62 protein-coding genes (2 of these 62 running past the window's edge) are annotated in these 53,390 nt (G+C 67.8%); 31 read left to right on the top strand and 31 right to left on the bottom strand.

Annotation, left to right across the window (positions count from 1 at the left end; translation table 11 throughout):
- A protein-coding gene (locus ACW177_RS14590; RefSeq protein WP_492026399.1) for a CsbD family protein crosses the window boundary here: on the top strand, positions 1-200 show its 3' portion. It extends 109 nt beyond the left edge of the window; only the last 200 of its 309 coding nucleotides appear in the window; the start codon falls outside the window, past its left edge; the stop codon is at positions 198-200.
- A gap of 200 nt (positions 201-400) precedes the next feature.
- Here the strand turns inward: ACW177_RS14590 and thrC are convergent, their stop codons facing one another.
- A complete protein-coding gene (gene thrC / locus ACW177_RS14585; protein ID WP_492026398.1) occupies positions 401-1,783 on the bottom strand; it encodes a threonine synthase in 1,383 nt (460 codons plus the stop codon).
- Between the two features lie 369 nt (positions 1,784-2,152).
- Here thrC and ACW177_RS14580 point away from each other — a divergent pair, with 369 nt between their 5' ends.
- The gene (locus ACW177_RS14580; protein ID WP_492026397.1) at positions 2,153-3,100 is read left to right on the top strand and encodes an aspartyl protease family protein; all 948 of its coding nucleotides are present in this window, start codon (positions 2,153-2,155) and stop codon (positions 3,098-3,100) included.
- 141 nt (positions 3,101-3,241) lie between these two features.
- Here ACW177_RS14580 and ACW177_RS14575 read toward each other — a convergent pair whose 3' ends face one another.
- On the bottom strand, positions 3,242-3,571 hold the full coding sequence (locus ACW177_RS14575; protein ID WP_492026396.1) for a DUF1491 family protein: 330 nt from the start codon (positions 3,569-3,571) through the stop codon (positions 3,242-3,244).
- Between the two features lie 56 nt (positions 3,572-3,627).
- Here ACW177_RS14575 and ACW177_RS14570 point away from each other — a divergent pair, with 56 nt between their 5' ends.
- A complete protein-coding gene (locus tag ACW177_RS14570) occupies positions 3,628-4,485 on the top strand; it encodes a hypothetical protein (protein WP_492026395.1) in 858 nt (285 codons plus the stop codon).
- 40 nt (positions 4,486-4,525) lie between these two features.
- Here the strand turns inward: ACW177_RS14570 and ACW177_RS14565 are convergent, their stop codons facing one another.
- Both ACW177_RS14565 and ACW177_RS14560 read right to left on the bottom strand, forming a co-directional pair.
- On the bottom strand, positions 4,526-5,170 hold the full coding sequence (locus tag ACW177_RS14565) for a TrmH family RNA methyltransferase (protein ID WP_492026394.1): 645 nt from the start codon (positions 5,168-5,170) through the stop codon (positions 4,526-4,528).
- A gap of 63 nt (positions 5,171-5,233) precedes the next feature.
- Positions 5,234-6,877, bottom strand: a complete 1,644-nt coding sequence (locus tag ACW177_RS14560; protein WP_492028126.1) for a sensor histidine kinase — start codon at positions 6,875-6,877, stop codon at positions 5,234-5,236.
- 238 nt (positions 6,878-7,115) lie between these two features.
- Between ACW177_RS14560 and ACW177_RS14555 the strand changes: the two genes are divergently transcribed.
- Positions 7,116-7,568, top strand: a complete 453-nt coding sequence (locus tag ACW177_RS14555) for a SufE family protein (protein ID WP_492026393.1) — start codon at positions 7,116-7,118, stop codon at positions 7,566-7,568.
- Positions 7,569-7,586: 18 nt separating this feature from the next.
- On the opposite strand, the gene ACW177_RS14550 is transcribed toward ACW177_RS14555, so the two are convergent.
- The 3 genes from ACW177_RS14550 to ACW177_RS14540 all read right to left on the bottom strand — a co-directional run bounded on the left by ACW177_RS14550 (position 7,587) and on the right by ACW177_RS14540 (position 10,264).
- Entirely contained in the window at positions 7,587-9,113 is a 1,527-nt protein-coding gene (locus ACW177_RS14550) for a serine hydrolase domain-containing protein (protein WP_492026392.1), read from the bottom strand.
- 78 nt (positions 9,114-9,191) lie between these two features.
- The gene (locus tag ACW177_RS14545) at positions 9,192-9,914 is read right to left on the bottom strand and encodes a DUF6456 domain-containing protein (protein WP_492026391.1); all 723 of its coding nucleotides are present in this window, start codon (positions 9,912-9,914) and stop codon (positions 9,192-9,194) included.
- Positions 9,911-10,264: a chromosomal replication initiator DnaA gene (locus tag ACW177_RS14540; RefSeq protein WP_492026390.1), complete on the bottom strand. Its 354-nt coding sequence runs from the start codon at positions 10,262-10,264 to the stop codon at positions 9,911-9,913. The genes ACW177_RS14545 and ACW177_RS14540 overlap by 4 nt, the downstream gene beginning before the upstream one ends.
- A 368-nt stretch (positions 10,265-10,632) precedes the next feature.
- On the opposite strand from ACW177_RS14540, the gene ctrA reads away from it, so the two are divergent.
- Positions 10,633-11,334 carry a response regulator transcription factor CtrA gene (gene ctrA, locus ACW177_RS14535; RefSeq protein ID WP_166622771.1) on the top strand — a complete coding sequence of 234 codons (702 nt, stop codon included), beginning with the start codon at positions 10,633-10,635 and terminating at the stop codon, positions 11,332-11,334.
- A gap of 195 nt (positions 11,335-11,529) precedes the next feature.
- On the opposite strand, the gene ACW177_RS14530 is transcribed toward ctrA, so the two are convergent.
- From ACW177_RS14530 to ACW177_RS14495, 8 genes are all read right to left on the bottom strand, one after another.
- Positions 11,530-12,666: an endo-1,4-beta-xylanase gene (locus ACW177_RS14530; RefSeq protein WP_492026389.1), complete on the bottom strand. Its 1,137-nt coding sequence runs from the start codon at positions 12,664-12,666 to the stop codon at positions 11,530-11,532.
- Between the two features lie 83 nt (positions 12,667-12,749).
- Complete coding sequence (locus ACW177_RS14525; protein ID WP_271163714.1) at positions 12,750-13,160, bottom strand: flagellar export protein FliJ; 411 nt, start codon at positions 13,158-13,160, stop codon at positions 12,750-12,752.
- A 7-nt stretch (positions 13,161-13,167) separates the two neighbouring features.
- Positions 13,168-14,511: a flagellar protein export ATPase FliI gene (fliI, locus tag ACW177_RS14520; RefSeq protein WP_492026388.1), complete on the bottom strand. Its 1,344-nt coding sequence runs from the start codon at positions 14,509-14,511 to the stop codon at positions 13,168-13,170.
- Between the two features lie 101 nt (positions 14,512-14,612).
- Positions 14,613-15,122: a hypothetical protein gene (locus ACW177_RS14515; protein WP_492026387.1), complete on the bottom strand. Its 510-nt coding sequence runs from the start codon at positions 15,120-15,122 to the stop codon at positions 14,613-14,615.
- Positions 15,123-15,278: 156 nt separating this feature from the next.
- Positions 15,279-16,175 carry a M56 family metallopeptidase gene (locus tag ACW177_RS14510; protein ID WP_492026386.1) on the bottom strand — a complete coding sequence of 299 codons (897 nt, stop codon included), beginning with the start codon at positions 16,173-16,175 and terminating at the stop codon, positions 15,279-15,281.
- On the bottom strand, positions 16,168-16,533 hold the full coding sequence (locus ACW177_RS14505) for a BlaI/MecI/CopY family transcriptional regulator (protein ID WP_492026385.1): 366 nt from the start codon (positions 16,531-16,533) through the stop codon (positions 16,168-16,170). The genes ACW177_RS14510 and ACW177_RS14505 overlap by 8 nt, the downstream gene beginning before the upstream one ends.
- Positions 16,534-16,737: 204 nt before the next feature.
- Positions 16,738-18,438, bottom strand: coding sequence for an FAD/NAD(P)-binding protein (locus tag ACW177_RS14500; protein WP_492026384.1), 1,701 nt, complete (start codon positions 18,436-18,438; stop codon positions 16,738-16,740).
- A 93-nt stretch (positions 18,439-18,531) separates the two neighbouring features.
- Positions 18,532-19,434, bottom strand: a complete 903-nt coding sequence (locus ACW177_RS14495) for an EamA family transporter (protein ID WP_492026383.1) — start codon at positions 19,432-19,434, stop codon at positions 18,532-18,534.
- Between the two features lie 84 nt (positions 19,435-19,518).
- Between ACW177_RS14495 and ACW177_RS14490 the strand changes: the two genes are divergently transcribed.
- Entirely contained in the window at positions 19,519-20,001 is a 483-nt protein-coding gene (locus tag ACW177_RS14490) for an Lrp/AsnC family transcriptional regulator (RefSeq protein ID WP_492026382.1), read from the top strand.
- 4 nt (positions 20,002-20,005) lie between these two features.
- Here ACW177_RS14490 and ACW177_RS14485 read toward each other — a convergent pair whose 3' ends face one another.
- Entirely contained in the window at positions 20,006-21,226 is a 1,221-nt protein-coding gene (locus tag ACW177_RS14485) for a carbohydrate porin (protein ID WP_492026381.1), read from the bottom strand.
- 148 nt (positions 21,227-21,374) lie between these two features.
- On the opposite strand from ACW177_RS14485, the gene ACW177_RS14480 reads away from it, so the two are divergent.
- A complete protein-coding gene (locus tag ACW177_RS14480; protein ID WP_492026380.1) occupies positions 21,375-23,288 on the top strand; it encodes a methyl-accepting chemotaxis protein in 1,914 nt (637 codons plus the stop codon).
- Positions 23,289-23,298: 10 nt separating this feature from the next.
- On the opposite strand, the gene ACW177_RS14475 is transcribed toward ACW177_RS14480, so the two are convergent.
- Positions 23,299-24,243 (bottom strand): alpha/beta hydrolase family protein, encoded by a 945-nt coding sequence (locus tag ACW177_RS14475; RefSeq protein ID WP_492026379.1) that lies wholly within the window; start codon positions 24,241-24,243, stop codon positions 23,299-23,301.
- Between the two features lie 158 nt (positions 24,244-24,401).
- On the opposite strand from ACW177_RS14475, the gene ACW177_RS14470 reads away from it, so the two are divergent.
- On the top strand, positions 24,402-25,163 hold the full coding sequence (locus ACW177_RS14470) for a LytTR family DNA-binding domain-containing protein (protein WP_492026378.1): 762 nt from the start codon (positions 24,402-24,404) through the stop codon (positions 25,161-25,163).
- A 50-nt stretch (positions 25,164-25,213) separates the two neighbouring features.
- On the opposite strand, the gene ACW177_RS14465 is transcribed toward ACW177_RS14470, so the two are convergent.
- Complete coding sequence (locus tag ACW177_RS14465; RefSeq protein ID WP_492026377.1) at positions 25,214-25,474, bottom strand: hypothetical protein; 261 nt, start codon at positions 25,472-25,474, stop codon at positions 25,214-25,216.
- Positions 25,475-25,731: 257 nt separating this feature from the next.
- On the opposite strand from ACW177_RS14465, the gene ACW177_RS14460 reads away from it, so the two are divergent.
- The 4 genes from ACW177_RS14460 (at position 25,732) to ACW177_RS14445 (ending at position 28,797) form a co-directional block, all read left to right on the top strand.
- Positions 25,732-25,857: a hypothetical protein gene (locus tag ACW177_RS14460; RefSeq protein ID WP_492026376.1), complete on the top strand. Its 126-nt coding sequence runs from the start codon at positions 25,732-25,734 to the stop codon at positions 25,855-25,857.
- A gap of 111 nt (positions 25,858-25,968) precedes the next feature.
- Positions 25,969-26,949: a cysteine synthase A gene (gene cysK, locus ACW177_RS14455; RefSeq protein ID WP_492026375.1), complete on the top strand. Its 981-nt coding sequence runs from the start codon at positions 25,969-25,971 to the stop codon at positions 26,947-26,949.
- A 52-nt stretch (positions 26,950-27,001) separates the two neighbouring features.
- Complete coding sequence (locus tag ACW177_RS14450) at positions 27,002-28,219, top strand: DUF2336 domain-containing protein (protein ID WP_492026374.1); 1,218 nt, start codon at positions 27,002-27,004, stop codon at positions 28,217-28,219.
- A gap of 149 nt (positions 28,220-28,368) precedes the next feature.
- Positions 28,369-28,797, top strand: coding sequence for a Ros/MucR family transcriptional regulator (locus tag ACW177_RS14445; RefSeq protein ID WP_492026373.1), 429 nt, complete (start codon positions 28,369-28,371; stop codon positions 28,795-28,797).
- A gap of 192 nt (positions 28,798-28,989) precedes the next feature.
- On the opposite strand, the gene ACW177_RS14440 is transcribed toward ACW177_RS14445, so the two are convergent.
- The 8 genes from ACW177_RS14440 to ACW177_RS14405 form a co-directional block, all read right to left on the bottom strand.
- Positions 28,990-30,105, bottom strand: coding sequence for a DUF2336 domain-containing protein (locus ACW177_RS14440; protein WP_492026372.1), 1,116 nt, complete (start codon positions 30,103-30,105; stop codon positions 28,990-28,992).
- The gene (locus ACW177_RS14435; RefSeq protein ID WP_492026371.1) at positions 30,102-30,917 is read right to left on the bottom strand and encodes a hypothetical protein; all 816 of its coding nucleotides are present in this window, start codon (positions 30,915-30,917) and stop codon (positions 30,102-30,104) included. The genes ACW177_RS14440 and ACW177_RS14435 overlap by 4 nt, the downstream gene beginning before the upstream one ends.
- A gap of 64 nt (positions 30,918-30,981) precedes the next feature.
- Entirely contained in the window at positions 30,982-31,737 is a 756-nt protein-coding gene (locus ACW177_RS14430) for an ABC transporter permease (protein WP_492026370.1), read from the bottom strand.
- On the bottom strand, positions 31,734-32,495 hold the full coding sequence (locus ACW177_RS14425; RefSeq protein WP_492026369.1) for an ABC transporter ATP-binding protein: 762 nt from the start codon (positions 32,493-32,495) through the stop codon (positions 31,734-31,736). Before ACW177_RS14425 ends, ACW177_RS14430 begins: the two co-directional genes overlap by 4 nt.
- Positions 32,488-33,531 carry an ABC transporter substrate-binding protein gene (locus tag ACW177_RS14420; RefSeq protein ID WP_492026368.1) on the bottom strand — a complete coding sequence of 348 codons (1,044 nt, stop codon included), beginning with the start codon at positions 33,529-33,531 and terminating at the stop codon, positions 32,488-32,490. The genes ACW177_RS14425 and ACW177_RS14420 overlap by 8 nt, the downstream gene beginning before the upstream one ends.
- A gap of 44 nt (positions 33,532-33,575) precedes the next feature.
- Positions 33,576-34,760 (bottom strand): TonB family protein, encoded by a 1,185-nt coding sequence (locus tag ACW177_RS14415; RefSeq protein ID WP_492026367.1) that lies wholly within the window; start codon positions 34,758-34,760, stop codon positions 33,576-33,578.
- Positions 34,761-35,370: 610 nt separating this feature from the next.
- Positions 35,371-36,354 (bottom strand): sensor histidine kinase, encoded by a 984-nt coding sequence (locus tag ACW177_RS14410; protein WP_492026366.1) that lies wholly within the window; start codon positions 36,352-36,354, stop codon positions 35,371-35,373.
- Between the two features lie 94 nt (positions 36,355-36,448).
- Positions 36,449-37,423, bottom strand: coding sequence for an alpha/beta hydrolase (locus ACW177_RS14405; RefSeq protein WP_492026365.1), 975 nt, complete (start codon positions 37,421-37,423; stop codon positions 36,449-36,451).
- A 98-nt stretch (positions 37,424-37,521) separates the two neighbouring features.
- On the opposite strand from ACW177_RS14405, the gene ACW177_RS14400 reads away from it, so the two are divergent.
- A complete protein-coding gene (locus ACW177_RS14400; protein WP_492026364.1) occupies positions 37,522-37,713 on the top strand; it encodes a hypothetical protein in 192 nt (63 codons plus the stop codon).
- A 10-nt stretch (positions 37,714-37,723) separates the two neighbouring features.
- On the opposite strand, the gene ACW177_RS14395 is transcribed toward ACW177_RS14400, so the two are convergent.
- Positions 37,724-39,538, bottom strand: coding sequence for an ABC-F family ATP-binding cassette domain-containing protein (locus tag ACW177_RS14395; protein ID WP_492026363.1), 1,815 nt, complete (start codon positions 39,536-39,538; stop codon positions 37,724-37,726).
- A gap of 240 nt (positions 39,539-39,778) precedes the next feature.
- Here ACW177_RS14395 and ACW177_RS14390 point away from each other — a divergent pair, with 240 nt between their 5' ends.
- Both ACW177_RS14390 and ACW177_RS14385 read left to right on the top strand, forming a co-directional pair.
- Positions 39,779-40,825: a PDC sensor domain-containing protein gene (locus tag ACW177_RS14390; RefSeq protein WP_492026362.1), complete on the top strand. Its 1,047-nt coding sequence runs from the start codon at positions 39,779-39,781 to the stop codon at positions 40,823-40,825.
- A gap of 32 nt (positions 40,826-40,857) precedes the next feature.
- Positions 40,858-41,331 (top strand): YcgN family cysteine cluster protein, encoded by a 474-nt coding sequence (locus ACW177_RS14385; protein WP_492026361.1) that lies wholly within the window; start codon positions 40,858-40,860, stop codon positions 41,329-41,331.
- A gap of 194 nt (positions 41,332-41,525) precedes the next feature.
- Here ACW177_RS14385 and ACW177_RS14380 read toward each other — a convergent pair whose 3' ends face one another.
- Entirely contained in the window at positions 41,526-41,945 is a 420-nt protein-coding gene (locus ACW177_RS14380; RefSeq protein ID WP_492026360.1) for a type II toxin-antitoxin system VapC family toxin, read from the bottom strand.
- Positions 41,942-42,214 carry a hypothetical protein gene (locus ACW177_RS14375; RefSeq protein ID WP_267514391.1) on the bottom strand — a complete coding sequence of 91 codons (273 nt, stop codon included), beginning with the start codon at positions 42,212-42,214 and terminating at the stop codon, positions 41,942-41,944. The genes ACW177_RS14380 and ACW177_RS14375 overlap by 4 nt, the downstream gene beginning before the upstream one ends.
- Positions 42,215-42,340: 126 nt before the next feature.
- Here ACW177_RS14375 and ACW177_RS14370 point away from each other — a divergent pair, with 126 nt between their 5' ends.
- The 6 genes from ACW177_RS14370 to ACW177_RS14345 all read left to right on the top strand — a co-directional run bounded on the left by ACW177_RS14370 (position 42,341) and on the right by ACW177_RS14345 (position 46,965).
- Positions 42,341-42,628 (top strand): spike base protein, RCAP_Rcc01079 family, encoded by a 288-nt coding sequence (locus ACW177_RS14370; RefSeq protein WP_492026359.1) that lies wholly within the window; start codon positions 42,341-42,343, stop codon positions 42,626-42,628.
- Positions 42,625-43,755 (top strand): SGNH/GDSL hydrolase family protein, encoded by a 1,131-nt coding sequence (locus tag ACW177_RS14365; RefSeq protein ID WP_492026358.1) that lies wholly within the window; start codon positions 42,625-42,627, stop codon positions 43,753-43,755. Before ACW177_RS14370 ends, ACW177_RS14365 begins: the two co-directional genes overlap by 4 nt.
- 37 nt (positions 43,756-43,792) lie before the next feature.
- A complete protein-coding gene (locus ACW177_RS14360) occupies positions 43,793-44,956 on the top strand; it encodes an acyltransferase family protein (protein WP_492026357.1) in 1,164 nt (387 codons plus the stop codon).
- Positions 44,957-45,008: 52 nt separating this feature from the next.
- A complete protein-coding gene (locus ACW177_RS14355; protein WP_492026356.1) occupies positions 45,009-46,163 on the top strand; it encodes a phage portal protein in 1,155 nt (384 codons plus the stop codon).
- Entirely contained in the window at positions 46,160-46,387 is a 228-nt protein-coding gene (locus ACW177_RS14350) for a hypothetical protein (protein ID WP_492026355.1), read from the top strand. The genes ACW177_RS14355 and ACW177_RS14350 overlap by 4 nt, the downstream gene beginning before the upstream one ends.
- Positions 46,388-46,569: 182 nt before the next feature.
- The gene (locus tag ACW177_RS14345; RefSeq protein ID WP_492026354.1) at positions 46,570-46,965 is read left to right on the top strand and encodes an HK97 family phage prohead protease; all 396 of its coding nucleotides are present in this window, start codon (positions 46,570-46,572) and stop codon (positions 46,963-46,965) included.
- 16 nt (positions 46,966-46,981) lie between these two features.
- On the opposite strand, the gene ACW177_RS14340 is transcribed toward ACW177_RS14345, so the two are convergent.
- Positions 46,982-47,446, bottom strand: a complete 465-nt coding sequence (locus ACW177_RS14340; protein WP_492026353.1) for a hypothetical protein — start codon at positions 47,444-47,446, stop codon at positions 46,982-46,984.
- A 115-nt stretch (positions 47,447-47,561) separates the two neighbouring features.
- On the opposite strand from ACW177_RS14340, the gene ACW177_RS14335 reads away from it, so the two are divergent.
- The 8 genes from ACW177_RS14335 to ACW177_RS14300 all read left to right on the top strand — a co-directional run bounded on the left by ACW177_RS14335 (position 47,562) and on the right by ACW177_RS14300 (position 51,535).
- Positions 47,562-48,800 (top strand): phage major capsid protein, encoded by a 1,239-nt coding sequence (locus ACW177_RS14335; RefSeq protein ID WP_492026352.1) that lies wholly within the window; start codon positions 47,562-47,564, stop codon positions 48,798-48,800.
- Between the two features lie 172 nt (positions 48,801-48,972).
- Entirely contained in the window at positions 48,973-49,236 is a 264-nt protein-coding gene (locus ACW177_RS14330) for a head-tail connector protein (protein WP_492026351.1), read from the top strand.
- Positions 49,233-49,529: a phage head-tail adapter protein gene (locus tag ACW177_RS14325; RefSeq protein ID WP_492026350.1), complete on the top strand. Its 297-nt coding sequence runs from the start codon at positions 49,233-49,235 to the stop codon at positions 49,527-49,529. Before ACW177_RS14330 ends, ACW177_RS14325 begins: the two co-directional genes overlap by 4 nt.
- A complete protein-coding gene (locus ACW177_RS14320) occupies positions 49,526-49,927 on the top strand; it encodes a DUF3168 domain-containing protein (protein ID WP_492026349.1) in 402 nt (133 codons plus the stop codon). The genes ACW177_RS14325 and ACW177_RS14320 overlap by 4 nt, the downstream gene beginning before the upstream one ends.
- Positions 49,928-50,075: 148 nt before the next feature.
- A complete protein-coding gene (locus ACW177_RS14315; protein ID WP_492026348.1) occupies positions 50,076-50,486 on the top strand; it encodes a phage major tail protein, TP901-1 family in 411 nt (136 codons plus the stop codon).
- Positions 50,483-50,821: a GTA-gp10 family protein gene (locus ACW177_RS14310; protein WP_492026347.1), complete on the top strand. Its 339-nt coding sequence runs from the start codon at positions 50,483-50,485 to the stop codon at positions 50,819-50,821. The genes ACW177_RS14315 and ACW177_RS14310 overlap by 4 nt, the downstream gene beginning before the upstream one ends.
- A 38-nt stretch (positions 50,822-50,859) precedes the next feature.
- Complete coding sequence (locus ACW177_RS14305) at positions 50,860-51,018, top strand: phage tail assembly chaperone (protein ID WP_492026346.1); 159 nt, start codon at positions 50,860-50,862, stop codon at positions 51,016-51,018.
- A complete protein-coding gene (locus ACW177_RS14300) occupies positions 51,008-51,535 on the top strand; it encodes a phage tail tape measure protein (RefSeq protein ID WP_492026345.1) in 528 nt (175 codons plus the stop codon). Before ACW177_RS14305 ends, ACW177_RS14300 begins: the two co-directional genes overlap by 11 nt.
- Before the next feature lie 159 nt (positions 51,536-51,694).
- Here the strand turns inward: ACW177_RS14300 and ACW177_RS14295 are convergent, their stop codons facing one another.
- Positions 51,695-52,399 carry a DUF805 domain-containing protein gene (locus tag ACW177_RS14295; RefSeq protein WP_492026344.1) on the bottom strand — a complete coding sequence of 235 codons (705 nt, stop codon included), beginning with the start codon at positions 52,397-52,399 and terminating at the stop codon, positions 51,695-51,697.
- Between the two features lie 91 nt (positions 52,400-52,490).
- On the opposite strand from ACW177_RS14295, the gene ACW177_RS14290 reads away from it, so the two are divergent.
- Both ACW177_RS14290 and ACW177_RS14285 read left to right on the top strand, forming a co-directional pair.
- Positions 52,491-53,102 carry a phage distal tail protein, Rcc01695 family gene (locus ACW177_RS14290; RefSeq protein ID WP_492026343.1) on the top strand — a complete coding sequence of 204 codons (612 nt, stop codon included), beginning with the start codon at positions 52,491-52,493 and terminating at the stop codon, positions 53,100-53,102.
- Positions 53,103-53,232: 130 nt separating this feature from the next.
- Positions 53,233-53,390, top strand: the start of a protein-coding gene (locus ACW177_RS14285; RefSeq protein WP_492026342.1) for a phage/gene transfer agent baseplate hub protein. It continues 490 nt past the right edge of the window; the window shows 158 of its 648 coding nt (coding positions 1-158); its start codon is at positions 53,233-53,235; its stop codon lies beyond the right edge, outside the window.

The raw sequence follows: 53,390 nt of genomic DNA, 5'->3' as shown, positions 1-53,390 counted from the left end.
AGGACGCCAAGGGCCGGTCGCTGGACACCTTCGGCAAGGCGATGGACGCGGTGGATCGGCTGGTCGAGAAGACCCCGGTCGATTATCGCGACAAGGCGCGGGCCGTGGCCGGCGAGGCGCGCAAGCGGCCGCTGGTGACGACGCTGTCGGTGGCGGGCGTGGGGTTGATGCTGGTCGGGATGCTGACGCGGCGGCGGTAGTAAATCTCCCTCCCCTTCATGGGGAGGAGTGAAGCAAAGCCGCTTAACTATACACCCCGTCACCCTCGGGCTTGTCCCGAGGGCCCACCTGTCCGCGCGCACAGCCGCCTGTTTTTAGCGACAGTGTGGACGCGTTGAGGGCGGGGTGTGAAGCCGGCGTGGGCCCTCGGGACAAGCCCGAGGGTGACGGTGAATTGGGTTCAGCGCGCCCGGATCGCCGCCAGGGCTGCGTCCATCGTGCCGTCGATGATCGTCATTCGCTCGGCCTGATCGCCCAGGGCGGCGATGACGGGTGCGGGTTCGGGCTCGAAGCCGAGGACGTCGGAAACGAAGGCGCCGAACTTGGACGGGTGGGCGGTGGACAGGGCGACGACGGGGCCGGTCGAGCGGTCGACGCGACGGGCGGCGGCCAGGGCGACGGCTGTATGGGGGCAGACGACGCGGCCCCAGGTTTCGTAGGCGTGGGCGATCTCGGCGCGGGTTTCCATCTCGTCGATGGAGACGGCCGAGACGGCGGCGCGCAGGGCGGTCAGCAGATCCGGATCGAAGGCGACGGCGCCGTCGCGGGCGAAGGTTTCGAACACCGCGCGGGTGCGCTCGCCGTCGCGCCCGGTAGCCTCATAAACCAGGCGTTCGAAGTTGGACGGGGCCTGGACGTCCATGGAGACGCTGCCGCTTTCGACCGCCGGACGACGCGAATAGACGCCGTCGTTGATGGCGCGGGCCAGGGCGTCGTTCTGGTTCACCGCCGCGACGAAGCCGTTCGACGGCAGGCCCATCTTGGTGGCGGCGATGCCGGCGAAGGCGTCGCCGAAATTGCCGGTGGGGACGACGAAGGTGGCGGGGCCGCCCAGCTGGGCCGTGGCCGAGACATAATAGGGGATCTGGCCCGCCAGCCGCGCCCAGTTGATCGAATTGACCGAGGACAGACGGCCGCGTTCGCGCAGGGATTCCTCGGCCAGCAGCCCCTTCACCAGACGCTGGCAGTCGTCGAAATCGCCGCGCACGGCTAAGTTCAGCACATTGTCGGCCTGGACCGTGGTCATCTGCTTGCGCTGAACCGGCGAGACGCGGTCGAGCGGGTGGAGGACGACCAGATCGACCGACTTGGCGCCGGCGAAGGCGCGGACGGCGGCGGCGCCGGTGTCGCCCGAGGTGGCGGTGAGGATGGTCAGGCGCTCGCCCGAGGCGGCCAAGGCCTCGTCCGTCAGGGCGGCGACCAGCTGCATCGCCAGGTCCTTGAAGGCGGCGGTGGGGCCGTGGAACAGCTCGAGCACGAACAGGCCGGGCTCAAGCTCGACCAGGGGGGTGACGGCCGGGTGGGCGAAGCCGGCGGTCAGGCGGTCCAGGGCGCGGTCGAGCGCGCCGGCGGGCAGGGCGTCGCCGATGAAGGGGGCGACGGCTTGCAGGGCGATGGACTTGTAGTCGGCGGCCTGATCCCGGGCGGAGGGCAAGAGCGCGGGCCAGGCGGTCGGCATATAGAGGCCGCCGTCGGGGGCGATGCCGCGCAGCAGGGCGTCGGCGAAATCGGTCTCGGGGGCTTGGCCGCGGGTGGAGGCGTAACGGGCGCTGGTGGTGCTCATAATGGTCTGGTCGTAACCAGCCGGGGCGGCGGCGTCACCCGGTTTCTGGCAGTTCGCGGGAAGAAATTGTCGGGTGAGGGGCGACGGTGGGTTTGTGCGACAAATTCATGCCGGGTCTGTTGCCCAGCCCCGCCCGAGTCCGTCATCCCAGGGCTTGTCCCTGGGGATCCATACGCCCGGTGTCAGGGAGCGGCGCATTTTGCGGACACACCGGGCGTATGGGGCCTCGGCACAAGGCCGAGGGTGACGAAACTTATAGGGAAACGGGAACCCGTTTAGGGAAGGGGAAGCGGAGAGAGCGACGGACATGGCCCCCTGCGACCATCGCTCCCGCTGGCGTCTGGGCACCGGACGGTCCATGTCTGGGGGATGAGACGACGCGATCTTCTGATCCGGCTGGGCCTGGTCGCCGGGGCTGTGGGCGGGGCCTGGTGGCTGCGCGACAATGTGCTGTGGAAGGGACCGGCCGTGGGGTTTGCGGTGGAGGGGTCGTCCGGCTGGCTGGACTATGCCGAGCGGCGGGCGCCGACCCCGACGGTGGCGGTGACGGTCAATGGAAGCCCGCTGCGGGCCCTGGTCGATTCCGGGGCGCAGTATTCGGTAATCGACCGGTCGCTGGTCGAGACCCTGGGCCTGACCGACATCTTCAATATTCCGATGGTGGCTTACGGCGTCGGGGGCGAGCCGCAGATGGGGCGGGGGACGGCGCTGGACGTGGCGGTCGGGGGGCTGAGGCTGGACGGGTTGCGGGCGGCGATCCTGGAATTGGGGCCGCTGGCCGGGGAGCAGGGTCTGGAGGCGCCGCTGATCCTCGGGCAGGACGTGCTGCGCGAGCTGGTGCTGGAGCTGGACACCGGGCGACGGCGGATGCGGTTCGTGGCGGCCGAGGCCTGGGCGCCGACGCCGGATATGGCTTCGGTGGCGGTGACGCGGGCGGGCAAGGCGTTGCAGGCGGGGATCACGGTCGAGGGGGCGACGGTGGAGGCGGTGATCGACACCGGCGCCTCGGCCGTGCTGGCCGTGACGCGCGAGACGGCCCAGGCCGCGGGCCTGCTGGACGGGCGCGAACGAACGCCGGGGCGGAGCATCGTGCTGGGCGGCGTGGTGCGGGCCGAGACGGTGACGGTCCGTGCGCTGACGTTCGGCGACGAGCTGTACCGCAATGCTGAGGTCGCCATCTATGACGACGTGCCTGTGCCGGGCTTTCCCAAGGCGCTGATCGGCATGGGGGCGTTCGAGGGCCGGCGGCTGGCGCTGGACCTGGGCGGGGAGCAGCTGTTCATGTCGCGGCCGCTGGAGATCACGGTGGGACGGTAATTCTCCCTCCCCTTCATGGGGAGGGACGATCGCGCAGCCATCAGGGTGGGGCCCGAAGGGGCGCGAGCGAGATGTCCTGACGGCCCCATCCGGGCTGCGCTTCGCTTCGCCGTCCCTCCCCATGAAGGGGAGGGAGAGGGTCTACTCCTGCACCTTCTCGGTGATGAAATGCCGGCCCTGGCGGTCTTCGATTTCGACGACCCAGAGGTCGGGGTCGTAGCCGCGTTGGCGGGCGATGTAGGCGTCCAGTTCGGATTCGCTGTCGCTGGTCACCGGCTGGATCCACAGGCGTTCGCCGTCCTGACCGAAGGCCTCGGTGTAGAGTTTGGCCGTGCGGGTCGAGGTGTCATAGGCCTTGACGATCACCGAGCCGGCGCGGTCGTCGCCCTTCTTGACCACGGTCGCATAGGCGCCCTCGATCTCGGCGCGGCGGATCAGGGCGCTGACCCAAAGGTCGCTGGATAGAAGCAATTCGCTAACCCTGTACGGAAACCAGACCCAAAGGCGGGACGTGCCAGGGTCGGGGGATGAGGATAGGCCCTTCCCCCCGGCGAACCCAAGCCCTGATCGCCGCCGCCTTGGTCGCGGCGCCGAGTCTGGCGGGCGCGGCGCCGGTGGACCGCTATTACGAGCGCAGCTTTATTCTGGCCGCCAATGCGCGTTGCGGCCTGTTTCAGCCCCAGCTGACCGCCGCCCTGACCGCCGCCGCCTGGCAGGCGCGCGGCGCAGCCCTGAGGGCGGGGGGCAATGACCGCGACCTGGCCGAGACGGCGGCGCGGGCCCGGGCGCGGGCGGCGACGACGCAGTGCGATTCCGCCGACTTGAAGACGGTCAGCGATCGGGTGCGGGACGCCTTCGCCAGTTGGTCGCGGATGACGCGGATGGACTTCCCTGGCGAACGGGCGGGCTGGAGCGCCGATCGAGCGGCCTATTCCCGGCCGACCTGGCGGCTGATGCAGGGGAGCCGCACCGGCGTCTCTCCGGTGCGGTTCGGGGTGATCGGGGGAATGAACCGGCCGGATCAGATGGCCGCCGTGGTGTCCTGGCACGGGCGGTCGCGTCCGACCGGCGTGCGGATCGTCCTGCGTGACGCCACGGTGGCGACCCGGCCCTGGCTGGCGCGCGAACTGCCGCCGGTTTCGCAGCGCCGCTCGATCTGGGCGGCGGGGGTGGAGGTCGCCGATCCCGGCCTGCTGGTCGAGGGACGCAAGACGGGCCAGATGTGGCTGTTCCCGGCTGTAGCGGCCGACGCCGTCTCGGCCCTGGATCCGCGCGAGGTCTTCGTGGTCGAATTCCTGTTCCGCGACGGCAGCGTGGCCCGCTCGACCTTCGAGACCGGCGACTTCGCCGCCGGCCGCGCGTTTTTGTCGATGGGGCGGGTTTAGGGCCGGCAGTCCGTTCAGATGATCAACGACGGCTACGTCTCTAGTCGCTCGGAAGCATGACTGTCGGCAAAGGGATGGGGCGCTCTCCCCTCTGATCGCGCCACCTATATTTGCTTTGATATTCGCGTCTCTGCTTGGCGACCTCGTAAAGGACAATCCCTGAACTGGTGCCGAGGTTGAGGCTTTCGATCATGCCGAACATCGGAATGCTGACGCACATTTCACTCCGTTCGACGGCTCGGTCGCTGATTCCTACTGCCTCGCTTCCAAACCAAACAGCGAGCTTGTGGTGAGCCGTGTAGTCACCCTCGTTCAGAAATATCGACGTCTTTCCTTTGACGTGCGGTGAGGTGACGATCGACTTGAATTTCTTGGATTCAAGATAATCGAAACAGGCGTCAGTGCTGTCGAACCGTTTCACAAACGTCCATTTTACCGCCGAGACTGAGGTCTTTGACACAGCTTTGGCGTCGCGCAACTCCTGCCAATCATCTGGCAAGGAACCTCGACTATCGACCACATAGACCTTCTCAACGCCTAAGGCGTTTACGTTTCGGATCACGGTGCCGATGTTTTTCACGTCGGTCGGATTTTCGATCACAGCGATGAGGTTCTTGCATCGAAACGGTTTGATCGCATCGGCGCGCGCCCGAACCGACCTCTTTGATTGAGCTGCTTCTTCCATCCGAACGTCTTACCGCTGCTCAATGTCGAGTTTCCACCTCTATTAAGCTGCTCCTTTGAAAACTCAGATGTGAGCTTCGTCGATGGCCGGAACCACCGGGATCACCGGCAGGCGGATCATGACGGCGGTGCCTTCGCCCAGGGTGCTGTCGATGGTCATGCGGCCGCCGTGCAGTTCGGTGAGGGAGCGGACCAGCGACAGGCCCAGGCCCGTGCCGCGCGCCTTCTGGTCGGCGTCGCCGGCCTGTTCGAAGGGGCGGCCGATGCGTTGCAGGTCTTCCGGGGCGATGCCGACGCCGGTGTCCGACACCACCAGCTCCAGATACGGCCCGACCCCGTCCAGGGTCAGGGTGACGGAGCCGCCCGAAGGGGTGAATTTCAGCGCGTTCGACAACAGGTTCAGCGCCATCTGCGTCAGGGCGCGGGCGTCGGCCTGAACCGTCAGCGGCGTGGAGGGCAGAACCGGGGCCAGGTCGACGCCCTTTTCGTCGGCCTGGACGCGGACCAGGGCGACGGCGGCCGAGACGGGGTCGCGCGCGTCCAGGCTTTCCAGGGACAGTTCGTAGCGTTCGGCCTCGATCTTCGACAGGTCCAGCACGTCGTTGATCAGGTCGAGCAGATGACCGCCGGCCTGGTGGATCGAGTCAGCGTAGCCGGCGTAGCGGTCGGGCAGAGGGCCGAACAGGCGTTGGCGCATGATGTCGGCGAAGCCGATCACGGCGTTCAGCGGTGTGCGCAGTTCGTGGCTCATATTAGCCAGGAAACGGGTCTTGCCCGCGCTCTGGGCCTCGGCCTCGACCCGGGCGCTCTCCAGCCCCAGCTCGCGGGCGAACTGGGCCGTGCCGTCGAAGGCCTGGGCGATCAGGCTGGGCTGGTCTTCTTCATGGTCGAAGCGACGCAGGATCATGACCACGCGACGGTCCAGGGCGACGCGGGGGCTGAACAGGATTTCGGCGGGCTGGCCGGCCAGGGCGCGTTGCAGGGCGGCGCCGACGGCGGGGCGGTCGGGCGCGTGGACGGAGGCGATCAGGCCCTGGTCGAACAGGGCCTGGACCGACAGGGACGGGGGCGCGGTCCCCCAGGCGGCGACGGCGCGGCCGGCGGGATCGAGCAGCAGGGTCAGGCCCGGCTGGGCGTTCAACACCGCCTCGATGCGGTCGCTGTTCGCCTCAGCCGCAGTCAGCTGAAGTTGGCGCCGGCCCCAGGTCAGGCGGATAGCGGCGGCGGTCGCGGTCAGGGTCAGCAGAACGGACAGGGCCGCCAGAACCGGCGGCTGGGGGACGGCGCCGTTCAGCAGGGCCGAGATCAGGCCCGACGCCAGAGGCAGGCTCAGAGCGGCGACGCCGATCTTCGTCAGTCGGCCTTCGTGGAGGCCAGGGCCGATACCAGGGCCGATACCGGGGTGTTCCAATGCGATCCCCGCCGCCAGGGGCATGATCAGCAGGCCAGGAACCGCCCCGGTGGCGCCGCCGGTCAGACCCGCCGCCGCCACCGAGGCCAGCAGCCAGGCCGCCATCAGGGTGAAGCGCAGGCCGAGGGAATCCCGCAACATCAGGGTCACCCCGGCCACGCCGGGCAGGGCCATGATCAGCAGGGCGGCGAGAACCTCGCCCCGCAGGCCGCCGAGGCTTTCGCCCACGATGGCCGTGACGCAGACCGCCACCGCCCAGCAGGCGTGCCATAAGGCCAGCAGCGACGGCGCAACCATCGACGGCGGCGCCGTCGACGGGCGCGGGGCGTCCATCGCGGGCAGGCTCTGCCGGGGTTGTTGGGTGTGGACGTTCAAGCGTGTGAAGCCATTGTTTCTCACGTAAACCCTAGCCCCTGGGACGAGTCCGCGCGAGACCGCTCCCGTTTCAGGCGAGATACTGACCGGCGTTCACCATGAATATCAGGGGACAAAAGGGCCGGTTGTCGTTAACGGCGGCGCGGCCTATCTGGCGGGCATGACTGATCGCGCCCCCCCGACCGAAAGCCTGGACCAGACGCTGGCGGAGCTGGCCGAGGATTTTGACCTGCTCGGCGACTGGGAACAGCGGATCGAATATGTGATCGAACTGGGCAAGGGACTGGCCCCCCTGGACGATGCCGACCGGGTCGAGGCCAACAAGGTGCCGGGCTGTGCGGCCCAGGTCTGGCTGGCGACCGCGTCCGCTGACGACCGCCTGTGGTTCGCCGCCGACAGCGACAGCGCCCTGTCGAAGGGCAATATCGCCCTGCTGCTGAAACTCTATTCCGGCCGCGCCCCGGCCGAGATCCTGGCCTTCGACGCCAAGGCCGCCCTGGACCGACTGGGCCTGCCCTCGGCCCTGACCCGCCAGCGCGCCAACGGCCTGAACAGCATGGTGGGGCGCATCCGTGAGGCGGCCCAGATGGCGAATGGGGCGACCGGCGGCTGACAGGCTAACCGCGACCGTCTAGCCCGACACGCGTTTGAACGTCTCGTCGTTGAATGTCAGCTGGTCGGGGGTGTCGACCTGGATCGTCTGGCCCTGGAAGGGCACGAGTTCGACCCGAAGTCCGTCGGGGTCCCCCGAAGGCTCGGCCGCCGAAGACAGGACGCCGATGGCGGCGGTTAGCTGGTCGCCGTCTAAGCCGATCTGCATGACCCCCAGGGCCTCGCTCTCATAGGTTCCGACATAGGTCTGAGGCGCGCGTGACACGGACCAGGGGCGGGCGGCGCGTTCCGCCCTGGCCCGCGCCACGGCCTGGCGGCGACCGTCGCGTCGCGCCACGAGCGTGTCCAGTTCCGCCTCATAGGTGGGCGCCAGGTCCGGTCGGTTCTTGAGCCGGTCATAGGCGTAGTTGGCGATCACGTCTGCGATCTCGCCGCCGAAAAGATCCTCGTTGACCATGACCGCCACGCCGACGCGGCGCTCGGGCATGAAGGAGACGTGGGCGCGCGAGCCCGAGAAATTGCCGAAATGGTGGATCAACCGGTCGTCGCCGTACCAGCCCGTCTGCCAGCCCAGCCCATAGCCGTCACGACGATAGGGGCCGAATTTCGTGTCCTGGGCGACCAGTGGCCGGTGGGTCGAGGCGACGAGGCCTGGGGCGAAGTCCGCGCCGTCGACCTGAAGCGCCAACCATCGGGCCATGTCGTTGGCGGTGGACATCAGGCCGCCCGCCGACTGCATGGTTTCGTCCTGCTTCTGCAGGCGGCTGACGACCGGCGGGCCGGGGCGATCCGCGAAATGGCCGACCGCAGTGACGCCACGGCGGCGGGCGTCCGAGATCCAGGGCGTGGTTCGCATCATGCCGGCGGGGATCAGCAACTCGTCGCGGACCAGCAGGCGCCAGTCCAGGCCGAAACGACGCTCCAGCAGGGTGGTGGCCAGGTTGTAGCCCGAGTTCGAATAGCGGAATACGCCGTGCGGCGCGTCGGGCCGCGCCACCGTGCGCGCCAGCAGGGCCTGCATCACCGCCGGGGAGTGGTCGCCGGAATAGGCGGCGCGGAAGGCGATGGGGTCGTTGTCCACCCCCGAACGGTGGCTGAGCAGGTCGGTCAGGGTCACGGTCGCGGCGATGTCGGACGGCAGGGGCGTGTCGCCGATCCAGTCCGCCAGCGGGGCCTCCAGCGGAACCTCGCCGCGCGCCGCCATCGCCGCGACGCCCAGGGCGGTGAAGGATTTTGTGGCGGAGGCGATGTAGAAGGCCGTGTCGGCGTCGGCCCGTCCGCCGGTGCGGATGTCCGTGACGCCGTAGCCCCCGACGATCACCACGCCGCTATCATCGACGACGGCCAGCGCCAGGCCCGGCGCGGTCTGGAGCCGCCGCATCGCCCTGCGCACGAAACGGTCGATGTCGTCGGCGACGCCCTGCCGCGCGCCCGCCGGGCCGGCCAGGGCCCGACCGGCGTAGAGGGCCGAGGTGCAAAGGGCGCCGCCGAGAAGCAGGCCTCGCCGGTTCGGGTGGGCGGTCGAGGCCGGGCGGTTGGCGGTCATGTTGAAACTTCCCCTTTGCCGGCAAGAGGCGCTCAACAAGGGGATCGGATGCATGTCGGGTGGAAAATCGGGCGCCTTTCATGATGTCCACCCGATCCCGTAGTGCTCGGCCAGGGCCTCCAGGGCCTGTTTGAGCAGGGTCTTGCCCTGGCGGCGGCGCAGGCCGAGGCCGGTTTCGGCCAGTTTCAGACTGTCGCCGTGGACGCAGATCCGGGTCAGCATCGGGCGCAGGCGCGGGCCTACGGCGCGCAGGGCTTCCTCTACGCGCCGCGCGGCGCTCAGGGCGCGGTCGCCGGGCTCGAACCGTTCGGCCGATCCGGACCCGGCGCGGGGCAGGGCGTCCCAGCGCATGGTCAGGGAGGGGCCGGAGCGGGCCTGTTCGATGTCGGCCCGCAAGCGTTCGCCGGCGGCGACCTGGGCCGGGGTCAGCCAGGGGCGGCCTACGGCGTCCTTGCGGCGGGCCAGCCAGGCGATCGGGCTTTCGCCCAGATTGGCGGCGTGGCGCATCATGCGGCCGTCGGCGCCGATCAGGTCGCGTTCGCCGTCGATGACGCCGGGGCGGCCGGGCGGCGGGCTTGAGCCTGGGGCGGGCGCGGCGGGGCGAGCCGTCCATCCGCCCTGGGGGCGACGGCGCAGGCCGGGACGGTCGATCAGGGCGCGGAACTCTGGCTCGGCCAGGGTCAGGCTGATGCGGCTGCGCCGGTCGGCGCCCAGCCGCAGGGCGTAGACGCCGTTCTCGGCCGCCAGCCAGGCCCCGGAGCGGTCCAGAAGGGCGCGGGCCCGTTCGATGGAGCGGCTCATGGCTGGGGCTCCGCGCGCGCGGCGTAGAGGCCCGAGATACAGGCCTCCAGCTGGTTGAGCAGGTCGTCGACCTCTCGCGCATCGCGCTCGTCCTCGGCCCAGCGGCAGGCGATTCCGGCGGTGGCGCGATTGACGCCGAAGACATGGCCGACCCGCTCCAGCGTCCAGCCGAAGGCCACATGGGACAGATACATGGCGATGCGACGGGCGCGGGAGCTGAGCGGATCCAGCCGGCCGCGCGCCGTCATCCGCTCGGGCAGGGCCCCTGTCCAGACCGCCACCAGATGGATGGCCAGCCCCGCCTTGCGCCGATCGTCGTCGCCGACCGGCGCCCTGTATTCCTCCAACATCACATGCCTCCCGTCACAAACCTTCGATGCCCCATCCTAGGTCGGCGGGCGCCTGTGATAGGAATATCGTCCTAATGAACGTCAGAAGCGGACGTGCGGCCTTTGCGGACTTGAGGTTGTGATCGGGTGATTATGAGCGCCGAGCGGGCGGGGCTGGCGGTCGGACAGCGGGGCTGCGGGTCAACATGGTTAATAAATTTCGAATCATTGACTCCGCACTCTCGACGGCGATTCGCAAATCAGCTTAGGAACGACTCAATCGCCCGGCATTAACCATTCTTAAGGTTTTCGGGTCTTAACTTGCGAACAAGGTTACCCGGTCGTGTGGCTGGGTGGTTACCGCAAAGCTTTTGCCTGGAGGGGCATGAATGCGCGTCCTGTTGATTGAAGACGATCACGCAACTGCCCAAAGCATCGAGCTGATGCTTAAGTCGGAAGGCTTTAACGTCTATACGACCGACCTGGGTGAAGAAGGCATCGATCTGGGTAAGATCTATGACTACGACCTCATTCTGCTGGACCTGAACCTGCCGGACATGAGCGGCCTTGAGGTTCTGCGTCAGCTGCGCGTCGGCAAGATCAACACGCCGGTCATGATCCTGTCGGGCAGCCACGAGATCGAAACCAAGGTGAAGACCTTCGGCGGCGGCGCCGACGACTATCTGACCAAGCCCTTCCATAAGGACGAACTGATCGCGCGCACCCACGCTGTGGTCCGCCGCTCCAAGGGTCACGCTCAGGCGATCATCCATACCGGCGAGATCGCCGTGAACCTGGACGCCAAGACGGTCGAAGTGAACGGTCACCGCGTTCACCTGACCGGCAAGGAATACCAGATGCTGGAGCTGCTCTCGCTCCGCAAGGGCACGACCCTGACCAAGGAAATGTTCCTGAACCACCTTTACGGCGGCATGGACGAGCCCGAGCTGAAGATCATCGACGTCTTCATCTGCAAGCTGCGCAAGAAGCTGGCCACCGCCGCCGACGGCAAACACTATATCGAGACCGTCTGGGGCCGCGGCTATGTGCTGCGCGACCCGGCCGAGGCGGGAAACAGCGTCGCCGCCTGACGCCAAACTGATACCAGACTTGAAACGCCCGCCGGAAACGGCGGGCGTTTTGCGTTTCTCCCTCCCCCTCGTGGGGAGGGGCGATCGCGCAGCGATCGGGGTGGGGTCCAAAAGGGCGCGAGCGAGGTTCTGACTGCCCCACCCGGGCTCCGCTGACGCTTCGCCGTCCCTCCCCATGAAGGGGAGGGAGATTTCTTAGCCAGCGAAAGCCGCCGCCAAGGCGGCCGCCATTGGATTGGGGCGGCTGAAACTGTCGAAGGGCAGGGGTTTGTCGCGGCCGTCGTCCTTGTCGCCCTGGCGATACCAGCTGTCGGTGTCGCGCAGGCCCCAGGCGGTGAAGGCGAAGCGCTGGGCCGGGGGCAGGGCCATAAAGGCTTCGGCCAGTTCCGTGACGCGGGCGGTCTGGCGGGTCAGGCGGTCGGCCTGGCTGCGCAGGTCCAGGCGGTTGTCGGTGCGCAGGGTGCAGTCCAGTTCGGAGACGTGGATCGGTAGGCCGAACTGGGCCGCCTCGCGCATGAAGGCGGCGATGACGCCTTCGGGGATGTCGATCCATAGGTGGGACTGAAGCCCCAGCCCCTGGAGCGGACAGCCGGCCTTCAGCAGGCGTTCGACCAGTTTCAGGAACTGGGCGCCCTTGGCCGGGATGGATTCCTGATTGTATTCGTTCAGGAACAGGACAGCGTCTGGGTCGGCGAGCCGAGCCTTTTCGAAGGCGCGCAGGATATAGCCGTCGTGGCCGTAGCGGGCGCTCCAGTGGCAGTCGCGCATGGCCGAGCCGTCGTCGAGGATGGGCTCATTGACCACGTCCCAGCTGCGGACCTTGCCGCGATAACGGCCGGCCATGGCGGCGATATAGCCGTCGAAGGCGCGGTCGAAGGCGGCGCCGGACAGGGCTTCGAACACCTCTTTGCCTTGAGCGTACCAGATCAGGGTGTGGCCGTGCAGGGCCATGCCCTCGGCGGCGGCGAAGGCGGCGATGCGGTCGGTGCGGTCGAAGCGGGGGTGGTCCAGGCCGTCGGCCAGGACATATTCCATCTTCATCTCCCACTCTGGCGTCAGTTGGGAGACATTGGCGCGGGCCAGGGCGGCCCAGTCGGGGTCGTCGATCTGTATCGCCTTGATCGCCGTGCCGAAGGGGCAGGGGGCGACGGATTTCAGCGGGGGCACGTTCGGCGGGGTCGGTTCAGCCGAGGTGCGGTCGCAGGCGGCCAAGGGTGTCGCCAGAGGAAGCGCGAGCGCCGAGGCGAGGATGGTGCGGCGGGACCAGGCCTTCTCCCCTTGCGGGAGAAGGTGGCGAGCGAAGCGAGACAGATGAGGGGTTGTCTTCGTCACTCGAGTTTTCCCGTAGGCGGCAGTGTGCCCCCTCATCCGGCCCTTCGGGCCACCTTCTCCCGCAAGGGGAGAAGGAAAAAGGATCAAACGGCCCGTTTCCGCAGGCCCAGCTCGTCGAAGGCGGCGGTTTCGCGCTTGGCGATAGCGAGCAGGGTGTTCAGGCGGGTGGTTTCGGCGACGTGTTCGAACTTCTTCAGCTCTTCGAAGGCGCCGGTCAGGGCGTCGCGGGCGCCGGCTTCCTCGGCGTCGACGACGGTCAGATCGCCTTCGGCGGCGGCCTTGCGGGCCTTCCAGCCGTTAAGATAGGCGCCCAGCATCATGCCGGCGTCAGCGTCCATGCGGGCGCGCTCACGCTCGATCTCGACCTCGGCGTCCAAAACGGCGAGACGCATCTCGGCGGTGGCGCGGCGGGCGGTGATCTCGGCCAGACGCTTTTGCAGCGTCTCGACCTCATAGTTGGAGATGCGGATCAGGGATTGGGCCCAAGCGGTCATTTCGTATTCACTCCCTGATCATGCCTTGGTTCAGGATTTGCTCGAGCCGGGTAAAGGAATCGGTAAGACGCGTGGCGTCGTCCTTGTCCTGGCTTAAAAAATCTTCCAGCGCGGGGTTCAGCGCGATGGCGCGGTCCACGATGGGGTCGGCCCCGGTGCGATAGGCGCCGATCTTGATCAGCTCTTCCATGTTCGCATAGGCCGACAGGGACTGGCGGGCGCGCTTGTTCAGTTCGCGCTCGGGCGGGGTCTGGCAGGCGGGCATGGTGCGGCTGACGGATTTCAACACGTCGATGGCGGGGAAACGGCCGCGCTCGGCGATCTTGCGGTCCATCACGATATGGCCGTCCAGAATACCGCGCACGGCGTCGGCGATGGGCTCGTCATGGTCGCCGCCATCCACCAGGACGGTGAACAGGGCGGTGATGGGGGCCGCCGTGGTGCCGTCGGGCCGCACCGGCCCCGGTCCGGCGCGTTCCAGCAGCTTGGGCAGTTCAGTGAACACGGTGGGGGTGTAGCCCTTGGTCGTCGGAGGTTCGCCCGCCGCCAGGCCGATCTCGCGCTGGGCCATGGCGAAGCGGGTGACGCTGTCCATCAGGCACAGGACCTCCAGGTCCTGGTCGCGCAGATATTCGGCGATGGCCATGGTCATATAGGCCGACTGGCGGCGTTTCAGGGCCGGCTCATCCGAGGTGGCGACCACGACGACGGCGCGCCGCAACCCCTCTTCGCCCAGGGTCTCTTCCACGAACTCGCGCACCTCGCGGCCCCGTTCGCCGATCAGGCCGACCACAACGGCGTCGCAGGTGGCCTGTTTGGCCAGCATGGACAGCAGCACCGACTTGCCCACGCCCGAGCCGGCGAAGATGCCCAGGCGCTGGCCCCGGCAGGTGGTGGTGAAGACGTCCATCGCCCGCACGCCCAGGTCCAGCCGTTCGCCCACCCGGCCGCGCGAATGGGCCGGGGGAGGGGGGGCGCGAAGGGGATAGAGGGCCGGACCCTGGGGCAGGGGGCCCTTGCCGTCGATGGGATTGCCGAAGGCGTCGATGATCCGGCCCAACCAGGCGGTGGTCGGGCGTACACTGGCGGCCTGGTCGATGATGCGGATTTCGGCGCCGGGGGCGACGCCCTCGACCGGTCCGAACGGCATCAAGAGGGCCTTGGCGTCGCGGAAACCCACCACCTCGGCCGGCAGGGGCTCCAGCCCGCGGCGCCCGATCTCGGCCCGGGCGCCGACGGCCAGACGCGACAGACCGCCGCGCGACTCGATCAATAGACCCGACACGCCCGCGACCTTGCCGGTGACGACCAGCGGGTCGATCGCTTCGACGGCGGCGACGAGATTATGCAAGACGGACCCCAGGAACAGGCGTTAACCAAATGGGGCATCATGGTTAACGGGGGGTGAAGGGGGACGCTTCGCCCCCTTCTTGGGCGGCACGCTTGGTCACATCACGGCGATGACGCGGGCCAGACGCGATTGGCGCGACGGCCTGCTTGGTCGGTGGCTTCTCCGACCTTCCAACCTGGAGGACACGAACCGATCCGGGTGTAGCGGCGGGTCTGGACGGCTGTGACCGACGGACCGGCGCCCAAGGTCGTCACGCGCAGCTCAACGGTGAAGTTGTCCGCATCGCCTTCGCTGCGAGTGCGCACCAACAGGGTTGCTGTTCCGACAGTGCAGCGTCGTAGAAGGCCGTCCTTGGTCTGGATTGGATCGCCCGCCGGCGTACAAGGCAGCCCCTGCACTTCAGCTAAGGGTCTTGAAAATCCTTCACGCAGGTAGGTGTCGGCGCAGATCTCGACCGACGGCGGTCTTTCGCCAGACGTCGCGCTTCCCAGGGCCTCGACCCGCCACAGTTCGGGCGGATCGGCTGCCGCCTGACGTTCAGCCCAGCGTTCAGGGCGAGCCTCGCACCCTGTCAACGGGATCAGGACGGCCAAAAGCAGGAGCCGGTTCACGATAGGCCGCCGATGGGGGCGCGCACCTGATCCGGGCGGACCATCGCTAAGCGTCCATCATCGCGGAAGAGGGATGCGAAGATAGGAGAGGCGGACGGGCACATTTTATCCTCCATTCAGCGAATGGGGGATAATCGAATTACAAATGTAATACTGTCAAGTCGTCTCTGCCGTGCGGACGGGCGGCGGTGAAGCCTGCGGCGGCAAGAGGCGCAGGCTCAAAATCCTGGGTCTTGGATCTTGCGTCTGCTCCGGCGACGCCGGCTGAACCGCCCAGGCCGCCCCCGCAATGGCCAGGGCCAGACCGGTGGCGGTCAGGACGGCGGTCGGGCTTGGCGCATGATGAGGCAGACGCAGACTGGTCATTCGCGTTTCCAGCGCCCGGCGTCCAACATCGCCCCAACTGCAACTGAACGGAGCCCCTACCCCGGTATCCGCCTTTAGCAAGGCCTCGGCATAGAGGCGGCGGCGTCCAACCTGCATCGCCATGACCGTCGCGTCGCAGGCGAGTTCCTGGTCAAAACGGAAACGCGTCGCCGCGACATGCGCCAGGGGGTTGCACCAGAATAAGCACTGCAGCAACGCGACGACCGAATTGACCCGCAGATCACCTCGTTCGAGATGAGCGTGTTCGTGGGCCAGGATCAGGGTCTTTTCTTCTGGGCGCCAGCGGGTCGCGCTGTCGGCGGGCATGACGAGCCGGGGCACGATCACCCCCGTTACGGCGGGACCGGCCAAGCCTCGACGCGCAAGGTCTCCAAAACGCACCTGCGCCGCCGCCATGAGTCCCGCTGCGATGATGACGCCGACGGCCCAGCCGCCCACCAGCGCCCGCTCCAGCATGTCGGCGCCCGGCGGGTCGCTGACGAAGGCCTCTGGGCCGACGCGCGGCACACAGACGGCGATCAGCGCCAGGGGTACGGTGCTCCAGATTCCATAAGCGGCCCGAGGACCGAAGGTTCGGCGGAAGACGATACGCGCCGTCAGCACAACCAATACGGCGAAGGTGAGGGCCGCATTCAGCTCCAGAAGAAGACGCAGGGCCTCACTCATCGTCCAACTGGGCGATGATCGCCTTCAGCCTTTCGCGGTCCTGGGGGGAAAGGCGGCGTTTCCCAGCAAACTGGGCCACCAAGGGAGCCACCTGGCCGCCGAACAGCCGGTCCAAAAGGTTTTCGCTCTCCGTCAGGGCGAAGGCCTCCTTTTCCAAGGCGGCGTGATAGCGATGTCGACCATCGACGCGCTCTGATCGAAGCGCCCCCTTTTTCAGCAATCGGTTGATCAGGGTCTTGACCGTGGCTTCGCCCCAGTCGGATTGGCTGCGCACTTCGGCCACCAACTCGTCAGCCGACAGGGGCTGGCGTCGCCACAGGGCGTCCATGACCTTGAATTCGGAGTCGGTGATATTCATGCGGCCTCGATCAGGACTACACATGTAATGCGGCGATTTGGCAATATGTGTCTTGGGTCAGGGGGGGCGGGGGCAGGTGGATGCAGAGACGTTCGACGGTGGCGGCGTCGTCCTTGATGGAGGGAGCGCCCACGAACCGCATGTCGTGGACCTCGAAGTTTGCGCCGGGATGTTCGCCGCCGATATCGGTCGCTAACAGCTTCCTCAGGCCGCCGCTTCCGAGAGGGGGGCGAATGCGTCCATTCCGGTGGCGATCTCTCCTCCATTTTCGGGCTCGATCCCCGCAATGATCCCGGCCAGGGTCGCCCCGACGATCTGGCCGATGTGATGCGAACTGGTGACGCCTTGAACAAACGGGTGACGGCCCATGATGAAGGGCAGGCTGAGACAGAACAGGCGATCGACAGGGCCGGTATCCGCCACGGGATGGAAATGGGCGTCGATGCGGATTCCTCGCGAGACGTGTGAGCCGTCGTCGGCGACCTGGTCCTGAACCACGCCCTGTTCCAGAAGGGTCAGGAAGGGGAATTGGATGCCGGACAGCGCCCGTTGGCCGGTGGCCTCGATGAAGGCGGGGAAATGTCGTCGCTCGCCGTCGGGTCGCGTCAGAACGGCGCCGCCTTGGGGCGGGCGGGTGTCGATGTGGTGATCGTCGCTCAGGGCCAGGACGTCCAACCGGCCGGCGCGGTGGAGCGCCAGCATGCGCTCAATCGATTCATGGGGAACCGAACTGTAGTTGTCGACGAAGACTGGCTTCAGGTGGCTGTTGAACCGTTCGAAGGCCGTGCCGGTCAGATGCGGCGCGATGGCGGCCATCGCCTCGTGCATGCGTAGAATGGCGTCGCGCCAGGCCACGGTGATGTGGTGCACGTGGTTGAAGCGCGCCTCCTCCAGGTTCGCTTCGGCCCATTGGAACGGATCGACGGCGGTCCGGCGCTGGAAATAGAGTTCGGCGAAGGTTTCGAGATCCGCATCGTCGAGGCCGATGTCCCTGGCATAGGCCGGATCAGCGCGCGTCAACTCGCGCTTGAACAGATCGAAGGCACGATCCAGCAAGTCGTCGTCGGCCCGGGCCGTCAGGGCCGCTATCGCCTCGGGCGTCATGATCGACAGCGGCGCATGTGGCAGGGGAAAGAAGAAGTCGGCTTCGGGCAGCAGTCCCTTTCGGGACATCATGGTGACGCTAAAGCCTTCGGCGCTGACCTTGAGAGTATAGACGAGGCGGTCGCCGCTGCGTTCGAACCCGCCGTGCGTGGCGGCGACCGCAACGGCGGCGTCGATGGCGGTCAGGGACGAACCGCGTATGCCCACGGCGACGGGACCGATCTGCGACAGGCCGACGGCGGGCCAGGGACTGGTGAAATAGCCCGGCCGCGCCTGCTGGCGGCTGGGCCATTGGTGGCCTGTGGCGAGGACGGCGTAATCGAATATGTGGTCCTGGGCGGGCGACTGAGGCGTAGCGACCGTCAGGCGGATCGCTGCCTCCAGAATGGCGGCGTCGATGACGCGGGCGCCTGTCAGGATCTCGACCCCGGCGCCCCGCGCCCGCAGATCCTCGGCGAGGACGGCGAACTGGTCGCGGAAATAGGCGCCCAAGGCCACGCGGGGAACGAAGGTCCGCTCGTCTGCGGTGTCGGGGGCGAGGCCCAGAGCGTCGCACTCGGGCTTAGGTAGACGACGCAGCCAGCTCAACAGGGTTTCGCTGACGGGCGGAATCTCGATGCTGGCGATGTTCGACAGCATGGCGGGATCGTTCCAGCCGGGGCGATAGGGGCTGCCCAGCCCGGCCGTCGCCGCTTCTTCGAAGATGGTGATCTCCAGTCCCGGCCGGGCCGCAGGCAGCAGCGCCGCCAGGGTGTAGAGGGTGGTCGGACCGGCGCCGACGAACGCAATCGATAACGTCATTCGAGCCAAATGCGCCTGCCCGAATATGGCGCCGCCGCCGTTGGCTTTTTTCTGACGGCGGACGAACCAGGACGCAGATTTGTTTGACGAACCTCAGGCCGGTTCGAGACGAACCGGGTCTTCTCGCGTCGTCGCGATGGCCCCTACAGAGGCGATGATGATGGCGGCGATGGCGAGCCACTGCTGGCCGGTCAGGTGTTCGTGCAGCACGATCAGACCCGCTAGGGCGCCGACCGCCGGCTCGGCGCTGAGCACCACGCCGAAGGTGCGTTTGGGGATGCTGCGCAAGGCCACCATCTCCAGCGAATAGGGCAGGGCGCTGGAGAAGATCGCCACCGCCAGGCCGGCCAGGATTATGGCGGGGTTCAGCAGGGCTGCGCCGGCGTGGGCCACGCCGAAAGGCACGACGACCATGGCCGCCACGCTCATGCCCAGGGCCACGGACTGGCCCGCATGGATATGGGACAGCCGCTTGCCGAACACGATGTACAGCGCCCAGCACAGGCCGGCGAAGGCGGCCAAGGCCATGCCGACCGGATCCAGCGCCCCCGCTCCGGCCTTCAGCGGGAGCAGAAGGCCCAGGCCCAGGACTGCGAAGCCGACGCAGACGAAATGGATCGGCTTTCTGGAATGGATCAGGGCCATGGTCAGCGGCCCCATGAACTCGATGGCGATGGCCAGACCCAGCGGAATGGTGCGCAGCGACATGTAGAAGCTGAGGTTCATCGCCCCCAGCACGACGCCGTAAAGCGCGATGGCTCCCAGGTCCGCGCGGCTCAGCCGGAACCGCCATGGCCGGAACACGGCCACCAGCAGCACCGCAGAGATCCCGACGCGATAGGCCGATGTCCCCTCCGCCCCGATGAGCGGAAACAGGGTCTTGGCGAAGGAGGTGCCGCCGGCCAGCGTCAACATGCCTGCGAACAGCGCCAGATAGGGGATGAGGCGCATGGCTAGCGGCGAGGTCAGGTGCTGTTTCAGGGCCACGGCGGTCATGGCGTGAATCTAATATAATCCGGCTTGCGCTTCCCGGCGAATTTCCGCTTCAATGCATCTGAAATCGTCATGAAAGGGCTCATAATGACGAATTTCGTCACTCTGGACAATTTTGACCATCGGCTGCTGGCGCGGGTCCGGCGCAACAATCTGGAGCCGGCGCGAGTGACGGCCGAGGCGGTGGGCCTGTCGGAATCCGCCGTGCTGCGCCGCCTGCGTCGGCTGCGCGCCGAGGGCGTCATCGCCGCCGATGTCGCCGTGATCGACCCCGCCCGCGTCGAGCCGCGCATCGTCCTGCACGTCCAGGTCGAGATGAACACCCAGGACCGCAAGGTGATGGACGCTTTCCAGCGCGCCATGAGGGCCAGTCCCGAGGTCCAGGGGGCCTGGGACGTTACGGGCGAGACCGACTATCTGCTGACCGTCGCCGTCCGTTCGATGCAGGACTACGAGGCGTTCGGCATCCGTGAGCTGATCCCCGAAAAGGGCGTGCGCGGCTTCAAGAGCATGATCGTGATCCGTGAAGTCGTCGGCTTCGATCCCGCGCGCGTGGCGCTGGAACGCTAGAGGCTCAGAACAGCGGCGTGATGACGCGCAGGGACACCACCACCACGTCGTCGGCGTCCTTCAGGCCGCCGGGGTGGCGGATCAGTTGGATGTCAGGCTGGATCGTGAAACGGCCGATGCGGTCGGCGTAGGTCAGTTCCAGACCTTCTTCGTAGCGGGCAGGGTCGGCGGGCGTATCGGCCAGGTTGGCGCGGGCCTTGTCGGACAGCCAGCCCTGGTGGACGCCGAAGGATAGCTGGCTGTCGGGGCGGGCGGCGAAGACCTGGCGCACCAGCAGCCCGGCCTGCCAGCCGCCCTGGAAGTCGGTCGTGTCGCCGTCGGACACGCCCAGGCGGGCGAAGGCGTCGACCTGTGGGCCGTCGGGGGCGGCGGCGCCCCAGACCTGGCCCTCAGCCAGGGCGTAGGCGCCCTGGGCGCGGCTATGGGCGGGTTCGCCGGCCGGGGTCAGGTTGCGAATGTCGTCCTGGCGCTGGTTGTAGCGCCAGACGCCGAAGGCGTAGCGGATGGGGGCGCCGCCGACCGGGATGCGGCTTCCGAACTCGGCGATGGCCAGGACGCCGTGATCCAGGTCGGTGTCCACCCCGCCGTGATCGCCGATGGTGCGGGCGTCGGCGTTGACGACGGCGGCCTGGACATAGGTCCTGTCCGTGTCGCCGACCCGCAGGCGGACCGCCAGGGACGAGGAGGGGAAGATGGCCGGGCCGTTGGGGCCGGTGGAGGCCAGTTCCGAACCGATACCGAACGGCGGCGAGATCAACAGGCCCGAGGCGTCGGTGGCGTAGAATTCGCTGTTGAGATCATACAGGCCGGCCAGCAGGGTGGCCGAGGCCCCGAGATCCTGTTCGATCCAGGCTTCGAACAGGCGGGCGCCCTGGGCCCCCACCTCGATATTGTCGACACCCTGAAGCGTGCCGGCCAGGACGTTGGGCTCGCCCCCGCCGTTATATAGGCCGGACATGTGCAGCCGCGCGCCGCGCCAGCCCCAGGCCTGTTCCAGATCGCCGTCCAGATTGACGCTCAAATTATCCAGATACCGGCCAGCGCGTTTTGCGCCGCCGGAGACGACGCCGGTGACGTCGGACGTATATTCCGCAGACAGGATCCAGGTCGGCTCGGGCACGGGATCCGACGCCTGGGCAGCAGCCGGGAAGACAAGAAGGGCCGCGCCGAGGGCGACGGCGAGAAGCTGGGGCTGAGTTTTAGGCTGGGCGTTCTGCATGGCCATGATCCGTCCTGTTCGACGGCAGATCTAGGCCGGGACCGGTGAAAATCGTCCTTAGTCCCCCATGGGGAAACGACGTACGGACCCGCACATACGGCGTTAACCTTGTTTGCATATCGCTGTTCGAAGAGTTTGGTGGGGAAGTGGCGACATGCGTTTAACGATCGGCAAGAAGGTGGCCGCGACCGGGATCGCCGTAATGCTGCTGTCAGTCGGGACGGCGGGCGTCGGCCTGGTCATGAACGAACAATTGGCCGCCGCCCTGCATCATGCATCGAATTCGTCTTCGATTCTGCGGAATCATATGCAGGCGGACATGATGCACGACGCCCTGAGGTCGGACGTCTTCGGCGCCATGCTGGCCCCCGATCCGGCCAATGGCGTGTCGATCGAGGCGGTGAAAGCCGATCTGGTTGAACACCGGGAAAGCTTCCAGACCTCCATAGCCGAAAACAAGGCTCTGGCGACGGACCCGGACATGCAGGCGGCGCTGAACGCGGTCGAGGGGCCGCTTCAGGCCTATATCGCGGCGGCGGGCGAGATCGTCGATCTGGCCGATGGGGACGTTGTCGCGGCCCAGGGGCGGATGGCCGACTTCCAGACCCAGTTCACGACCCTGGAAACCGCCATGAGCGTGGCGGCGGACAAGATCGAGGCGGCCGCTGACAAGAACCGCCTGGCCGCCGACGCCGCCGCCATGACCGGCCGAATGGTGATGATCGCCGCCGTGCTGGCCGCCCTGGCGATCAGCATCGGGGTGATGGTCGCCGGCTCTCGCGGCGTGGTCGCTCCAATCCGTCGCCTGACCGGCGACCTGAGGACCATGGCGCAGGGCCAGATCGAGGTGAAGCTGGGCGAGGCCCGACGCAAGGACGAGGTGGGGGACATCGCCCGCGCCGTGGTCGATATCCAGGCCTTGATCCTTGCCCGCGCCCAGGCCGAGGCTGCCGAGGCCGACCGACGTCGGGCGAAGGAACAGGAAGACCGCACCGTCGGCGAGCAGTCGCGCGAGGCCGCCGCGCGCGAGCAGGCCAGCGTCGTGTCCGGTCTGACCCGGGGGCTGGACGCCCTGGCCCAGGCCGATCTGACGGTGCGTATCAGCGAGCCCTTCCCGCCCGCCTACGAACAGCTGCGAAATAATTTCAACGCGGCCGTCGAGGGATTGCAGGACGCCATCGGCACCATCGCCGCCAATACGGGCGCCATCAACGCCGGCGCCGCCGAAATCGCCAAGGCCGCTGACGACCTGTCGCGCCGCACCGAGCAACAGGCCGCCAGTCTGGAAGAGACCGCCGCCGCCCTGGATGAGGTCACCGCCACCGTCCGCGCCACGGCCTCGGGCGCGATCCAGGCGGCCGGCGCGGTTCAGGCCGCGCGCAACGATGCCGACAAGAGCGGTGCGGTGGTGCGCGACGCCGTCGCCGCCATGGGCGAGATCGAGCGCTCTTCGGCCCAGATCAACCAGATCATCGGCGTGATCGACGAGATCGCCTTCCAGACCAATCTCTTGGCCCTCAATGCGGGCGTGGAAGCGGCCCGGGCCGGCGAAAGCGGGCGGGGCTTCGCGGTCGTCGCCTCAGAAGTCCGCGCCCTGGCCGAACGGTCCGCCGACGCGGCCAAGGAGATCAAGACCCTGATCAGCCAATCAACCGTGCAGGTCGGGTCGGGCGTGAAACTGGTGACTGAGACCGGGCAGGCGCTGGATCGGATCGTGGCCCATGTCGCCCAGATCGAAGGCCTGGTGACGGAGATTTCCTCTTCGGCCGCTGAACAGGCGACGGGTCTTCAGCAGGTCAATACGGCGGTCAACCAGATGGACCAGATGACGCAGCAAAACGCCGCGATGGTCGAGGAATCCACCGCCGCCAGCCACTCGCTGTCGCAGGAGGCGGATGGTCTGGCAGCCGCTGTGTCCCGGTTCCAGGTGGGCGCCGCCGGCAAGCCGGCGCGCGCCGTCGCGGCCCCGGCGCAACGCACCGTCGCCGTTCTGAAGACCGTCGGACGTGGCGGCGCGGCCCTCGCTCCAACCTCCGCTCCGGACGCCGACGGGTGGGAGTCCTTCTAGGGCTGGGCGGTCACAGGGTCCGGCGGAAGAAGCCGATGACCTCGCGGTTAAACTGATCCTGAAAGGCGGCGCGGTCGAAGCCGGGCGTCGGCGTGCAGATCGCCGGCGCGACGGCGGCCAACGGGGCTGAACAGGGCGGCAGGAAGTCGAAATGGTCCGCGCCAGGCACGGAATGGTATTCCGGTTGGCGGGGAAGGGCGTCGCGCACCCGCTCGGCGTAGAAGGGGCTGGGCAGGATCTGGTCGCCCTCGGCGCGCCACAGCTGGAGCGGCTGGTTCACGCCCGACAGGCCCTCGCGCGAGAAGGTGAAGCCCAGGGCGGGAGCGGCGGCCACGACCGACTTGATGCGGGCGTCATGAACCCAGGCCTGGTCCCCTACAGGCGGCGGGGCGCCGCGCGTCGCCACCAGGCCGCAGTCATAGAAGTCAGGGTGGGCGCGGCAGTGATCGAAGATGCGGGTCAGGTCGGGTTCGCCGCCCGCCGCCGTCAGGACGGTGAAGCCTCCGGACGAGAAGCCGAAGGCGCCGATACGGTTGGGGTCGATCCCGCCACGGCCTTCCCAATGGGTCGTCATATAGTCGATCAGGACGTGAAGCTGGCGCGGGCGCTGAGCCATGTTCGTCGCCTGGCTCTGATCGCGCCAATTGTCGCCGGTATGGGTCAGGGCGGCGACGGCGAACCCGGCCTGGGCCAGGGCGCGGGCGGTGGCTTCATGATTGCGGAAATCGCCGCCGTTGCCGTGGGAGATGACGATCAGCGGCAGGCGGGTTTCAGTCATCGCGCCAGGTGTCCAGACCCCGGCCTCTATGGCGGGGCCAACTCCGTCCGCGATTTTCAGTCGGGCGAAGATTACGGCCGGGGCTCGGGCTTGGACGACAGCTTGGGCGTCGGCAAAGGGGGCGGCCTGAAGGGTCAGGGCGGCCAGGGTGTGAACAAGGGCGGCGGTCAGGGACATGGAAGCCTCGTCTGTCAGAGGGTCGAGAGCGGCTTTCCTGCTCCGCGCCGAACGCCCCGCGCCACAGGATTTGCGCCAATGGGCGAACGGGTTCGCGATCCGGCGAACGGGACGGCGCGGCGATTCCGCAGCGGCCGCCGAACGGCTAGAAGCAAGGGATGAAGATCGGGGATTCGCGATGGGGCGTTGGGCGAACGGCGCGGCTGGGGCTGGCCGTCGCCACCGGCCTCGGCGTACTGCTGGGCCTGGTGGGGCCGTTCGGCTCCTATATGAACGGCGCCGCGCCGGTGCGGATCTTCTATTGGGTGGTCAGCCTTTGGGTCGGCTGGGCCTTGTTCGGCCTGACCCTGCCCCTGCTGGCGAGACAGGCGATGCGGCGAGGCCTGTCGCCCTGGCTATGGGCACCGCCGGCGGTCGTGCTGCTGGCGGCCCCGATGACGCTGATCAGTCGCGCCCTGGCGCAGATGGTCTGGGGTCGCACCTTTGAGGTCGGTCTGCTGGAATGGTTCGGGCAGAGCCTGATCGTCAGCGCCTTGGCGACCGGGATCATATTGTGGCTGATGTCGCGCCCGCTCTCCGCCTTCGGGGCGGGTGGGGCGGCGCCGCTGTCGGCTGATCCGCGCGACCGACTGCCCGTCCATCTGGGGCGCGAGGTGATCTGCCTGCAGATGGAGGATCACTATGTCCGGGTCCACACGCCCTTGGGGTCGGACCTCGTGCTGATGTCTTTGTCGCAGGCTATGGCCGGGCTGGGGGGCGTCGAAGGGCGTCAGACCCATCGGTCTTGGTGGGTGTCGCGGGCGGCGGTCGTCGGGGTGGTGGAGGACGGTCGGAACCTGAGCTTGAAGCTCAAGGGCGGCTTGACGGCCCCGGTGTCGCGGGCGCGGGTCGCGCCGCTGCGGGCGGAGGGGTGGCTTTAGGCCGCCCCGATCTCTCGGGGCGGCCTCATCATCCTCGAAAGATCGAGTTTTTACCAGTAGCCGCCAGGGCACGAGCCGATGGCTTCCAAAGTGTAATAGGGCGAAGTGACGCCGTTCACGGGAGACGCGGTCACGTTTCCGTTCACGCAGCGGTCGCGATAGAAGCCCACTTGAGTTGTCAGTGTGTCGTCGCTGTAGAAAGTCCGGTGATACATGAGGCCGGGCGCCTTTGCCGTTGCTACGGCAGCGAGCGCTGAGACGGCAATGACAGCGCCCACGGCAGCAAGCCTGACAGTCGATTTCATATTCATCGTGATCCTCCAGGGGAGAAATTTCCCCCTCGAAGGGAACGTCTCGGCGAGGTGAAATGCAACCAGGTATCATTATTAACGCATCTAACGATTGCGTGAGTGGCGATATGCTGCAACGGCTCGGCCAGTAAAGGAGCGGCGTGCTGTTCCGGCGGGGGGCCGGTGCGTTAGCCAGCGTCCCGTCAGCGGGAGCCAATCGCAGGCGCGTTGCGCGCGTGGGGGTCGACCTTCACTAATCGCGCCGTTAGGCTGGACGAATGGCAAGGAAGTCCGACCGTCTGCTGATGATCGTGCTCGGGTTCGGCGCGACCGCGGCTGTCGTGTCTTTCGTCAGCATCTTCGTCTTGTTCGCCATCGCGATGTTCGGCGTCTTCTTGGGCTAGGCGCCGGATCTGGGCGCGACGGAGAGAAATCATCGCCGTCGCCCCCTTGCGGATCGGTCTTGCCGCCTATCTGTTACGCAGCCTGAACGACTGAACCTACCGGAGCCCCCCATGTCCGACTCCAGCTACGACGCTTCCCGCCATCTGAAGAAGGGGCGGGGCAAGGTGTATGACTCGATCATCGACACCATCGGCGACACCCCCATTGTGCGGCTGCCGCGCCTGTCGGCCGAATATGGGGCGAAGGCCACCGTGCTGGCCAAGCTGGAGTTCTTCAACCCCATCGCCTCGGTCAAGGACCGGATCGGGGTGGCCATGGTCGAGGCGCTGGAAGAGGCGGGCAAGATCAAGGCCGACACGGTGCTGATCGAGCCGACCAGCGGCAACACCGGCATCGCCCTGGCCTTCGTCGCCGCCGCCAAGGGGCTGAAGCTGATCCTGTGCATGCCCGAGAGTATGTCGATCGAGCGGCGCAAGATGCTGGCCCTGCTGGGCGCGCAGCTGGAGCTGACGCCCGCCGAGAAGGGGATGAAGGGGGCCATCGCCCGGGCGGAGGAGCTGTTGGCCTCGACGCCGAACGCCGTCAGTCCGTCGCAGTTCGAGAACCTGGCCAACCCGGCCATCCACCGCGCGACCACGGCCGAGGAAATCTGGAACGACACGGACGGCGCCGTAGACATGGTGGTGGCGGGCGTCGGCACCGGCGGCACCATCTCGGGCGTCGGACAGGCGCTGAAAGCCAAGAAGGCCTCGGTCCAGATGATCGCGGTCGAGCCCGAGGCCTCGCCGGTCCTGTCGGGCGGGGCGCCGGGGCCGCACAAGATTCAGGGCATCGGGGCGGGCTTTGTCCCGGCCATCTATGACGGGTCGGTGGTCGATGGGGTGGAGCAGGTCTCGAACGACGACGCCTTCGATATGGCGCGCAAGGTCGCCCGCACGGAGGGTATCCCGGTGGGCATCAGCTCGGGCGCGGCCCTGATCGCCGCCTTCCGTCTGGCGGCGCGCGATGAGAACGCGGGCAAGACCATCGTGGTGATCATCCCGTCCTTCGCCGAACGCTATCTGTCTACGGCCCTGTTCGAAGGTCTGTGACGGGCGGGGCGGCGATACGCCAGGTTAACCCGCGCCGCCCTAGTCTGAAACCATGAATGAGGCGACGGCCCTGGATGACGAAGAGGCGGCGCCGCCGGCGCTGAAGGCGCGGCACGCCCTGCTGAAGCGGCTGGCCGATGTCGTCTCCCTGCCGGCCAGCCGGATCAACGCCTTCGAGCGGGCCGTCACGGGCGATCTGCTGGTGGAAATGTTGCGCCAGGCGTCGCCGCAGGAGCGTCGGCGCGTCGCGGCGCGACTGACGCCCCTGACCGAACTGCCCGACAGTGTGGCGCGGTTGTTGTTGCGCGACACGCCCGATATCGCCGGTCTGCTGATCGAAGAGTGCGCCGGCCTGAGCGATGCCGATCTGGTGGGTTGCGCGCGGGATGCGGGCCCCGAGCACCGACTGATCATGGCCGCACGGCGCGGCCTGTCCGAAATCGTCACCGAGACCCTGGTCGGTTTTGCTGAGGTTGAGACGATCGAGGCGGTCCTGCGCAATTCCAGCGCCCGAATGTCCCAATCGGGAATAGAGACGGTGGTCGCCCTCAGTCGCAAACAGCCCCGGCTTTGCGGCCCGTTGCTGAAACGGCCCGAACTGAGGCCGTCGGGGGCCTATGTGATGTTCTGGTGGTGCGCGGCGGAAGAGCGGCGCGTCATCCTGCAGCGCTTCGCCGTGTCGCGGGAGTTGATGCAGGAGGTGTCCGAGGACGTCTTCGCCATGGCGGCGGGCGAGGCCTGGTCAGACCCGGTGTCGCGAAAGGCGCTGCAATTCATCGAACGGCGGCAGCGCAACCGCGCCGCGATCGAGAAAAGTCCCTATGACGGGCTGGAGCACGCCATCGCCGTCGCCGCTCACGGCGGGTTGTCGCGAGAGCTGGCGTCGGAAATCGCCTTCCTGGCAGGAGTGAAGCCGCTGACGGGCGCCAAGATCCTGGGCGACACGGGCGGCGAACCCCTGGCGATCCTGTGCAAGGCCACGGGCCTGTCGCGGGTCGATCTGCTCAACCTGTGGCGTTCCATGCGTCGGCCGGAAACGACGGTCGAAGGCGTCGTGCATCCGGACCTGGATCGTGTGCAGATTACCTATGAGATGCTTGCCGTGGATAGAGCCCAGACCGTATTGCGTTACTGGAACTGGTCTCTGTCATCGGCTCTGACGCCTGATCTTCTGCGCGCGATCCGCGAGGGCGACGATGAGGGCCTTAATGAATATTCGACGCCCGAACGGGCGGCGATGATGGCCTTGGCCGAAGACTTTACACGCTAGATCAGCACCACCCAGAAGTGTTGCAATATGGTTGCGGCGCATTACAGAGGCGCCGGATTGCTTTTGCGGCCAAACAACCCTAAGACCCGACGCCAGAGTTCGACTGGCGTTTCAGTCGAATGAAATAGATCACGAAAGAGACGTCGCGAATGGAAGAGAAGCCCGAACTGCTCGAAATGACCGCTGACATCGTGTCGGCCTATGTCGGCAACAACACGGTCACGGCCGAGGCCCTGCCGGCGCTGATCGCCAATATTCACGCCGCGCTGTCGGGCGTTTCGAACGGTCCTGTCGAGGTCGAGCCCGAGCCCAAGGAGCCGGCGGTGCCGATCCGCAAGTCTATCAATGCGGACTTCCTGATCTGCCTGGAAGACGGGCGCAAGTTCAAGTCGCTGAAGCGTCACCTGCGCACCAAGTACGACATGAGCCCCGAAGATTACCGCGCCAAATGGGGTCTGCCGAAAGACTATCCGATGGTCGCCCCCAACTATGCCAAGGCCCGTTCGGAACTGGCCAAGCAAATGGGCCTGGGTCAGGGCGGTCGCAAGCCCGCCCGCGCTGCGCGCGCCAAGAAGTAGGTCGGGTTTAATCCGGTATAGAAACGCCCGCTTCCGAAAGGAGGCGGGCGTTTTTGCTTGCCGGCATACCCATAATGGGTAGCGACGCGGAGCGAAGCCGCGGTGGGACGGCCAGAAACGCGCTCACGCCCCTTCGGGCCTCAGCCCGATCACCGCGCGATCGTCCCTCCCCATGAAGGGGAGGGAGAGTGATTAAGCGGCCTGGGCGACGCGGCGCATACGCCAGAAGCGCAGGGTGCGCATGGCGGCTTCGCGGGTGAGCTCGCCGTACATCCGGCCATAGGCGGCGGCCTTGCCCATCGGGTTGGCGTCAGCCCCAAGCAAGGACACCGCATAGGTCAGGAAGATGGCCCGGTCGATGTCGGCCGCCTTGCAGATGATCGACAAGGCGTCCAGGTCGCGGCGATCGACGATGCTGCGCGCGGTATGGAAATCCACGTCAGACAGCCGCGACAGGGCGATCAGGAACGGGGTGCGGCCCTTGGAGCGCAGGAAGCGGATCAGCATCTGCGGCGTCAGCTGGCCGGCGGCGTAAAGCTCTTCGACATAGGCCTGGCTGTCTGCGTAGTCGGGGGGCAGGGCGCCGTCGTCGGTGGCCACGCGGGTGCGCCCGGCGGCGAGCGCCGCCTCGAGCAGTTCCGGGTCCATTTTGGCGTTCTGTTCGAGGATCTGCTGACGCAGCCGGGCCTCGACGACGAAATACATGTCGTTCAGCAGGTCGGCGGGCAGGCCCTTGCGTTCGACGGCGGGGGCGTGAAGGTCGGGATTGCTCTTGGCCCGTTCGACGGCGGTCTCGGACGCGGCGCGCGACAGCTGGGCGCCGTCATTGCGCAGCAGAACGCCCAGGGTCTGGTCGTCGCCGCGCTCGACGATGATCTCGGATACGGCTTCGGACACCTCGGGCCGGCCGGAAACGGCGCGCATATGGTCCTGGCCCTGACGGCTGACCACGCCGATCAGATCGGCGTCGGTCAACAGGGTGGAGGCGCGCAGCACCGGGCCGGCGACTTCGATATGGTCTTCGGCGAAACGACGGATCAGGCTGACCGGCGCATTGGGAGCCGTGGCGAAACGGGCGGCCAATTCGGCGCGGACCGCCGTCTCCATTTCGTCGGACAGGGTCTCGAGCACCGAGCCGTAGAGCTCGGTCTCGGCCGCGCTGTGATCCACCCCGCCCAGGAATTGGTCGGAAAGCTCGCGCAGCAGCAACCGACGCTTCTCGCTGGAGGTCTCGTTGGCGAGGGCGATCAGGTCCGGCAGGCGGGAGCCCTGGATCAAGTCCTGTTCGGTAGAGGAAACGTCGGTCACGGAAGGGCGTCCTCTTGGGTCTGGGGCGCGGCGCGGACCTTGCCGTCGCTGCTGCGCAGCAGGGCAGGCGGTTCGTCAGGCTGGGCCAGGTCCGTCGAGGACGGGGACTGGGTCATCTCAACCGGCAGGGCGTCCAGATAGACCGGCCGAGCCGGGGCGATGGGGTCGGGCTTGCGTCCGGCCTGGCGGTGAACGGAATAGAAGCGGGCGCCCAGGGTGGGCGCGGAAGACAACGCGGCCTGGACGATCTGCGGCTGGGCGTCCGTCTTGGGGGCGGTCTGGGGTGCGGCGGCCTGGCTGGAGACGGACGTTTCGGATGCCGTCGGGCGCGGGGGCTCTAAGGCCGCCTGCGCTTGCAGCCGGAAGATCGGCGCGTCGCGACGGGGGGCCATCGGGTCGAAAACGGCGGCGGGCGGGGCGGGCTCAGCCTGACCTTGGGCCTCCACCATCACCTGTTCGGGAAGGGCGCTAGGGACAGAAGAGGGGGCGGCGGCTGTCTGGGCGTGGGCCGCGGCGGCTGGCGGCGCCGTCCAGTCGCTGGCGGGGGTCAGGCCGCGACGGGGGGAGGCGACAACCGGCGTCGACGCGGCGATCCGGGGGAGGGGAAGCGACCGGCCGACCGGGGTAGGCGAAGCCGCCGCAGCGCGCGGGGCGGCGGCCTGTCCAGTCTTGGTCTTGCCGGGCCAGGACAGGTAGCGCAGGCCGTCGGCCGTGGTCGAGGTTTGCGTTTGAACTTGGGCTTGAGCCATGGCGGCGCCCGACGTCGCGCAGGCGGCGACCAGGGCAATCGACAGGATCAGGACGCGTCGCAAAGGGGCGGTTCTCACGCGATTGACGAACAGACCACACGCTAGGCGGTCATCGCTTAACCCGCCGCTAACGGCGCAGCAGGAATCGTGCGGCCAGGGCGACCGCTGCGTTCAAAACCAGGCCCAGCAGGGTCAGGCAAAGGACGCCGGCCAGCATTTCCGCCGTGCGCAGACGATTGCCGGCCTCCAGAAGTCGCCAGGCCAACCCTTGGGTCGCGCCCGAGCCCGAGACGAACTCGGCCACCACGGCGCCGATGACGGCCAGGCCCGCCGCGACCCGCAGACCTTCGAGCGCAAAGGGAAGGGCAGAGGGCAGGCGAAGGCGCCAGAGCCGTTGCAGGGGTGTGGCGCCATAGAGGTTGAACAGCCGCTCCAGGTCCGGATCGGCCGACTTCAGTCCGGTCAACACGCCCGAGAACAGGGGGAAGAAGGCGACGAGGGCCGCCAACGCTATGACGGCCCGATCGGCGTGATCCAGCCCGGCCCAGATCAGCACCAGAGGGGCGACGGCGACGACGGGCGTGACCTGAAGCGCCACGGCGAGGGGGCGCACGGCCCGCTCGGCGCCGGTGTGGAGCGACACCGCCAGGGCCAGGCCGCCGCCGACCAGACCGGCCAGGATCAGGGCCTGAACCGCCATGCCGAAGGTGATCCAGGCCGAGGCGGCCAGGCGCGGCCCCGCCTCAACCAGGGCCAGGGCCACGGCGCTGGGCGGGGGCAGGAAATAGACGGGCAGGTCCAGCAGACGGCAGGCGGTCTCCCAGACCGTCAGCAGCAGGGCGGCCAGCAGCAGGGGCGGGGCGAGGTCGGCGAAGCGTTTCATGCCGCCGTGTCCGACTTCATGGCGGCCTCAAGGGTGTCGGCGACGGCTTCGACGGTCTGGCGATAGTTGGGATCGGCGCGCCAGCGGACGGGGCGCGGCGGGGCGCCGGGCGTCGGCAGGTCGGCGACGGGTCGGCCGGTCGCCGCGTCCAGCACCACGACCCGCTGGGCCAGATAGACGGCCTCCTCGACGTCATGGGTGACGAAGACGACGGCGGGGCGGGGATCGGCCGTGGCCCAAAGCGCGTGCAGGTCCTCGATCAGGCGACGACGGGTGACGCTGTCCAGGGCGGCGAAGGGCTCGTCGAGCAGCAGCAGGTCGGGGCCCGTCACCAGGGCGCGGGCCAGGGCGGCGCGCATGGCCATGCCGCCGGACAGCTGGGACGGGCGGGCGCCGAGCCGGTCGCCTAGACCTACGGCCGCGAGGGCGGCGGCGGCGCGGTCACGGGCCTGTGGTCTGGCCATGCCCGACAGTTCGAGCGGCAGGGCGACGTTGGTCTGGGCGTCGGCCCAGGGCATCAGGGTCGGGCTCTGGAAGACGAAGCCGGTGCGGCCGACGCCGGCGGCGCGCGTCACCGCGCCAGCGCTTGCGGGCTGCAGCCCGGCCAGCAGGCGTAAGGTCGTGGACTTGCCCGCGCCAGAGGCGCCGACCAGGGCCAGGATCTCGCCTCGCGCTACGGTCAGGTCGATGGGGCCGAGGGGGGCGCGACCGGCCAGATCGACCATCACGCCCCGCAGCGCGGCGATGGCCTCAGCCACGGCCCGGCAGATAGTTGTCGGTGAAGGCCTCGCGCCAGTTCAGGCCGGGATCGAAGACTCCGGCCTGGCTGGTGACCTCGAAGAAGGCCTGCCAGCGGTCTGCGGTCATGGCGCCCAAGCCGTAGAGGGCCGCATCGCCGCCGTCGACGATGGCGTTGTCGCGCAGCTTTTGCCGGGCCTGATCCAGTATGGCCTGGGTCATTTCCGGATTGTCCTTGCGGATCAAGGCGTCGCCCGGCGCGGCATCACCACGCAGATAGTCGCGCCAGCCCTCGGCCGAGGCGGCGATGAAGCTGCGCAGGGCCGTGGCGTTGTCCCGCGCGAAGGCGTTCGGGGCCAGGACCATGGCGGCGTAGGAGGGATAGCCTTCGTCGGCCAGCAGGAAGACCTTGGGCTCGAACCCCGCCTCCTGTTCGATGGTGTAGGGTTCGCTGGTCAGATAGCCCTGCTGCACCGCCCGCTCGTCGGCGAGGAAGGGCGCCAGGTTGAAGGTGTATTTGCGCACCTGATCGTCGGTGAAGCCGTATTTGGCCTTCAGCCAGACCCAGAAGGCGTTGATCGAGGCGTCGGCCAGAAGGATGGGGCGGCCCGTCAGATCAGCGATGGTCTCCAGCGCCGGATCGGGGTGGGCGATCAGGACCTGGGGGTCCTTCTGGAAGAAGGCGGCGACGGCCTTAACGGGCGCCCCGGCCGCGACCAGATTCATCGGGATGAAGCTGTTGGACCCCATGCCCAGTTCGACGGCGCCGGAGGCCAGCAGCTGGGGCACGTTCACGCCCGGTCCGCCCTGGACGATCTCGACGTTCAGCCCGCGCTTCTCATAGGCGCCGGTCGCCAGGGCCTGATAGAAGCCGCCCTGCTCCGCCTGAGCGCGCCAGTCGGTGGCGAAGCGCAGCCGCACGCGGCCCTGTTCGTCTACCGGCGCCTCGGACCGCGTGCAGGCGCGCAGGCCGAGCGCTGCTCCGCCGATCACGGCCGCGCCGCCCGCGAGCAAGGCGCGGCGACGGGTCAGCAGGCGATTCCCACGCTGGATCATGGCCCTGCTTTACGAGGGGATGGCGGCGTTGGGAAGGCGGGGGGTCAGTTCTGATCCGCGTCCGCGGGTTCTTCGTGGTCCGAGAGCTTGTAGCGCACGGGAATAACGCATCGGACACCGGCTTCGAACCCCGGCGTGGCCTGGCTGGTCTGAACCAGTCGCAAGGCCTCCACGCCAAAGGCGGCGGCCGGCTGGGCCTCGATCACCGAGGCGTTGCCGATCTGGCCCCAGGGGGCGATATCGAAGCGGATCAGAGCCCAACCCTCAATGGAGCGGTCGCGGAATGCCCTCGGGAAGCTCAGATGGGATCGGACCTTGAAGCGTTCGGCGACAGCCGGCGGGCACTGCTGAAGAGGATCTTGCCGGTGGTCCTTCGGAGGCATGGGGGGAGCCTCCAGAGTCTCGCCCAGGCGGTAGAAGTTGTAGACGCAGCCAACGCGGGCCGGGCCGGGGTGCATACGGCTGTCGGTGGTGGCGCGTCGGGCCTCGGCGTCCAGATCGACGTCGCCGGACGAGCCCAGAGTCTCGACATCGGTCGTACGACCCTCGGCGTCGATGTTCCAACGGACCACGGTCCAACTGCGTCCGCCGGGTGGCGGACGATGACCTTTTTGGAAGTCAGGATAGGCCATGACGGCGGGGCGCCGTCCGCCGAAGCGGTCGCCGCAGTCGGCGCCAGCCCCACCCAAACGTTTAGCCACGGCGTCGCGCAGGGTGCCACGGTCGCGGTTGACGGCGAAATAGTTCAGCAGGTCGGGCGTTTCAGCTTCGTCCACGCCGACCGCGCGCCAGCGAATGGTCAGGCGGCAATCCTTGCGCGCCTGAGCTGGAAAACGCCAGGCGGCGAGCCCGGCCTGGAGCGTGTCGAACAGGATGGGCGGCCCCTCATCCGGGCGGATGTCTAGGGTCCGTCCGTCGGGGCCGATTGAGAAAGCCAGGACCGCGTCGCCGTACGACGCGCCTTGACGCTGTGGCGCGGCGGCAAGGAGATCGTTGTAGGTCGGAGCGACCACGACCCCTTCGCATGTCGCCTCGGCCTGTGGCACGCGCAAAATGGTGTTCTCGACCGGCTCGGCCAGGGCGCCGCTTCTTGCGCTGACAGGCGGAGGGGACGCCGTCGGAATGATGACGGGGGGACCGACATACTCGGGCCGTTGATCGGCCTTGGCTGACCCTGCCGCAACGGCGACGGCGGCAAGGGCGCAAAGGGGGAACTGTACTGCACGCATGGCGGCCTCCAACTGCATCTCATGGGTGCAGATGGCGCGGCGGGTGTCTAGCGCAAACCTGTGAAATCGGGCCCGAATTGAGCGAGGGGACGAAGCGTTCAGGGGGAACCCGTGAACTTCGTCCCCTCGCCAAGTCCGGGTTGGACTTGGCCGGTTGGGTCAGGGCCTTGGCCTGGGCGTCGTCGTGGGCGAACCCACGAGGACGGTCGGCTGTATCCTGTCGCGCTCCGGGTCTCAGGCGTCCCACGGCATTGCGTCCGCGTCGTCCGTCGATCCCGATCCGGTTCCCCTGCTGACGTCGATCCGGAGACCGTCGAAAGTCGGGGCCGTGGATCCCGCCCGTCGCCCGTTACGATCCGAAGACCGCCCGATCACGCCGGGTCGTAGAGCCGGGCCGGTTCGCTTGATGCCGGGGTCTCCCCCGATTTCCGCGCCGCCGTGTCCCTCGGCCTGTTGACGTTCTCGCGAAACCCGGTATGAGGCAAGCGCCCGAACTCGCCCCGATGTGCATGATTGGCCCGGCGGCGGTGGACAAGCCTGTGAACATCGGTGGACGGATTGAATTCGCTTTTGCGGATCAGCGTTTTGTCTTGTCCACAGAAACGCGATGTCAGTGCTCTGGCGTCCCGGGATAGCTGAGAACGCAGAGCGCGCCGGGGCCGGCGTCGATGATGCTGAAGCGGCCGTGCAACTGTTCGGCCAGACCCAGGACGATCCGCAGGCCCAGGCTGCGTCCCTTGGCGGGATCGAAGTTCGGCGGCGGTCCGTCGCCGTTATCGCGCACCTCGAGCCGACGTTCGGACCCGTCTTCGTACAGGCGAACGTCGATGCGGCCGGGCCGGTCGGGGAAGGCGTGTTCCAGGGCGTTGTTGACGCATTCCAGCAGGATCAGGACGACCGGCGTCGCCTCTTCCGCCGTCAGGGCGTGGCGGGCGTCCTCTACCACGACGGTCACATCGTTGCGGCCGGCGGCGTTCAGGGCGTCGCAGACCAGGCGGCGCGCCAGGTCGTCGAAGGGCGCCGCCGCCCCGTCGGCGTCCAATAGGCTGCGCTGGACATTGGCGATCATGGCGGTGCGGGCCGAGGCCTCGGACAGGGCGCGGCGGGTGGCGGGATCCTTGGACATCCCGGCCTCGAGCCGCAGCAGGCTGCTGACCACCTGGATGTTGTTGGAAACGCGGTGCTGAACCTCTTTCAGCAGCAGGTCGCGGCTCTCGGCCAAGGCGGCGTTGCGCGCCACCTCGCGCCGTAGATTGTCGGTCGCGGAGTTCATGCCGATGATGAAGAAGATATCGACGGCGACGACGAAGACATAGAAGGCCAGGGCCATGCCGGTCGCCAGGCTCCAGTCGAAACCGGGGGCGCCGATCCAGAACCACCAGGCGCTGAGGCCTGACAGCACAGCGGTCAGCACCGCCGGCTTCAGTCCCGCGAAATAGGCGGCGACAACCACGGCGGGGAAGAAGGTCAAATAGGGGAAGCCGGGCGGGAACCAGTCGGCCAGAGCCATGCGGACGCAGAAGGCCGTCAGCCAGGCGCAGATCGCCAAGCCGTAGCCACGGATCGGATTGCTGCGAAACCACGCTGGATTCAAAAGCCGCTTCCTCTTCTCTCCTGCGTATAGGTCGCGCGGGGGTGAAGCTTTCTGCGGTAAGGGAAATCCCCCAGTGCGACAATCTTGAAATGATTCAGGTTGTGAGCCGGCTGTTCAGCCAGGCGCGAACGGCGCTGCGGGCGCCACGGGCGGCGGGGCCGCCGAAGTGCAGGAAGCCGTGGGGCGTCTCGGGCACGCGGATCAGGTCGGCGTCGGCGGCCTGGCCCCATCGAGCGGCCATCAGCAGGCTGTCCTCGAACAGAGGGTCATACTCGCCGGCCAGGAAGAGGGCAGGGGGCAGGCCGGTCAGGTCGGCATAGAGGGGCGAGACGTCGGACCGGCGCAGGCCCGCCTCGTCGCGGTCGGGGGCCAGGCGTGCTAGGTCGGCCTGCATGGTCGGGCCGTTGAACAACAGGGTGTCCGGGCCGGCGGAACGGACGCTTTCGGTTCCTGACAGGTCGAAGACGCCATAGGTGAAGACGCAGCCCGCCACCCGATCAATCAGGCCCTGGTCGCGCAGGGCGATGGCGGTCAGGGCGGCGAGGTGGCCGCCGGCGGACTCGCCGGTCAGGAAGACGGTGGCCGCGCCCAGGCGGTCGATATGGGTCACAGTCCAATGGGCGGCGGCCAGGCAGTCGGCGATAGCGGCGTCGATATAGACCTGGCGACGTTCGGACAGCAGGCGATAGTCGACCGAGACGACGCAGAAGCCATGACGGGCCAGATGGGCGTTGAGCCGGTCGTTCAGGCCTGCGCTGCCCAGGACCCAGCCGCCGCCATGGATGTCCAGAACGACGGCGCGGGGCGGCCCCTCAGGGTGGAGGATGCGCAGAGGGACCGGGTGGTCGCCGTCGGTCTGAACGATCTCGACGGTCACGCCGCGCTTGCGCAGGCGCGGCACGGTAATCGCGCCGGCGGCGGCGTCCAGCCACAGCGAAAGCCGTTGGCCGGCGTCGATACGCCAGGCGTCGGTGCGCAGGCGTGGCGCACGGGCCAGGACGGCGTTGATCCGCCGCACCGCCGCTTGCTGGGCGGGTGCGAACTCGACGACGTGGGTGCGCAGGGTCATGCTGCTGGAGTGGGCGAAGGCGTGTTTGGTTTCAAGGGAGCATCCGAGAGACGCCGGTCAATTCGCCAAACACTGAAATCAGCGCTAAGGTCGGCCGTATGAAAAAGCTCACTCCGTTCGGCGTCCTCCTGATCTTCGGGCTGATCGGCCTGTTGACCAAGAATTTCGGCCTCTGGTTCGCCTTCGGCATCGTCGCCTTTATCGTCGTGGGCGTCATGCAGAATCGGCGCGAGGCGCCGAAGCCCGCCGAACAGGACGGCGAGACGAAAGACGGCGAGACGGGCGTCTAGGCCGCAGCCGTCACCCGGCCAGCGCCGCCTTCTTTTCTTCCAGCTCCAGCCATTCCAGTTCGGCGGCCTCGAGGTCCGCGCGGGCCTTGTCGGCCGCCTTCATGGCGGCGTCGAAGGCCTTGGGGTCGCGGGTGTAGAGGCCGGGGTCGGCCAGGGTCGCGTCGTGTTTGGCGATGACGGCGGGAAGGCTGTCGATCAGACCCTCCAGCTCCTTCAGGCGATGGGCGTCCTTGAAAGAGAGTTTGGCGGTCTTTTTAGCCGCAACTGGCGCTGGGTTGTCGGCGGCGCGCTGGGCGGCGGCCTTGTCCTGCGGGCGGGGATTGGCGCCGGGCTGAAGGAAGCCGGGGTTCTGGCGGATGAAGTCGGTCCAGCCGCCGGGGGTTTCGACAATGTCGCCGCGCCCGTTCAGGGCCAGGGTCGAGGTGGACAGGCGGTCGATGAAGTCGCGGTCGTGGGAGACCAGGATCAGGGTGCCGTCATAGCCCTCGAGCAGTTCTTCCAGCTTGTCCAACGTATCCATGTCCAGGTCGTTGGTCGGTTCGTCGAGAATCAGCAGGTTGGCGGATTTCGCCAGGGCGCGGGCCAGAAGCAGGCGGTTGCGTTCGCCGCCCGACAGGGTCGAGATCGGCTGGCGCAACTGGGCCTCGGAAAACAGGAAGTCCTTGGCGTAGGCGGCGACGTGTTTGGACACGCCGCGCACCAGGATGGAGTCGCCGCCGCCCGGCGTAAGGGCGTCCCACAGGGTCATGTCCGACTTCAGCCCCTCGCGCGACTGATCCAGATAGACGGATTCCAGATTGGAGCCCATGCGGACCGTGCCCTCGTCAGGCGGCAGTTCGCCCAGCAGGGTCTTGACCAGGGTGGTCTTGCCCGCGCCGTTGGGGCCGACGATGCCCAGGCGGTCGCCGCGGATGATGCGGGTGGTCAGGTCCTTGAACAGGGTGCGGCCGTTGAAGCCCTTGGACACGCCCTTGATCTCGGCGACCAGCTTGCCCGAGGTCGAGCCGGAATCGACGCCGAGGTAGAGCTCGCGCGGCGCGTCCTTCATCTTCTCCGCGCGTTCGGCGCGCAGGGCCATCAGCGAGCGGGCGCGGCCTTCGTTGCGGCTGCGGCGGGCGGTGATGGAGGAGTAGAAGGTGGCGGTCTCGCGCTCGATGGTCTTGGTCAGGCGGCGCAGGGACTCGGCCTCCTCTTCCATGACCTTGGTCGACCATTCGTCGAACTCGACGAAGCCCTTGTTCAGGGTGCGGACGCGGCGGTTCTCCAGCCAGTGGACCGTATTGGTGACGCGGTTCAGGAAGGCGCGGTCGTGGCTGACGACCAGCAGGGCGAGCCGGGCCTGGATCAGCTCGTTCTCCAGCAGTTCGATGGCCAGGATGTCGAGGTGGTTGGTCGGCTCGTCCAGCAGCAGCAGATCGGGCTCTTCGGCGAAGGCCTTGGCCAGGGCGGCGCGGCGGGTCTCTCCGCCTGACAGGCCTTGGGTCGATTTCTCGGGGTTCAGGCCGAAGGTGGCCAGCCAGGCTTCGGCGGTCCAGGTCTCGGCCTCGCCGGACGAGGCGTAGTCGAGCAGGGTCTCGCCGGTGATGACCGGCTCCTGCGGCACATAGGCGAAGCGGACGGCAGATTGGACCGAGCGGTCGCCGCTGTCGGGCTCGATCAGGCCCATGACGACCTTCATCAGGGTGGACTTGCCGGCCCCATTGCGGCCGACGAGGGCGGCGCGGCTGCGCGGTTCGACCGCGAGATCGACGCCGTCGAAGAGGGGGCGCTGGCCGTCCTGAAGACGGACGTCCTTGAGTGCGACGAGGGGGGGTCTGGCTGCCATTGGCGGCCATATAGAGGAGGGAGGGTCGATCCGCCACGGGCAAAGAGGCGGGGCGACCCCGAGCCCATGGCCAGGGAGGGTCGGCCCAACCAGCGAAGCGTCACGACTTTATAGTGACCAATGTTCTCTCAAACATGGTTATAATACATTAAGTTCTAAGGTTTTAGGTGCGGGTGACATCTTCGGTTTCGCCACTCCTCCCATTGCGGCGCGCCGGAATGGGCGGGGTGGGGATCTCAGATGACGGATGTGAACGCGGGCGCAAGGCCTGAGCGTATTCTAGAGCTGTCCGAACGGCTGAACGCCGTGGCGGGCGAAAAGATCGGTGAGATCGCCCTGGTCAACCGGGCCGCCAAGATGCTGGTGGTTAATGCCCAGGTCGTGGCGGCGCGCAGCGGGGACGCCGGGCGCAGCTTCATGGTTGTGGCGGAAGAGTTCAAGCGGATCTCCGGACAGATCGACGAGGTCGCCGGAGCCCTGGAACAGCAGGTGCGGGGCGATCTGACGGAGCTGTCCGCCATCGGCGGGGCGATCCTGGGCCAGTTGCGGGGGCAGAGGCTGGCCGATCTGGCGCTGAACGCCATCGAGATCATCGACCGGAACTTGTACGAGCGGACCTGCGACGTACGCTGGTGGGCGACGGATAGCGCGGTGGTGGACTGTGTCGCCAAACCTGACGCCGCCAAGGCGGAGCACGCCAGCCAGAGGCTGAAGGTCATTCTGGACGCCTATACCGTCTATCTGGACCTGTGGATCTGCGACCGAAGCGGCGCGATCGTGGCGAACGGACGGCCAGACCTTTATCCGGTGCAGGGGAAATCCGCGCGGGACATGTCCTGGTTTCGAGACGCCATGGCGACCAGGTCGGGCGATGATTTCGCAGTGGCGGACGTCATGCGGTTGGAGGAACTAAACGGGGCGCCAGTGGCGACCTACGCCACCGCCATTCGTGAGGGCGGCCTGGCGAAGGGGGCCGTGATCGGGGTGCTGGGCATCCATTTCGACTGGCAGGCTCAAGCCCAGACGGTGGTGGACGGGGTGCGGTTGACGCCCGAAGAGCGGGCCCGGACGCGGGTTCTGCTGCTGGACCAGAAGCATCGGGTGCTGGCGGCCTCGGACGGGATGGGGGTATTGAGCGAGACGGTGAAACTGGATGTCGGCGGGGGCCCCATGGGCAGCTATTCCAAGGGCGACCGCACCGTCGGCTATGCGCGCACGCCCGGATACGAGACCTATGAGGGTCTGGGGTGGTATGGGTGTCTGGTTCAGGACGCAGCCGCCATCTGATGGCCGCATCCATCGACTAGGCGCGCCGTCCCATGCTTTCCGTTCCGTCCCCCCTTCAGCCCTACTGGGAAACCAAGACCCTGGCCGAGATGTCTCCGGCCGAGTGGGAGGGGCTGTGCGACGGGTGCGGCCTGTGCTGCGTAATCCGGTTCGAGGACGAGGATACGGGCGAGGTGATCCCGACGCGGGTTCACTGCCAACTGTTTGACTCACAAGCCTGTTCCTGCTCGGACTATGTGAACCGCAAGGCCCATGTGCCGGACTGCATCAAGCTGACGCCGCAGAATATCGAGGCGCTGGCGTGGATGCCCAAGTCCTGCGCCTATCGACGGCTGCACGAAGGCCGGCCGCTGGCGGCCTGGCATCCGCTGGTTTCCGGCGACCCGGAGACGGTGCACACGGCCGGGGTGTCGGTGCGGGGGCAGACGATTTCGGAACTGTCGCTGGCCGAGCCCGAAGATGCGTTGGATTTCGAGGCGCCGGAATGGGCGGTCGAACGGGGCTGATGGTCGCAGCCTGATGGGTTGGCGGCGGCTTCTATTACAATGACGCTGGTCTGAATCCTTTCACTTCAAAGGCTTGTGCTTTTGTCGCGGCTGTTTGCGCGCCTGAGGACGCTGGTGCGGTAGTGTTTGGGCATGGCGGGAAATAGCGATGAACCGGGCGGGCGTTGCTGGAGAGGCAGGCAGCAAGCAGGGGATCAGAAGACTATGACGCCGGCGGTCTGGGGGTGTCTCTGCGTCGATGTCCGCAAGGGGCCGTCGGCGCTGACCAAGGGTACATCCAACGCCAAGGCTTGGGCCACGAGGATGCGGTCCCACGGATCGCGGGCGTCGATGGGCAGATTGGCCGCGCGCCAGGCGACATCCGGATCGATTGCAAGCAGGGTGAAGCCGAGTTGAGGCAGGGCGGCCGGCATGTTGCGTGGCATACGGTGCAGAAGAGCGTCTGCCGCTCGACTGCCTCCGCGACGACGCTTGTTGTCGATTTCGAAGATGCTGACGACGCTGACATAGATCGGTTCTGAAGGATCAATCCAGGATCGGGCTGACGGCGTCATCTGGGGCTGATCGAACAGGCTCCAGATCAGAACGTGCGTGTCGAGCAGGACGCCGCTCAACGATAAAGATCGTCTTCGTCTGCGGCCTCGGCCGCTTCTATGAATTCCGGGTCGGGCTGGAGGAAGAGATTGGCTTCCTCGTCTGTCAGCGGGCCGAGGTGGGCCAGGGCGCCGAAACGAAACCGAGGCGTTTCAGGGGCCGCCGCGGCGCGGATGACGGCGACGGCCTGACCGTCGCGGGACAGGACGATTTCCTCGCCGTTCTCGGCCTGGGCGGCGAGTTCGGCCAGGGTGGCGTGCGACCGGGCGATATCGACGTGGATCGTCATAGGCGAAGATTAGCACGCGCCGGGCGACGGGGGAATGTCGCCCGACCGCCCCCAACCTGCCGCTGACGCGGCCTGCCCTCCCCCGAGGGGGAGGGAGAGTTATTCTTATCTTGGGAGGAGAGAGACATGCCGGCCATAGCGGAGCGGGACGGGTTGCTGAACCATGGGCGGGACGCCAGCGGGCCGGGGCGGCGCGCGGCGGCGGTGACGCCCAGCGATACGGTCGATCTGACGACCTACGCCAAGGCCCTGTATGTCGGGGCGGCGGGAAATCTTCGGGTTTTGACGGTCGGGGGCGAGGACGGGGAGGCGGTGACCTTCGCCAATCATCCGGTCGGGTGGCTGCCGGTGCAGGTGCGTCGGGTTCTGGCTGCGGGGACGACGGCGGCCCAGGTCGTGGCGGTGTTCGATTGAGCCTGGCGGTCGAGGCGAGGACGACGGCGCCAGGCGGGATGCTGGCGCCGTCTCGACCGCAGTTCGACGTACCCGACCTGCCGCGCTGGTCGGCGGCGGTGCGGGGGATGCTGGCCGGGGTGCGGGATGCGCGGCTGCTGGTCGTCAGCGACAGCGTGGCCCAGGGGTTCGGCGCCGTGGCAGGTGGCTGGACGCCGGATGGACGGGGCGCGGCCTGGCCGAAGCGGCTGGCGGATCTGATGAAGGCGGGCGGCCTGCCGGCTTCGGCGGCGTCGCTGGCGGGAGCGGGGGCAGGCGATCTGGCGACGGGGGGATACGGCGTCTATGACCCGCGCGTGAGCCTGGGCAGCGGGTGGAGCGTCACGACCCTAGCCAGTCTGGGCGGGCGGCTGTTCACCACGCCGGACTGGGTGGACGAGGCTTGGTCGTTCCAGCCGGACGGGCCGGTGGACCGGTTCGACCTCTATGCGGTGTGCAACACGGCCCTGGGGGTGATTGCGGTCGAAACCGATGGGGTGGTGCGGGCGACTATCGACACGCTGAAGACGCCGGGGCTGGAGCGGCACACGATCCGCTTTCCCGAGACGTCGGGGCCGATTTCGGTGCGACGGGCGTCGGGCGGGGCGGTCTTCATCGCCGGGGGCGTGGCGTGGAAGTCCGAGCTGCGGCGGGTGCAGGTGATCAACGCCGGCTGGGGCGGGTCTCGCGTGGCGGACTGGACCACGACGGACCAGGCGTATCGGGCCTATGGGGCGTTGCCGGTCGCGGGGGCGGATCTGACGGTGATCTGCTTGACGATCAATGATTGGAACAACGGGACGACGGTCGCGGCCTATCGGGCCAATCTGGGGCTTTTGGTGGATCGGGCCCTGGTCAGCGGCGACGTGCTGATGATGACGGGGACGCCGTCGGACCCGGCCCAGGGCAAGGCAAGCTATGCCACGCAGCAGGCGATTGCGGCGGCGGCTGTGGCGGTGGCGACGGAGAAGGGATTGGCGGCGCCCATCGACGGCGCGGCTCTGTTCGGCGGGACGTTCGCGCCGGGTCTGATGTTCGACGCGGTGCATCCGAATGCGGCAGGGCAGGCACGGATCGCACAGGCTGTGCGAGCGCGAGTAATTATCTGAGATTGGGTCTGGTTCGCGCCGGTGTTAGCTGTGGCGGATGGGGCGGAGGTTCGACGAAATCCAGGTGTTGCGGTTCGTGGCGGCCACGGGGGTGGTGGTCGCGCACGCTGTCGATCTGACGGCCGGGCGGCTGGGGCTGGAGACAAGGCTCGCCGGCGGGACGCTGGAGGATTTCGGGGCGGCGGGAGTCGATCTGTTCTTCGTGATCAGCGGCTTCATCATCGCCACGACGATGCGGGGCCAGACGGGACTAGGGGCGGCGGCGGAGTTCCTGTGGCGGCGGTTCCGGCGAGTGGCGCCCCTCTATTGGCTATTGTCGTTGCCGATCCTGATCGGGATGGCGCGGGGCGGGACGCTGACGCCCGATGTGGCGGCGGCGACCTTTCTGTTCTGGCCGTTCAGCGGACTCGAGATGACGTTTCCAGCCCTGGGGGCGGGGTGGACCCTGTGTTTTGAGATGCTGTTCTACGCCGGGTTCGGCCTGGCGATTGCGGGTGGCGGCCGGGCCGGATGGTGGGTGGCGGCCGGGGCTGTGGTGGCGGTGGTCGTCGGCCTGGCCGTGGCGACGCCGGTGTTGCGGTTTGTCGGTTCGCCGATGGTTTTGGAGTTCCTGATCGGGGTGGGGATCGCTCGCTGGGGGCATGGGCTGCCGGGGCGCGCGGCCATTGCGGCGGTGGTTCTGGGGCTCGTCGGGTTCGGGGTGTCGCTGGGGTTTGGATATGGCGAGATCCACGGCGAGGCGGCGCTGAATCAGCCGATGGTCGGGTTGGCGCGGGTCGTGATCTGGGGGCTGCCGGCGGGGCTGATCGTACTGGGCGCGGCGCGGATGGGGCGAGAAGGTCCTGCGCCGGGGCCGGTCCGGCGCGGGCTGATCTTCATGGGGGACGCCTCCTATGCGGTTTACCTGGTCCATGTGCTGGTGATCCGGGCGGTGGGGCGGGTGTTCGAGGCGGGGGTGGTGCTGCCGGGGGATGCGGTTGTGGCGCTGACTGTAGTCGCCAGTCTGGCGGCCGGGGCGGCGGTGCATGTTTGGGTCGAGCGGCCGTTGATGGATTGGATGACGAAGCCACGCCTCTCCCTCCCCTTCATGGGGAGGGGCGATCGCAAAGCGATCGGGGTGGGGTCCGACAGGACAGGGCCAACAGACGCAGAGGCCAAGGCCAGCGTGCGGGATCGCACGGCCCCACCCGGGCTCGGCTGACGCCTCGCCGTCTCTCCCCATGAAGGGGAGGGAGAATTTCCAGGAGAGTTTGATGGTTTCGATCCGGTGGCCGTTCGGCCAAGCGGGGCGCGTGGGTGCGCCCGAAGAGAAGGCCAGTCGGGCAGCGGTGCTGCTGCACGGCGTGGGGCGGGCGCGGTGGACGCCCAATGACTACGCCAGTCTGGCGCGCGAGGGGTATCAGAAGAATGCGGTGGCCTATCGCTGTATCCGGATGATCGCGGAGGCGGCGGCCTCGGCGCCCTTTGCGGTGTTTGTCGAAGGGGTGAGGGACGAGGCCCATCCGTTGGCGCGGCTGATCCGTCGGCCCAATCCCGAACAGTCGGGGGCGGAGCTGATGGAGGCGGTCTATGGCGCGCTGCAGGTGTCGGGCAATGCCTGGGTCGAGGCGGTGGGCGAAGACGCGCCCGAAGAGCTGTGGGCGCTGAGGTCCGACCGGGTGAAGGTGGTTTCTGGTCGGTCGGGCTGGCCCGAGGCGTGGGAGTATTCGCTCGACGGGCGGTCGGTGCGGATCGGGCGGGCGGCGGACGGCTGGGGGCCGGTGCTGCAGCTGAAACTGTGGCACCCGCTGGACGACTGGTACGGGCTGTCGCCGCTGGAGGCGGCGGCGCAGGGGGTGGATGCGCACAATGCCGCCGGCGCCTGGAACAAGGCCCTGCTGGACAATGCGGCGCGGCCGTCTGGGGCCTTGGTCTATGGGGCGCAGAAGGGCGAGCGACTGACGGATGGGCAGTTCGAGGCGCTGAAGGCGCAGTTGTCATCCGCTTATGCCGGAGCGGAGAACGCCGGGCGGCCGATCCTGCTGGAAGGCGGGATGGACTGGAAGCCGCTGAGCCTGACGCCGGCCGAGATGGATTTCACCGCCGGCAAACATGCGGCGGCGCGCGAGATCGCCCTTGCGTTTGGGGTGCCGCCGCAGCTGCTGGGGATACCGGGGGACGCGACCTACGCCAACTATCGCGAGGCCAACACCGCCTTCTGGCGACAGACGATCACGCCCCTGGTGCGCAAGGCGGCGGGGGCGATGACGGGCTGGCTGGAGGGGCGGTTCCCCGGCTGCGAGGTGCGGGCCGACCTGGAGGCCGTGCCGGCGCTTCAGCCCGAGCGGGACGCCCTGTGGGCGCGGCTGGAGGCGGCGAGCTTCCTGACGGACGAGGAGCGGCGACGGATGGCGGGGGTGGAGGGATGAGCGATGCGGTGAAGAAGGTCGTGGCGGCGTTGATTGCCGCCCTGGCGGTTCAGACGGTCGGGGGGCTGGTCTGGGCCGGGGGCGCCGCGGCGCGGATCGCGACCCTGGAGCAGAGGGTGGGCGAGCAGAGGCTGGTGGCCGAACGGCTGGCGCGGCTGGAGACGCAAGGGGAGGCGACGGCGGCGGCGGTGGAGCGGATCGAGCGGAGGCTGGAGGGGCGATGAGGGGATTGGCGGATGATCCCTTCTCCCCTTGCGGGAGAAGGTGGCCGAGCGCAGCGAGGTCGGATGAGGGGTTGGTCGGTCATGGATGGAAGGGCTGGTTTGACCCCTCGCCCGACCGCGCCAGAACGACGGCTGCGCCGCCGTGCGCGGTCTCCCTCTCCCGCAAGGGGAGAGGGGCTGTGATGATCCAGGGCTACGCCTCGCTGTGGGGCGTTGCGGATCTGAACGGGGATGTGGTGCAGGCGGGGGCGTTTGCGGACAGCCTGGCGAAGACGGGGGCGGCGGGGGTGCGGATGCTGAACCAGCATGACGCGCGGGCGCCGGTCGGGGTCTGGGACGAGATCATCGAGGACGAACGCGGCCTGTTCGTGCGCGGCCGGATCGAGGACTGGTCAGCCGAGGCCCGGTTCGCCGCCGCGCTGAGCCGGGTGGGGGCGATGGACGGTCTGTCCATCGGATACCGCACGGCGCGGGCGCGGAGGCATGGGCGGCTGCGGGTGCTGAGCGGGGTGGAGCTGTGGGAGGTGTCGCTGGTGACGTTTCCCATGCTGCCGGGGGCGCGTTTCAGCCTCGGCTGACGCGCCCTGGGGAGGCCTAGCCGCCCGGAGCCTTCGGATCGGTGGTCAGAAGGATGTCTATTTCACGAAGCCTGCCGATCATGCCGCCGGTCGTGGCTGCTATGAACATGGCATAGCCGGATAGATAAGCCCCCCAAGCGTTCGCCCCCTCGAGCAAGTGGCTAAGCAAACCCAGACCGATCCCAGAAGCTTGGGCAAGCAGTACCGGAATCATCCATCCCGTGAGGACGGCTAGGGCCTTTTTCTGCTGCGGGGACACATGAGCGCGTCTAGCGCGGGCCCACGCCAGAAGAGCAGGAAACCTACATCGCAGTCCGATGGCCACACCGGAGACAAATAGGATCGGCGATAGGATGAAGAGTCCGAGCCATCCAATACCGGGAAGCGGCGACGGGACCAACTGGCCGTAAAAGACGCTAGCCATCAGCATCAAGGCAAGCGTGCCCCAAATCGCCGCCCGCCGTAAAGTCAGTCTTTCCATTCTGCTTTGGTAGCATGGATCGCAACTCAGACTGCGGCTCCGCTTCAAGAAATTCCGGGCCTGTGACCCGGAGATCCTGCGTGCCCCGATTGGGCGCGCTCAAACCGGAGACATCATGAAAGAGACCAAACAAGCCTCGGGCTCGCCGGAGGCGCAGGCTGTCGTGCGCGAGATGATGGCGGCGTTCGAGGCGTTCAAAGGGGCGAACGACGTCCGGCTGGGCGAGATCGAGAAGAAGGCGGCGGCCGATGTGCTGCTGGAGGAGAAGGTGGCGCGGATCGACCTGGCGGTGGCGGCGGCGCAGGCGCGGCTGGATCGGGTGATGAGCCAGAACAGGCGTCCCCAAATCGGCGGCGTGATCGGTGGCGAGCCGGTTGAGCCGGCGTCTGCGCCGGAGGCGAAGGCGGCGTGGGACGGTTATCTGAAGACCGGCCAATCCGGCGCCCTGGAGGTCAAGGCGGGGCTGTCGGGCGGGGCGACTTCGGGCGGTTATGTCGTGCCGTATGAGACTGAACGGGCCATCGAGCGGCGGCTGATGGCGGCCTCGCCGATGCGCGAGATCGCGACGGTGCGGACGGTGGCGGCCGGAGTGTTCAGAAAGCCGGTCTCGACGGCGGGCGTGGCCTGCGGTTGGGTGGCGGAGGCCGCCGCACGGCCCGAGACGGATCCGGCCACCCTGGCTCTGTTGGAGTTTCCGTCGGCGGATCTGTACGCCAATCCGGCGGCGACCCAGGCCCTGCTGGACGACGCCATGGTCGATCTGGACGAATGGCTGGCGGCCGAGGTCGAGGACGCCTTTGCGGCCCAGGAGACCCAGGCCTTCGTCAACGGCGACGGGGTGAACAAGCCCAAGGGCTTCCTGACCTATCCGACTGTGGCGGACGCGGGTCAGGCCTGGGGTCAGATCGGTTATGTGGCGTCGGGCGCGGCGGGCGGGTTCGCGCCGACCAGTCCGGCGGACCGGCTGATCGACCTGGTCTATGCGCCCAAGGCCCAGTATCGGCCGAACGGGCGGTTCGTGATGAACAGGAAGACGGTCTCGGCCGTGCGCAAGTTCAAGGACGCGGACGGCAACTATATCTGGCAGCCGGCGACGCGGCTGGGCGAGACGGCGTCGCTGCTGGGCTATCCGGTCACGGAGATCGAGACCATGCCGGATGTGGCGGCCAACAGCCTGTCCATTGCGTTCGGGGACTTTCAGCGGGGGTATCTGATCGTGGATCGGGCGGGGGTGCGGGTGCTGCGCGATCCCTATTCGGCCAAGCCCTATGTGCTGTTCTACACGACCAAGCGGGTCGGCGGCGGGGTGCAGAACTTCGACGCGGTGAAGGTGATGAAGTTCAGCGCGGGGTGACCGTGACGCTCCCTCTCCCCTTGCGGGAGAGGGAGGCCGCGCACGGCGGCGAAGCCGTCGTTCTGGCGCGGGTGGGTGAGGGGTTTTGTGGTTCGGACATCCCTCATCCGGCCCTTCGGGCCACCTTCTCCCGCAAGGGGAGAAGGACGAAATTTCACGATGGGAGACTGCCATGGCTGCACCGGTGACGGTGGCGGAGGCGAAGCTGTTTTTGCGGGTGGAGCATGAGGCCGAGGATGGGTTGATCCAGACGATGATCGCGGCGGCCCAGGCGCAGGTGGAGGCGGATGTGGGATTGAGTCTGACCTCGACCTCGCCGGCGGGGTTGAGGCTGGCGATCCTGATGCTGGTGCTGCGGGCCTATGAGCGGGGGGAGGACGCGGGTGTCCCGCCGATCGACGAATGGGTGGCGCCCCATCGGGTGGTGCGGCTGTGAGGACCTTGGCGGGGCTGTTCCGGGCGGTGGAGGCGCAGACGCCCTATGGCGGGCGGAGCGTGACGTTCGAGGCGGTCGGGTCGGCCTGGCTGAAGTGCGGGACGCGGCGACGGGTCGAGCGGGGCGAAGGGGATCAGCGGCGGTCGGTGGAGACCCTGGGCGCCGAGGCGCGGGTCGACGAACGGCTGGCGGTCGGGCGGATGCTGCGGTTCGGCGGTGCGGACTGGTATCTGGTTTCAGTGGAGGCGCTGCGCCCGGGTCGGGTCAAGCTGGGGCTGGAGCGGATGCGATGAGGGATCATGAAAGCGCGCTGCAGAAGGCGGTTCTGGCGGCGCTGAAGGCGGATGCGGCGGTGGCGGCTTTGGTGGGTGGGCGGATGTTCGACCAGGCGCCGGAGGAGGCGGCCTGTCCCTATCTGACGCTCGGTCGGTGCGAGAGCCGGCCGGTGGCGGCGGACGGGGGCGGGGTCGAGCAGAGGCTGACCCTGACGGGGGTGTCGCGGTTCGCGGGATCGGAAGAGGCCAAGGCCCTGGCGGCTGCGGTGCGGGCGTGTCTGCACGAGGTGGTGCTGGAGGCGGACGGGGTTCGGACGGCGACGCTGAGGACGAACTTCGCCGACGTGTTCCGGGCCGGCGACGGGCGACGGACTTATGCGGTGGTGCGGCTGAGGGCGGTGACGGAAGAAGTGTGAAGTAGTGAGCAAGGGGTGAGCAAGAGGTGAGCACGCGGTTAGCGGGGCGAGCCGGATCATCCGCGATGCGCTCAGCATCCGCTCACGTCTCGCTCACTTTTCACCTCTTGCTCACCCCCGCCCGCACCCAAACAAATGGAGAGACAGAATGACCGCACAGGCGGGCAAGGACATGCTGCTGAAGATCGAGGGCGCGCCGGGCGTGTTCACGACGGTGGCGGGGTTGAGGGCGCGGACGATTTCGCTGAATGCGCGGACGGTGGACGCAACCGACGGCGACAGCGCCGGGCGGTGGCGCGAACTGCTGGCGGGGGCCGGGGTCAAGTCAGCGGCGGTGTCGGGGCAGGGAATCTTTCGTGATGCGGCGTCGGACGCCCTGGTGCGCGAGGCTTTCTTTGATCAGACGGCGAAACGTTGGCGGCTGATTGTGCCGGACTTCGGCGTGCTGGAGGGGCCCTTCCTGGTGGCGGCGTTGGAGTATGCCGGTGAGCACGAGGGGGAGGCGACGTTTGCGCTGAGTTTGGCCAGCGCGGGCGAGATCGGGTTCTCGGCGACATGAGCGGCGGGGACTTGCCCCCCTCGGGCCGAAGGGCGGCCCTCTCCTCCCAAGGGGGGGAGATTGGGGCGCGGGGCGAGGCGGGGGTGGTGCTGGGCGGGGTGCGGCGCAGGGTGTGTCTGACGTTGGGGGCGCTGGCGGAGATCGAGACGGGCTTGGCGGTTGAGGGGCTGGCGGCGGTGGTGGAGCGGATGAAAGCCCTGTCGGCGCGGGACCTGATGGTGGTGCTGGCGGCGGTGCTGCGCGGTGGCGGCGAGGTGGAGCCGGCCGTGGAGGCGGTCGATCCGCGTGAGGCGGCGCGGGCGGTGGCGGCGGCGTTCGAGGCGGCGACGCGGTGACGGATGAGCAGACGCCCCAATTGACCCCTTGGGGCGAGATGTTACGGGCGGCGATGCGGATGGGGGTGGCGCCCGAGGCCTTCTGGCGGCTGTCGCTGAGGGAATGGCGGATGCTGACCGAGACGCCGCGCGGGGCCGCGCCGATGGCGCGCGCGGGACTGACGAAACTGATGGAGGACTGGCCGGATGGCGGATGAGTTCGGGCGGGGCGGAATCGACGATGTGCCGCTGAAGGCGGCCGAGGCGGGGGCGGCGCTGGAGGCGCTGAAGGGACCGGCGGAGGAGGCGGCCAATGCTATCGAGGCGGCGTTCGGGAGGGCGGGCGACAGCCTGACTCGGTCGCTGGCGCAGGCGGCGGCGGACGGGGAAGTGTCGCTGTCGGAACTGGCGAAGGCGGTGCTGAACGCGGTCAATGCGGCGGGCTCCGCCGGGTCCGGGAACGGGCTGAGCGCAGCGATCCAAGCGGCGGTGTCGAGCTTCGGCGGGGCGCGGGCCGACGGAGGGCCGGTGTTGGGCGGCGGGGCCTATCTGGTCGGGGAACGCGGGCCGGAGGTGTTTCGGCCGGCGACGGGCGGTGAGATCGGGCCTGCGTCGAACGGCGGGGTGACGGTCAATGTGGCGGTGGACGGCGGGGCGTCGGCCCTGCTGCGGTCAGAGGCCCAGATCGCACAGATGCTGGCGCGGGCGGTCAGTCTGGGCGCTCGGCGGATGTAGGGTTTTTGAGTGGCGAGTGGTGAGTGAAAAGTGAGCAGGGAGTGAGCGAGAGGTGAGCTGAAGGGGGAGATGGAGGTGAGATGGAGGTCGGCCTTAGCTCACCTCTTGCTCACTTTTCACTCCTTGCTTACCCGACTTTTCGCTCACCCCCCGTTCAGATCATTCGCCCTTGGGGTTGGGGCCGTATCGGTTTTCGCCCTTTTGACCTTCGACCAGACCGATCCACAGCAGGAAGATCAAAGGAACGATGGCGGACAGGGTGAAGGCGATCATGCCGGGCCCCATCAGGGCCAGCATCGCGAGCGGATCGCCGTCCAAGTCGTAGTCGCCCGCCCCGCTGGCGACGGCCGCTATCACGACCATGACGATCCCAACCATGCAGAAGATGACGGCCGAGGCCCAGGGAATGGCAATCAGCCAGCCGGTCTTGCCCATGTCGTGCAGACGCTTCACCGAGATGGCCAGATTGGGCCAGATCAGGCCCAGTAAGATGAGTCCGCCGATGACCGGCAGCCAGTTGGCGACGACGCTGACGCCCAGCAGGATCAACCAGCCGATCCAGAAGTGTGTGCGGTGGATGCGACCTTCGAACGAGAAGAACAGCTTTTGCCAATCGAAGCCGGCGACCGTGGTGTCGGTCGACGCGGACAGGCCGCCGGCGACGCCCACGGTGGAGGGGGCGCCGGCCAGGATCAGGATCTGGGTGGCGGCGTCGCCCTCGGGCACGAAATCGACGCGGACGCCGGCGGCGGGAACGGCCGGTGACTGAAGGCTGGACGAGACGAAGCTGTAACGTACGCCGTCGTCGCCGCTGATCAGGCCGGTTCCGACCGTTGTGTCATAGCTGAGGATTTCGCCGCGCATTGTCGCTCCCTTTTGCGGCCCCCTCGGCCGCCCTTCGGCGAGCATGGACGAGCGGCGCATTGCGAACAAGTAAAACACAGGAAAGGTTCGGATGGACTTCCATGAAGTGCGCCTGCCCGCGCGGCTGGCCTTCGGTTCGACCGGAGGAGTGGAACGGCGGACGGAGATCGCGACCCTGGCGTCGGGCTTTGAGCGGCGATCAACGCCCTGGGCCCTGGGACGGCGGCGGTATCTGATCGGGGCCAATCTGAGGTCGTTGGACGACATGGCTGAACTGATCGCCTTCTTCGAGGGGCGGCGAGGCCGGCTGTACGGGTTTCGGTTCAAGGACTTCGCCGACTTCAAGTCGTGCGCGCCGAGCGGGACGGTTTCGGCTGGGGATCAGCGCCTGGGCGTCGGAGACGGGGTGCGGACGAGGTTCCAGCTGATCAAGATCTACGGCGATGTGGAGCGGCCGATCACCAAGCCGGTCGAAGGATCGGTTCGGATCGCGGTTGGGGGCGTCGAGGTCTCCGGCTCTGTGGTGGACGCGGCGACAGGGGCGGTGAGGCTGGCGGTCGCGCCTGGAGCGGGGGTGATGGTGACGGCGGGCTTCCTGTTCGACACGCCGGTGCGGTTCGACACGGACAGGATCGAGACGACGCTGGAGAGTTTCGACGCCGGGCGGATGGCGGCGGTTCCGCTGATCGAGGTGAGGGTCTGAGGGGCTGGGTGCGCGGGCGGTGAAATAGTGAGCGAAGACGTGAGCAGGAGGTGAGCCAAATGCTCGTTTTCAGCGCACGTCTCGCTCACTTTTCACTTGTTGCTCATTCGCCACCTGAACAGGGCGAAAAATGAGAGACATACCGGAGGAAATGGCCGCCCGCATTGAGAGCGGGGCGGCGCGGCTTTGCCATGTCTGGCGACTGGAGCGAGCCGATGGGACGGTGACGGGGTTCACCGATCATGACCGCGACCTGGTGGTGGACGGGGTGGCTTGTCGGGCCGGGAG

Source organism: Brevundimonas sp. AVps23W (assembly GCF_058681395.1).
This window is presented reverse-complemented; position numbering and strand designations above follow the sequence as displayed.

Bases quoted from the DNA above. Each gene is read 5' to 3' on its own strand.
- thrC (WP_492026398.1), bottom strand. From the start codon at position 1,783: ATGAGCACCACCAGCGCCCGTTACGCCTCCACCCGCGGCCAAGCCCCC.
- ACW177_RS14580 (WP_492026397.1), top strand. From the start codon at position 2,153: ATGAGACGACGCGATCTTCTGATCCGGCTGGGCCTGGTCGCCGGGGCT.
- ACW177_RS14570 (WP_492026395.1), top strand. From the start codon at position 3,628: ATGAGGATAGGCCCTTCCCCCCGGCGAACCCAAGCCCTGATCGCCGCC.
- ACW177_RS14565 (WP_492026394.1), bottom strand. From the start codon at position 5,170: ATGGAAGAAGCAGCTCAATCAAAGAGGTCGGTTCGGGCGCGCGCCGAT.
- ACW177_RS14560 (WP_492028126.1), bottom strand. From the start codon at position 6,877: ATGGTTGCGCCGTCGCTGCTGGCCTTATGGCACGCCTGCTGGGCGGTG.
- ACW177_RS14555 (WP_492026393.1), top strand. From the start codon at position 7,116: ATGACTGATCGCGCCCCCCCGACCGAAAGCCTGGACCAGACGCTGGCG.
- ACW177_RS14550 (WP_492026392.1), bottom strand. From the start codon at position 9,113: ATGACCGCCAACCGCCCGGCCTCGACCGCCCACCCGAACCGGCGAGGC.
- ACW177_RS14545 (WP_492026391.1), bottom strand. From the start codon at position 9,914: ATGAGCCGCTCCATCGAACGGGCCCGCGCCCTTCTGGACCGCTCCGGG.
- ACW177_RS14540 (WP_492026390.1), bottom strand. From the start codon at position 10,264: ATGTTGGAGGAATACAGGGCGCCGGTCGGCGACGACGATCGGCGCAAG.
- ctrA (WP_166622771.1), top strand. From the start codon at position 10,633: ATGCGCGTCCTGTTGATTGAAGACGATCACGCAACTGCCCAAAGCATC.
- ACW177_RS14525 (WP_271163714.1), bottom strand. From the start codon at position 13,160: ATGACCGCTTGGGCCCAATCCCTGATCCGCATCTCCAACTATGAGGTC.
- ACW177_RS14510 (WP_492026386.1), bottom strand. From the start codon at position 16,175: ATGAGTGAGGCCCTGCGTCTTCTTCTGGAGCTGAATGCGGCCCTCACC.
- ACW177_RS14505 (WP_492026385.1), bottom strand. From the start codon at position 16,533: ATGAATATCACCGACTCCGAATTCAAGGTCATGGACGCCCTGTGGCGA.
- ACW177_RS14500 (WP_492026384.1), bottom strand. From the start codon at position 18,438: ATGACGTTATCGATTGCGTTCGTCGGCGCCGGTCCGACCACCCTCTAC.
- ACW177_RS14495 (WP_492026383.1), bottom strand. From the start codon at position 19,434: ATGACCGCCGTGGCCCTGAAACAGCACCTGACCTCGCCGCTAGCCATG.
- ACW177_RS14490 (WP_492026382.1), top strand. From the start codon at position 19,519: ATGACGAATTTCGTCACTCTGGACAATTTTGACCATCGGCTGCTGGCG.
- ACW177_RS14485 (WP_492026381.1), bottom strand. From the start codon at position 21,226: ATGGCCATGCAGAACGCCCAGCCTAAAACTCAGCCCCAGCTTCTCGCC.
- ACW177_RS14480 (WP_492026380.1), top strand. From the start codon at position 21,375: ATGCGTTTAACGATCGGCAAGAAGGTGGCCGCGACCGGGATCGCCGTA.
- ACW177_RS14475 (WP_492026379.1), bottom strand. From the start codon at position 24,243: ATGTCCCTGACCGCCGCCCTTGTTCACACCCTGGCCGCCCTGACCCTT.
- ACW177_RS14470 (WP_492026378.1), top strand. From the start codon at position 24,402: ATGAAGATCGGGGATTCGCGATGGGGCGTTGGGCGAACGGCGCGGCTG.
- ACW177_RS14465 (WP_492026377.1), bottom strand. From the start codon at position 25,474: ATGAATATGAAATCGACTGTCAGGCTTGCTGCCGTGGGCGCTGTCATT.
- ACW177_RS14460 (WP_492026376.1), top strand. From the start codon at position 25,732: ATGGCAAGGAAGTCCGACCGTCTGCTGATGATCGTGCTCGGGTTCGGC.
- cysK (WP_492026375.1), top strand. From the start codon at position 25,969: ATGTCCGACTCCAGCTACGACGCTTCCCGCCATCTGAAGAAGGGGCGG.
- ACW177_RS14450 (WP_492026374.1), top strand. From the start codon at position 27,002: ATGAATGAGGCGACGGCCCTGGATGACGAAGAGGCGGCGCCGCCGGCG.
- ACW177_RS14445 (WP_492026373.1), top strand. From the start codon at position 28,369: ATGGAAGAGAAGCCCGAACTGCTCGAAATGACCGCTGACATCGTGTCG.
- ACW177_RS14430 (WP_492026370.1), bottom strand. From the start codon at position 31,737: ATGAAACGCTTCGCCGACCTCGCCCCGCCCCTGCTGCTGGCCGCCCTG.
- ACW177_RS14420 (WP_492026368.1), bottom strand. From the start codon at position 33,531: ATGATCCAGCGTGGGAATCGCCTGCTGACCCGTCGCCGCGCCTTGCTC.
- ACW177_RS14415 (WP_492026367.1), bottom strand. From the start codon at position 34,760: ATGCGTGCAGTACAGTTCCCCCTTTGCGCCCTTGCCGCCGTCGCCGTT.
- ACW177_RS14405 (WP_492026365.1), bottom strand. From the start codon at position 37,423: ATGACCCTGCGCACCCACGTCGTCGAGTTCGCACCCGCCCAGCAAGCG.
- ACW177_RS14400 (WP_492026364.1), top strand. From the start codon at position 37,522: ATGAAAAAGCTCACTCCGTTCGGCGTCCTCCTGATCTTCGGGCTGATC.
- ACW177_RS14395 (WP_492026363.1), bottom strand. From the start codon at position 39,538: ATGGCAGCCAGACCCCCCCTCGTCGCACTCAAGGACGTCCGTCTTCAG.
- ACW177_RS14390 (WP_492026362.1), top strand. From the start codon at position 39,779: ATGACGGATGTGAACGCGGGCGCAAGGCCTGAGCGTATTCTAGAGCTG.
- ACW177_RS14385 (WP_492026361.1), top strand. From the start codon at position 40,858: ATGCTTTCCGTTCCGTCCCCCCTTCAGCCCTACTGGGAAACCAAGACC.
- ACW177_RS14375 (WP_267514391.1), bottom strand. From the start codon at position 42,214: ATGACGATCCACGTCGATATCGCCCGGTCGCACGCCACCCTGGCCGAA.
- ACW177_RS14370 (WP_492026359.1), top strand. From the start codon at position 42,341: ATGCCGGCCATAGCGGAGCGGGACGGGTTGCTGAACCATGGGCGGGAC.
- ACW177_RS14360 (WP_492026357.1), top strand. From the start codon at position 43,793: ATGGGGCGGAGGTTCGACGAAATCCAGGTGTTGCGGTTCGTGGCGGCC.
- ACW177_RS14355 (WP_492026356.1), top strand. From the start codon at position 45,009: ATGGTTTCGATCCGGTGGCCGTTCGGCCAAGCGGGGCGCGTGGGTGCG.
- ACW177_RS14350 (WP_492026355.1), top strand. From the start codon at position 46,160: ATGAGCGATGCGGTGAAGAAGGTCGTGGCGGCGTTGATTGCCGCCCTG.
- ACW177_RS14345 (WP_492026354.1), top strand. From the start codon at position 46,570: ATGATCCAGGGCTACGCCTCGCTGTGGGGCGTTGCGGATCTGAACGGG.
- ACW177_RS14340 (WP_492026353.1), bottom strand. From the start codon at position 47,446: ATGGAAAGACTGACTTTACGGCGGGCGGCGATTTGGGGCACGCTTGCC.
- ACW177_RS14335 (WP_492026352.1), top strand. From the start codon at position 47,562: ATGAAAGAGACCAAACAAGCCTCGGGCTCGCCGGAGGCGCAGGCTGTC.
- ACW177_RS14330 (WP_492026351.1), top strand. From the start codon at position 48,973: ATGGCTGCACCGGTGACGGTGGCGGAGGCGAAGCTGTTTTTGCGGGTG.
- ACW177_RS14320 (WP_492026349.1), top strand. From the start codon at position 49,526: ATGAGGGATCATGAAAGCGCGCTGCAGAAGGCGGTTCTGGCGGCGCTG.
- ACW177_RS14315 (WP_492026348.1), top strand. From the start codon at position 50,076: ATGACCGCACAGGCGGGCAAGGACATGCTGCTGAAGATCGAGGGCGCG.
- ACW177_RS14310 (WP_492026347.1), top strand. From the start codon at position 50,483: ATGAGCGGCGGGGACTTGCCCCCCTCGGGCCGAAGGGCGGCCCTCTCC.
- ACW177_RS14305 (WP_492026346.1), top strand. From the start codon at position 50,860: ATGTTACGGGCGGCGATGCGGATGGGGGTGGCGCCCGAGGCCTTCTGG.
- ACW177_RS14300 (WP_492026345.1), top strand. From the start codon at position 51,008: ATGGCGGATGAGTTCGGGCGGGGCGGAATCGACGATGTGCCGCTGAAG.
- ACW177_RS14295 (WP_492026344.1), bottom strand. From the start codon at position 52,399: ATGCGCGGCGAAATCCTCAGCTATGACACAACGGTCGGAACCGGCCTG.
- ACW177_RS14290 (WP_492026343.1), top strand. From the start codon at position 52,491: ATGGACTTCCATGAAGTGCGCCTGCCCGCGCGGCTGGCCTTCGGTTCG.